The sequence below is a fragment of the Leisingera sp. ANG-M6 genome (assembly GCF_000813905.1).
Classification (GTDB): Bacteria; Pseudomonadota; Alphaproteobacteria; order Rhodobacterales; family Rhodobacteraceae; genus Leisingera.
On record NZ_JWLG01000009.1, the window covers coordinates 1 to 55,957 of the forward strand.

52 protein-coding genes, 2 tRNA genes, 1 other RNA gene, 2 pseudogenes and 1 riboswitch (1 of these 58 cut by a window edge) are annotated in these 55,957 nt (G+C 63.7%); of the genes and pseudogenes, 34 read left to right on the plus strand and 23 right to left on the minus strand.

What is annotated here, in order from left to right; translation table 11 throughout:
- The 4 genes from RA24_RS06270 to RA24_RS06285 all read left to right on the plus strand — a co-directional run.
- Positions 1-568: lysoplasmalogenase (locus RA24_RS06270; protein ID WP_039190568.1), on the plus strand; the 568-nt coding region annotated here is incomplete at its 5' end.
- A 77-nt stretch (positions 569-645) separates the two neighbouring features.
- Positions 646-1,824 carry a signal recognition particle-docking protein FtsY gene (gene ftsY / locus RA24_RS06275; RefSeq protein WP_019296822.1) on the plus strand — a complete coding sequence of 393 codons (1,179 nt, stop codon included), beginning with the start codon at positions 646-648 and terminating at the stop codon, positions 1,822-1,824.
- An 86-nt stretch (positions 1,825-1,910) separates the two neighbouring features.
- Positions 1,911-2,813 (plus strand): DMT family transporter, encoded by a 903-nt coding sequence (locus tag RA24_RS06280; RefSeq protein ID WP_019296883.1) that lies wholly within the window; start codon positions 1,911-1,913, stop codon positions 2,811-2,813.
- 30 nt (positions 2,814-2,843) lie between these two features.
- Positions 2,844-3,455 carry an inner membrane-spanning protein YciB gene (locus tag RA24_RS06285; protein WP_019296884.1) on the plus strand — a complete coding sequence of 204 codons (612 nt, stop codon included), beginning with the start codon at positions 2,844-2,846 and terminating at the stop codon, positions 3,453-3,455.
- A gap of 91 nt (positions 3,456-3,546) precedes the next feature.
- On the opposite strand, the gene RA24_RS06290 is transcribed toward RA24_RS06285, so the two are convergent.
- The gene (locus RA24_RS06290) at positions 3,547-4,236 is read right to left on the minus strand and encodes a glutathione S-transferase N-terminal domain-containing protein (RefSeq protein ID WP_039190570.1); all 690 of its coding nucleotides are present in this window, start codon (positions 4,234-4,236) and stop codon (positions 3,547-3,549) included.
- Positions 4,237-4,372: 136 nt separating this feature from the next.
- A riboswitch (SAM riboswitch) is annotated at positions 4,373-4,451 on the plus strand.
- 61 nt (positions 4,452-4,512) lie between these two features.
- On the opposite strand from RA24_RS06290, the gene metZ reads away from it, so the two are divergent.
- Positions 4,513-5,703, plus strand: a complete 1,191-nt coding sequence (metZ, locus tag RA24_RS06295) for an O-succinylhomoserine sulfhydrylase (RefSeq protein WP_039149817.1) — start codon at positions 4,513-4,515, stop codon at positions 5,701-5,703.
- Between the two features lie 104 nt (positions 5,704-5,807).
- Here the strand turns inward: metZ and RA24_RS06300 are convergent, their stop codons facing one another.
- Together RA24_RS06300 and RA24_RS06305 are read right to left on the minus strand one after the other, a co-directional pair.
- Positions 5,808-7,058: a M24 family metallopeptidase gene (locus tag RA24_RS06300; protein WP_039190572.1), complete on the minus strand. Its 1,251-nt coding sequence runs from the start codon at positions 7,056-7,058 to the stop codon at positions 5,808-5,810.
- Entirely contained in the window at positions 7,055-7,843 is a 789-nt protein-coding gene (locus RA24_RS06305) for a HalD/BesD family halogenase (RefSeq protein ID WP_039190574.1), read from the minus strand. The genes RA24_RS06300 and RA24_RS06305 overlap by 4 nt, the downstream gene beginning before the upstream one ends.
- Positions 7,844-7,953: 110 nt before the next feature.
- On the opposite strand from RA24_RS06305, the gene RA24_RS06310 reads away from it, so the two are divergent.
- From RA24_RS06310 to RA24_RS06365, 12 genes are all read left to right on the plus strand, one after another.
- Positions 7,954-8,808: a LysR family transcriptional regulator gene (locus RA24_RS06310; RefSeq protein WP_039149781.1), complete on the plus strand. Its 855-nt coding sequence runs from the start codon at positions 7,954-7,956 to the stop codon at positions 8,806-8,808.
- A 112-nt stretch (positions 8,809-8,920) separates the two neighbouring features.
- Positions 8,921-10,024, plus strand: coding sequence for a GTP cyclohydrolase FolE2 (gene folE2 / locus RA24_RS06315; RefSeq protein WP_019295770.1), 1,104 nt, complete (start codon positions 8,921-8,923; stop codon positions 10,022-10,024).
- A gap of 304 nt (positions 10,025-10,328) precedes the next feature.
- Positions 10,329-11,240, plus strand: a complete 912-nt coding sequence (locus RA24_RS06320; protein WP_052269546.1) for a hypothetical protein — start codon at positions 10,329-10,331, stop codon at positions 11,238-11,240.
- 47 nt (positions 11,241-11,287) lie between these two features.
- On the plus strand, positions 11,288-12,736 hold the full coding sequence (locus RA24_RS06325) for a TrkH family potassium uptake protein (protein WP_019295768.1): 1,449 nt from the start codon (positions 11,288-11,290) through the stop codon (positions 12,734-12,736).
- Positions 12,737-12,943: 207 nt separating this feature from the next.
- Positions 12,944-14,182 (plus strand): aspartate kinase, encoded by a 1,239-nt coding sequence (locus RA24_RS06330; RefSeq protein WP_019295767.1) that lies wholly within the window; start codon positions 12,944-12,946, stop codon positions 14,180-14,182.
- Positions 14,183-14,453: 271 nt separating this feature from the next.
- A complete protein-coding gene (gene ptsP, locus RA24_RS06335) occupies positions 14,454-16,694 on the plus strand; it encodes a phosphoenolpyruvate--protein phosphotransferase (protein ID WP_019295766.1) in 2,241 nt (746 codons plus the stop codon).
- Between the two features lie 159 nt (positions 16,695-16,853).
- A complete protein-coding gene (locus tag RA24_RS06340; protein ID WP_039190822.1) occupies positions 16,854-19,148 on the plus strand; it encodes a bifunctional salicylyl-CoA 5-hydroxylase/oxidoreductase in 2,295 nt (764 codons plus the stop codon).
- A complete protein-coding gene (locus tag RA24_RS06345; protein ID WP_039190575.1) occupies positions 19,145-19,870 on the plus strand; it encodes an SDR family NAD(P)-dependent oxidoreductase in 726 nt (241 codons plus the stop codon). Before RA24_RS06340 ends, RA24_RS06345 begins: the two co-directional genes overlap by 4 nt.
- Positions 19,867-20,319 carry a MarR family winged helix-turn-helix transcriptional regulator gene (locus RA24_RS06350; RefSeq protein WP_019295763.1) on the plus strand — a complete coding sequence of 151 codons (453 nt, stop codon included), beginning with the start codon at positions 19,867-19,869 and terminating at the stop codon, positions 20,317-20,319. Before RA24_RS06345 ends, RA24_RS06350 begins: the two co-directional genes overlap by 4 nt.
- Positions 20,316-21,122, plus strand: a complete 807-nt coding sequence (locus tag RA24_RS06355; protein ID WP_039190577.1) for an enoyl-CoA hydratase family protein — start codon at positions 20,316-20,318, stop codon at positions 21,120-21,122. The genes RA24_RS06350 and RA24_RS06355 overlap by 4 nt, the downstream gene beginning before the upstream one ends.
- A gap of 115 nt (positions 21,123-21,237) precedes the next feature.
- Entirely contained in the window at positions 21,238-22,398 is a 1,161-nt protein-coding gene (locus RA24_RS06360) for an acyl-CoA dehydrogenase family protein (RefSeq protein WP_039190824.1), read from the plus strand.
- A gap of 1 nt (position 22,399) precedes the next feature.
- Positions 22,400-24,013, plus strand: coding sequence for an AMP-binding protein (locus tag RA24_RS06365; protein ID WP_039190578.1), 1,614 nt, complete (start codon positions 22,400-22,402; stop codon positions 24,011-24,013).
- 140 nt (positions 24,014-24,153) lie between these two features.
- On the opposite strand, the gene RA24_RS06370 is transcribed toward RA24_RS06365, so the two are convergent.
- Positions 24,154-24,227: transfer RNA gene (locus tag RA24_RS06370), tRNA-Cys, on the minus strand.
- Between the two features lie 105 nt (positions 24,228-24,332).
- Positions 24,333-25,046: a CbiX/SirB N-terminal domain-containing protein gene (locus tag RA24_RS06375; RefSeq protein ID WP_039190580.1), complete on the minus strand. Its 714-nt coding sequence runs from the start codon at positions 25,044-25,046 to the stop codon at positions 24,333-24,335.
- A 174-nt stretch (positions 25,047-25,220) separates the two neighbouring features.
- On the opposite strand from RA24_RS06375, the gene RA24_RS06380 reads away from it, so the two are divergent.
- The 4 genes from RA24_RS06380 (at position 25,221) to RA24_RS06395 (ending at position 30,428) form a co-directional block, all read left to right on the plus strand.
- Positions 25,221-25,294 (plus strand) — tRNA-Gly (locus tag RA24_RS06380).
- Positions 25,295-25,459: 165 nt separating this feature from the next.
- A complete protein-coding gene (locus RA24_RS06385; protein WP_039149150.1) occupies positions 25,460-27,259 on the plus strand; it encodes an ABC transporter transmembrane domain-containing protein in 1,800 nt (599 codons plus the stop codon).
- Positions 27,260-27,492: 233 nt separating this feature from the next.
- Positions 27,493-29,382, plus strand: coding sequence for an acyl-CoA synthetase (locus tag RA24_RS06390; RefSeq protein ID WP_019295757.1), 1,890 nt, complete (start codon positions 27,493-27,495; stop codon positions 29,380-29,382).
- A 119-nt stretch (positions 29,383-29,501) separates the two neighbouring features.
- Entirely contained in the window at positions 29,502-30,428 is a 927-nt protein-coding gene (locus RA24_RS06395; protein ID WP_019295756.1) for an alpha/beta hydrolase, read from the plus strand.
- A 6-nt stretch (positions 30,429-30,434) separates the two neighbouring features.
- Here RA24_RS06395 and RA24_RS06400 read toward each other — a convergent pair whose 3' ends face one another.
- The 9 genes from RA24_RS06400 to dtd form a co-directional block, all read right to left on the minus strand.
- Complete coding sequence (locus tag RA24_RS06400; protein ID WP_039149087.1) at positions 30,435-30,992, minus strand: DUF4453 domain-containing protein; 558 nt, start codon at positions 30,990-30,992, stop codon at positions 30,435-30,437.
- Between the two features lie 65 nt (positions 30,993-31,057).
- A complete protein-coding gene (locus tag RA24_RS06405; RefSeq protein ID WP_039149084.1) occupies positions 31,058-31,894 on the minus strand; it encodes an alkaline phosphatase family protein in 837 nt (278 codons plus the stop codon).
- 144 nt (positions 31,895-32,038) lie between these two features.
- Positions 32,039-32,863: a DUF2182 domain-containing protein gene (locus tag RA24_RS06410; RefSeq protein WP_019295753.1), complete on the minus strand. Its 825-nt coding sequence runs from the start codon at positions 32,861-32,863 to the stop codon at positions 32,039-32,041.
- Between the two features lie 6 nt (positions 32,864-32,869).
- Positions 32,870-33,511, minus strand: a complete 642-nt coding sequence (locus RA24_RS06415; protein ID WP_039169476.1) for a DUF1326 domain-containing protein — start codon at positions 33,509-33,511, stop codon at positions 32,870-32,872.
- Positions 33,512-33,726: 215 nt separating this feature from the next.
- On the minus strand, positions 33,727-35,364 hold the full coding sequence (locus RA24_RS06420) for an ABC transporter ATP-binding protein (protein ID WP_039190582.1): 1,638 nt from the start codon (positions 35,362-35,364) through the stop codon (positions 33,727-33,729).
- Complete coding sequence (locus tag RA24_RS06425; RefSeq protein WP_019295750.1) at positions 35,361-36,176, minus strand: ABC transporter permease; 816 nt, start codon at positions 36,174-36,176, stop codon at positions 35,361-35,363. Before RA24_RS06425 ends, RA24_RS06420 begins: the two co-directional genes overlap by 4 nt.
- Positions 36,173-37,129 (minus strand): ABC transporter permease, encoded by a 957-nt coding sequence (locus RA24_RS06430; protein WP_019295749.1) that lies wholly within the window; start codon positions 37,127-37,129, stop codon positions 36,173-36,175. Before RA24_RS06430 ends, RA24_RS06425 begins: the two co-directional genes overlap by 4 nt.
- Before the next feature lies 1 nt (position 37,130).
- On the minus strand, positions 37,131-38,714 hold the full coding sequence (locus RA24_RS06435; RefSeq protein ID WP_039169480.1) for an ABC transporter substrate-binding protein: 1,584 nt from the start codon (positions 38,712-38,714) through the stop codon (positions 37,131-37,133).
- Between the two features lie 427 nt (positions 38,715-39,141).
- Positions 39,142-39,588, minus strand: coding sequence for a D-aminoacyl-tRNA deacylase (dtd, locus tag RA24_RS06440; RefSeq protein WP_039190584.1), 447 nt, complete (start codon positions 39,586-39,588; stop codon positions 39,142-39,144).
- Between the two features lie 195 nt (positions 39,589-39,783).
- On the opposite strand from dtd, the gene RA24_RS06445 reads away from it, so the two are divergent.
- Positions 39,784-40,203, plus strand: a complete 420-nt coding sequence (locus tag RA24_RS06445; protein WP_019295746.1) for an Hsp20/alpha crystallin family protein — start codon at positions 39,784-39,786, stop codon at positions 40,201-40,203.
- Positions 40,204-40,301: 98 nt separating this feature from the next.
- On the opposite strand, the gene RA24_RS06450 is transcribed toward RA24_RS06445, so the two are convergent.
- From RA24_RS06450 to RA24_RS06475, 6 genes are all read right to left on the minus strand, one after another.
- Positions 40,302-41,423: a TFIIB-type zinc finger domain-containing protein gene (locus tag RA24_RS06450; protein WP_052269547.1), complete on the minus strand. Its 1,122-nt coding sequence runs from the start codon at positions 41,421-41,423 to the stop codon at positions 40,302-40,304.
- A gap of 72 nt (positions 41,424-41,495) precedes the next feature.
- Complete coding sequence (locus RA24_RS06455) at positions 41,496-42,677, minus strand: SPFH domain-containing protein (RefSeq protein WP_039169485.1); 1,182 nt, start codon at positions 42,675-42,677, stop codon at positions 41,496-41,498.
- A 26-nt stretch (positions 42,678-42,703) separates the two neighbouring features.
- A complete protein-coding gene (locus RA24_RS06460) occupies positions 42,704-43,591 on the minus strand; it encodes a DUF2927 domain-containing protein (RefSeq protein WP_082020334.1) in 888 nt (295 codons plus the stop codon).
- A gap of 59 nt (positions 43,592-43,650) precedes the next feature.
- Complete coding sequence (locus RA24_RS06465; protein ID WP_039149064.1) at positions 43,651-44,841, minus strand: toxic anion resistance protein; 1,191 nt, start codon at positions 44,839-44,841, stop codon at positions 43,651-43,653.
- Positions 44,842-44,857: 16 nt separating this feature from the next.
- Complete coding sequence (locus RA24_RS06470; RefSeq protein ID WP_039190586.1) at positions 44,858-45,751, minus strand: 5-bromo-4-chloroindolyl phosphate hydrolysis family protein; 894 nt, start codon at positions 45,749-45,751, stop codon at positions 44,858-44,860.
- A 174-nt stretch (positions 45,752-45,925) separates the two neighbouring features.
- Entirely contained in the window at positions 45,926-46,936 is a 1,011-nt protein-coding gene (locus RA24_RS06475) for a pseudouridine synthase (RefSeq protein WP_039190829.1), read from the minus strand.
- 198 nt (positions 46,937-47,134) lie between these two features.
- Here RA24_RS06475 and RA24_RS06480 point away from each other — a divergent pair, with 198 nt between their 5' ends.
- The 4 genes from RA24_RS06480 (at position 47,135) to RA24_RS06495 (ending at position 49,198) form a co-directional block, all read left to right on the plus strand.
- Entirely contained in the window at positions 47,135-47,584 is a 450-nt protein-coding gene (locus RA24_RS06480) for a nucleoside deaminase (protein WP_039149059.1), read from the plus strand.
- A 97-nt stretch (positions 47,585-47,681) separates the two neighbouring features.
- Positions 47,682-48,263: a TetR/AcrR family transcriptional regulator gene (locus RA24_RS06485; protein ID WP_039190588.1), complete on the plus strand. Its 582-nt coding sequence runs from the start codon at positions 47,682-47,684 to the stop codon at positions 48,261-48,263.
- Positions 48,264-48,284: 21 nt separating this feature from the next.
- On the plus strand, positions 48,285-48,578 hold the full coding sequence (locus tag RA24_RS06490; protein ID WP_019295737.1) for a YciI family protein: 294 nt from the start codon (positions 48,285-48,287) through the stop codon (positions 48,576-48,578).
- Positions 48,575-49,198, plus strand: coding sequence for a DNA-3-methyladenine glycosylase I (locus tag RA24_RS06495; RefSeq protein WP_039190589.1), 624 nt, complete (start codon positions 48,575-48,577; stop codon positions 49,196-49,198). The genes RA24_RS06490 and RA24_RS06495 overlap by 4 nt, the downstream gene beginning before the upstream one ends.
- Positions 49,199-49,301: 103 nt before the next feature.
- Here the strand turns inward: RA24_RS06495 and RA24_RS06500 are convergent, their stop codons facing one another.
- Positions 49,302-49,994 (minus strand): metal-dependent hydrolase, encoded by a 693-nt coding sequence (locus RA24_RS06500; protein WP_039190592.1) that lies wholly within the window; start codon positions 49,992-49,994, stop codon positions 49,302-49,304.
- 186 nt (positions 49,995-50,180) lie between these two features.
- Between RA24_RS06500 and gatC the strand changes: the two genes are divergently transcribed.
- The 5 genes from gatC to rnpB all read left to right on the plus strand — a co-directional run bounded on the left by gatC (position 50,181) and on the right by rnpB (position 54,083).
- Positions 50,181-50,468, plus strand: a complete 288-nt coding sequence (gene gatC, locus RA24_RS06505) for an Asp-tRNA(Asn)/Glu-tRNA(Gln) amidotransferase subunit GatC (RefSeq protein WP_039149048.1) — start codon at positions 50,181-50,183, stop codon at positions 50,466-50,468.
- 87 nt (positions 50,469-50,555) lie between these two features.
- Entirely contained in the window at positions 50,556-52,043 is a 1,488-nt protein-coding gene (gene gatA, locus RA24_RS06510) for an Asp-tRNA(Asn)/Glu-tRNA(Gln) amidotransferase subunit GatA (protein WP_039190593.1), read from the plus strand.
- A gap of 40 nt (positions 52,044-52,083) precedes the next feature.
- Entirely contained in the window at positions 52,084-52,869 is a 786-nt protein-coding gene (locus RA24_RS06515; RefSeq protein ID WP_039169496.1) for a hypothetical protein, read from the plus strand.
- Positions 52,869-53,546, plus strand: coding sequence for an N-acetylmuramoyl-L-alanine amidase (locus tag RA24_RS06520; RefSeq protein WP_039190595.1), 678 nt, complete (start codon positions 52,869-52,871; stop codon positions 53,544-53,546). Before RA24_RS06515 ends, RA24_RS06520 begins: the two co-directional genes overlap by 1 nt.
- 131 nt (positions 53,547-53,677) lie before the next feature.
- An RNA gene (gene rnpB / locus RA24_RS21725) (RNase P RNA component class A) lies at positions 53,678-54,083 on the plus strand.
- A gap of 86 nt (positions 54,084-54,169) precedes the next feature.
- Here the strand turns inward: rnpB and RA24_RS22955 are convergent.
- Positions 54,170-54,613, minus strand: a pseudogene (locus RA24_RS22955) (adenylate/guanylate cyclase domain-containing protein); the annotation flags it as partial.
- Here RA24_RS22955 and RA24_RS22755 point away from each other — a divergent pair.
- Positions 54,521-54,805, plus strand: coding sequence for a hypothetical protein (locus RA24_RS22755; RefSeq protein WP_082020327.1), 285 nt, complete (start codon positions 54,521-54,523; stop codon positions 54,803-54,805). The pseudogene RA24_RS22955 and the gene RA24_RS22755 overlap by 93 nt on opposite strands.
- 66 nt (positions 54,806-54,871) lie before the next feature.
- Here the strand turns inward: RA24_RS22755 and RA24_RS22960 are convergent.
- Positions 54,872-55,168, minus strand: a pseudogene (locus RA24_RS22960) (hypothetical protein); the annotation flags it as partial.
- Between RA24_RS22960 and RA24_RS22765 the strand changes: the two are divergent.
- Positions 55,109-55,570: a hypothetical protein gene (locus RA24_RS22765; protein ID WP_152612818.1), complete on the plus strand. Its 462-nt coding sequence runs from the start codon at positions 55,109-55,111 to the stop codon at positions 55,568-55,570. The pseudogene RA24_RS22960 and the gene RA24_RS22765 sit on opposite strands and share 60 nt — an antisense overlap.
- Positions 55,571-55,909: 339 nt before the next feature.
- Positions 55,910-55,957, plus strand: partial view of a 50S ribosomal protein L33 gene (rpmG, locus tag RA24_RS06530; protein ID WP_008554190.1) — the 5' end (the start) only. The gene runs 120 nt beyond the window's last position; only the first 48 of its 168 coding nucleotides appear in the window; its start codon is at positions 55,910-55,912; its stop codon lies off the right edge, out of view.

Sequence of the window (55,957 nt, forward strand, 5' to 3'; positions counted from 1 at the left end):
GCCGGGGGTGCTGCGCAGCCTGTTGAAAACCGCCTCTGTTGCCTTGCTGGCGCTGGCGGCGCTGCTGCTGGGGGCACCCTGGCTGCTGGCCGTGGCGCTGGGCCTATGCGCACTGGGCGACCTGTTCCTTTCGCGCGACGGCGAAGGCGCGTTCATGGCGGGTGTCGGCGCCTTTGCCGCCGGGCATCTGGCCTATGCGGTGCTGTTCCTGACGCGGGAGGCAAGCGACCCGGCGCGGCTGCTGCAAATGCCGGGGATTGCCATCGCAGCGGCTCTCCTGGTGCTGGGACTGGTCATGGCGCGCATCCTGTCACCCCGGGCAGGCGCGTTGAAGGGGCCGGTGCTGGCCTATATCCCGATCATCCTTGGCATGGGGGCGGCGGCGCTGACGCTGCCGTTTGGTTCGTGGGTCTTTGCCGCGGCCTGCGCCTTCATGCTGTCGGACATGGTGCTGGCGGCGGAGACCTTCGTGCTGCCGGACGATCATGCGCTGCGCCGGATCACGCCCTTTGCGGTCTGGCCGCTTTATTGGGGGGCGCAAGCGGGCTTTCTGGCGGCATTTTCCTGAGTTTCGCGGCGCCTAGCGCTTTGCACTCCGGCCCAATCCGCATTAGGTGGGGTGCAGACCCTTTTGCGGAGACCAAGATGGCGTTTTTCTCAAAGCTCAAGGAGCGGCTGTTCAAATCCTCCTCCAAGCTCGAGCAGGGGCTCGATGCGATTGTCGAGGAGGGCGCGGACAGCAGCGCGGCTGAGGCTGTGGAGGCCCTGGCAGAGTCCCCTGCGGTAACCCCGGAACAGCCCGCGCCTGCGCCGGTTCCGCAGCCGGAACCTGTTGCCGAGCCGGAGCCTGCGCCCGAACCCGCGCCGGCACCGCAGCCCGTTGCGGAACCCAAGCCCGCACCGGCACCGCAGCCTGCGCCGGAGCCTGAGAAGAAATCGCCGGGCCTGCTGGGCCGCCTGATAGGGCGCACCACGGCGGCTGAACCGCGCCGGGCACTGGATGACGACATGCTGGAGCAGCTGGAGGAGCTGCTGATTGCCGCCGACATGGGGGTGGACACCGCACTGCGGGTGACTGCCAACCTGGCCGAGGGGCGGATGGGTAAGAAGGTCTCCAGCCGCGAGATCAAGGAACTGCTGGCGCAGGAAGTGGCGCGTATTATGGAACCGGTGGCGAAGCCCTTGCCGATCTACGCAAAGCGCCCGCAGGTGGTGCTGGTTGTGGGCGTGAACGGCTCCGGCAAGACCACCACCATCGGCAAGCTGGCCAGCCAGTTCAAGGGCGCAGGCAAGAAGGTGGTGATTGCCGCAGGCGACACCTTCCGCGCCGCCGCTGTCGAACAGCTGCAGGTCTGGGGCGACCGGGCAGGCGTGCCGGTGCTGACAGCGCCCGAAGGATCCGACCCGGCCTCCTTGGCGTTTGATGCCATGACCAAGGCACAGGAAGACGGTGCTGACCTCCTGATGATCGACACCGCCGGGCGGCTGCAGAACCGGGCAGACCTGATGGAGGAGCTGGCCAAGATCGTCCGCGTCATCCGCAAGAAGGACGAGACCGCGCCGCACAACACGCTTCTGGTGCTGGATGCCACCACCGGCCAGAACGCGCTGAGCCAGGTCGGCACCTTCCAGCAGCTGGCGGATGTGTCGGGCCTGGTGATGACCAAGCTGGACGGCACTGCCAAGGGCGGGGTTCTTGTGGCGCTGGCGGACAAGTTCGGCCTGCCGATCCACGCCATCGGTGTGGGTGAGCAGATCGACGACCTGGCGCCGTTTGATCCCGAGGAATTTGCCGCGGCGTTGACCGGTTTGGAAAAGAACTGATCTACCCTTTATCTGGCTAGAAATATCCCCGGGGGTCCGGGGGCAGGCAGCCCCCGGTGCTCCCTTCCGGAGCAAAGGCATTTGATTTGAGCGATTGGCTGATTTCCCTGGAAGGCACCGAGGCCGGGCATCAGGCGGCGTTGTTCCTGGCCATTTGGGCGGCCTTTTTGCACGCGGTTTTCGGCGCATTGCAGAAGGGGCGGCATGACCCCTGGCTGTCGCGCGGGGCGATCGACTTTTCCTACTGCGTGATGGCGGCGCCCTTTGCGCTGTTCGTGGTGCCCTGGCCGGAGCCGCATATGTGGCTGATCTTCTTCGTCGCCTGGGTGATCCATGTTTTCTACAAGCTGTTCCAGGCACTGGCCTATACCAAGGGCAGCTACACGGTGGTTTACCCGGTGGTGCGCGGCACCGGGCCGCTGTTCACGGTGATCGGCTCTTTCTTCCTGTTCGGCGAGGTGTTCACCCCGGTGCAATGGCTGGGGGTGGCGGTGCTGCTGGCGGGGATCTTCGGCCTTGCAGGGTACAACTACCGCTACCTGACGGTTAACCGGGACACCTTGGGAATTGCTCTGGGGCTGGCGGTGGTGACCGGGTTGTTTGTGGCCGCCTACACCACATATGACGCCTATGGCATCCGGGCGACGGCGGATCCGTTCACCTTCCTGGCGTGGTTTTTCATGATCGACGGGCTGGTGTTCCCGGTGATCGCCTTTGCCCACTGGCGGACCATGCCTGCGCCGCCCGAACCGGGGCCGCTGATGGTGCGGGGCTTCTTTGGCGGGCTGGTGGCGTTTGCGTCCTTTGGCGCCATCATGCTGGCGACCCGGCTCGACAAGGTGGGGGAGGCGGCGGTGCTGCGCGAGACCTCCACCGTGTTTGCCGCCCTCATCGGCTGGCTGGTGCTGAAGGAAACGGTGGGGCCGCGGCGGATTGCCTTGATGGCTTTGATCGCCCTGGGCGCCGTGATAGTGGAAGTGGGCGGCTAAAGCCCGCGTGCAGAACTGACAGGAGGCCCCATGGCCGCAAAGAAGATCAACCCGACCCTGAAGATGCTGCTGGAACTGGGCCCAGTTGTCCTGTTTTTCATCGGCTATCTGAAGCTGAAGGATGAGGTGTTTCTGATCGGCGGCAGCGAGTACAAGGGCTTCATCGTCATCACCGCGGCCTTCATCCCGCTGATGGTGGCGTCCACACTGGCGTTGTGGAAGCTGACCGGCCATCTGTCGCGGATGCAGTTTGCCACGCTCATCCTGGTGGTGCTGTTCGGCGGCATGTCGGTGTGGTTCAACGACGACCGTTTCATCAAGATGAAGCCGACGATGCTGTATCTGCTGTTCGGCGGGCTGCTGGGCATCGGCCTCCTGCGCGGCCAAAGCTGGCTCAAGGTGGTGATGGAGGAGCTGATGCCCTTGAAGCAGGAGGGCTGGATGATCCTGACCCGGCGGCTTTGCGCGTTCTTCTTTGGCCTGGCGGTGGCGAATGAGCTGATCTGGCGCACCCAGAGCACCGAGACCTGGGTCTATTTCAAGACCTTCGGGCTGCCGGTGGCGATGTTTGCCTTTTTCATGTTCCAGGGGCGGCTGCTGCAGACATACGGGATCGAGGAAGAAGCCGGCCCGGCCGAGTAACCGTGGACAGCGGCGGGCTCCCGCGTCTTCGCGCGTCATCAAAGATGACGCTTGAAGCCTTTGGCCGGGCGGTGCGCTGCGGCTGCGCGGCTTAGCGGCCCTGGCCGAAAATCACCTGCTGCGCCTTGCTGTCGGACCTGTCCGCCCGCAGGTCCGCATGCAGCGCCCGGCCGGCCACCACACCGGGGCGGGACCACATCAGATCAAGCCAGCGGGCAAGATGCGGCTTGTCCTCGAGTGTCTGCTGCTGGCCCTCCCAGAGCGAGGCCCAGGGCCAGACCGCCATGTCGGCAATTGTATAGTCCGCGCTCGCCGCATACTCATTCTCCGCCAGCCGCCGGTCAAGCACGCCGTAGAGGCGGGCGACTTCAGAACGGTAGCGGTCCTTGGCATAGGGCAGATCCTCGGGGGCGTATTTCAGAAAATGATGCGCCTGTCCCGCCATTGGTCCGACGCCGCCCATCTGCCACATCAGCCATTGATCCACAGTCAGGCGGGCACGCTCGTCCGCGCCGTAGAACTGCCCGGTCTTGCGGGCGAGGTATTGCAGGATGGCACCGCTTTCGAACAGCGAGACCGGCGCGCCGTCCGGCCCGTCCGGGTCGATGATCGCAGGCATCCGGTTGTTGGGAGAGATCTTCAGGAACTCCGGCGCGAATTGGTCTCCCTTGCCGATGTCGATCAGGGTGACCTCGTAGGGCAGGCCCATTTCCTCCAGCGCGATGGAGATTTTCCAGCCGTTCGGCGTGGGCCAGTAATAGAGCTGGATCGGGTCCTGCATCGCGTGCCTCCGTCAGTGTGCCCGGCCACAGGAGCACGGGGCGCGGGGGGCGGGCAAGGGGCAGGGCGGCTCACATCCCTGTGAAAGCCGGACATGCTGCCGCTTGACCGAATCCCGCAAGATGCGTAAAGCCCAAGCATCACATCGTGGCGATTTGTTACCGGATTGCGGGCCACGTTAAACAATCCCGCTAAAGAGGTCAGGACGTGAAGGACCCCCTTTCGCTTGGCCGATTGGGGGTTTTTTGTGCGCTATGGGCGCGAGGAGACAGAAGAGATGAGCGACAACTGGAACAAGCGCACCAAGCTGGTGCATGGCGGCACCCGCCGCAGCCAGTACAACGAGGTGAGCGAGGCGATTTTCCTGACGCAAGGGTTCGTCTACGACAGCGCCGAGCAGGCCGAGGCGCGGTTCATCGAGACCGGCCCGGACGAGTTCATCTATGCCCGTTACGGCAACCCGACCGTCGACATGTTCGAGAAGCGCATCGCGGCGCTGGAAGGGGCAGAGGATGCTTTTGCCACCGCGTCGGGCATGGCGGCGGTGAACGGCGCGCTGACCTCGCTGGTGAAGGCGGGCGACCACATCGTGTCGGCTAAGGCGCTGTTTGGCTCCTGCAACTATATCCTGGCCGATGTGCTGGGCCGTTTCGGAGTTGAGGTGACGTTCATCGACGGCACCGATCTGGAGGCCTGGAAGGCGGCGGTGCGCCCGGACACCAAGGCGGTGTTTTTCGAGAGCATGTCGAACCCGACGCTGGAGGTGATCGACATCGCGGGCGTTGCGGAGATTGCGCATTCGGTTGGCGCCACCGTGGTGGTGGACAACGTGTTCTCGACCCCGGTGTTCTCCGACGCCATCGCGCAGGGCGCCGATGTGGTGATCTATTCCGCGACCAAGCATATCGACGGCCAGGGCCGGGCGCTGGGCGGTGTGGTGCTGGGCACCAAGGACTATATCCGCGGCACGCTGGAACCCTACATGAAGCACACCGGCGGTTCGCTCAGCCCGTTCAATGCCTGGGTGATGCTGAAGGGGCTGGAGACCCTGTCGCTGCGTGTGAACGCCCAGGCCGAGACCGCGCTGAAAATCGCGGAAGCGCTGAGCGGCCACCCGGCGCTGGAACGCACAATTTACCCGGGGCTGAAGGACCACGCGCAAAACGCGCTGGTGCAGACCCAGCTGGGCGGCAAGGGCGGCACCGTCCTGTCGCTGGACCTGAAGGGCGGCAAGGAGGCTGCGTTCAAGTTCCTGAACGCGATGACCATCCCGGTGATCTCCAACAACCTGGGCGACGCGAAATCCATCGCCACCCATCCGGCGACCACCACCCACCAGCGTCTGACGGATGAGCTGAAGGACGAGCTGGGCATTACCCCGGGCTTGGTGCGTTTCTCGGTGGGCCTTGAGGATGCGGATGACCTGATCGCCGACCTGAAGGCAGCGCTGGAGGCCTCGCAAGCTTGATACCAAAGACCCGGCGGGATTTCATCTTTCTTGAAATACTCTCGGGGGTGAATTGAGCCGCAGGCTCAAGAGGGGGCAGACAGCCCCCTCTCTTTTTTGCCTGGTCACATCTCCCAGGGGAAGCTGTCGAGCCGTAGCGGCCCGTCCGCGGTGACCAGCACCTGGGTTTCCAGCTTGATCGACTCGGAGCCTCTTTCGCCGATCAGGCTTTCGATGCAGATCACCATATTCTCCTCGAAGCATCCGCCATGGGCACCGGCGAAGTCCACATGCAGCGGCACCACCGGCCATTCGTCTGCCATGCCGACGCCATGCGCGGCCAGCGAGTAGCGGTAGGGCTGATAGGGGGTGGGGATTTGCCAGCTCTTGGCGTTGAACTCGGCAAAGCTGAGGCCCGGCTGCAAGAGCGCCATGTTGTGCTCGATCTGATCCCGTGCCGCTGCATACAGCCGCTTTTGTGTGTCACTCATCGGCACATAGCCGCAGGTCCAGCTGCGGGAAAGGTCGGCGCAATAGCCGTAGGGGCCGATCATGTCCGTATCGAAAGAGATCATTTCACCCGCGCGGCATTCGCGGGCTGAGCATTCCTTGTACCAGGGGTTGGTGTTGGGACCGCAGGTGAGGAGCTTGGTTTCCAGCCATTCGCCGCCGGAGCGGGCGTTTTCGAAATGCAGATGCGCCCAGAGTTCCTGCTCGGTCACGCCGGGTACTGAGTGGTCATAAATCCGGGCCATGCCTGCCTCGCAGACGCGGATGGTCCAGCGCATCAGTTCTATTTCATCCGCGGATTTGATGGCGCGGGCGGTTTCCGTGATTTGGCCGCCGTCGATGATCTGGAGGCCGTGTTCTGACAGGGCGTGCACACCCTCGGGCTCCATCCGGTCAACGCCGAGGCGCAGGTTGCCGCCGCCGTATTGCTTGACCAGATCCGAGATCTCCGCTGCCCAGGGCGTCAGCCGGTCCGTGGCCTTGTCGCCTGCGCACATGAACATCCAGCCGATGGCATTGCGGACTTCATCAATGCCGGGCAGCCCGTCGTTCAGATGCTCGCAGCCCTTGAATTCGAACATGATGCCGGGGCCGCCGTTCAGGATCAGCGCGTAGCGGATCGGGTTGTGGGCGGTCCAGATCGACATATTGGAGCAGTCAAAGGCATAGCGGATGTTGACCGGGTCATAGAGCAGAAGGCCCGCCACGTCCTGACGGGCCAATTCATCGCGCAGCCGCTGCAGGCGGTAGGCGCGGGCACGGTCCAGAACGTCCTGGCCCAGCGGTGATTTCAGCGGCATGTCCGAACCTTCAGCGTTCAGGAAGGTACGTTTGCGCTCGTCCTTGAAAACAGCCAGCTCCGTCATGAGGCGCGACCGTAGAAGCCGATGTTCTCCTCGTCAGTGAACCGCACGCCCGGGTTTTCGTAGAAGGTGAAAACGGCGATCACCCGTGTCTTGTCCCCTTTCACCGTGCCGACCCGGTGGGGCGAGTTCTTGCCGCGGAAGATATTGAGGGTGCCGGGATCAAGGGTAATCACGCGCATATTGGGGTCTTGGCCCGCCAGCAGCCGCTCAACACCTTCGTAGTTCGGGTCATCGTCCGTGCGCAGTTCCGGGCTGTAGATGAACTCGCCGCCCTCGTCAGGCGCCTGCAGCAGCATTGTTGTGGTGAACTCGGAGCGGTCGAAATGCCAGTTCAGCGCTTGGTCGGCGCCATATGACATGATGTTCAGCCGCGCCAGCGGGTCGTCCATGGTGTAGAGCGCGGGCTTGTCCATGGTGGCGGCCAGGAATTCCGCAAAGGGCGGCCAGTCGTACAGACGCAACACCGGTGAGCCCGGGAACTGGTCGGCGCAGAGGGTGAAGTTCGAGGTCTCGACCTTTTGCAGCGCAGGGTGGTCCGGGGCCAGGCCGTCGACGGCGTCCTTGAAATAGATGTTGTGCCAGCGCTTGTGGTGGAAGCTTTCGGTCTCGAACTTGCCCGTCAGCGCGTCGGCAGCACTCTGGGCGACCTCCGGTTTCATCAGGCCTTCGAGGCTGAACATGCCGTCCGCCACCAGCTCGGCGCGGCAGCGGTCGACCAAGGCCTGCCATTCCGGGGTGCCGGGGCGGTCGAGCGGGTAACGGTCGAGATCGAGAATATCGCGCATGGGGTGTTCCTTGGGGTCTTTCAGGCTTTTCCCAAGCCTGCGCGCCGGGCGGCGATCTGACCACTACAAAATATCTTGGCGAGCATAAGATTTTCTTGCACTGTGCGGCCATGAAGCTGCCGCCCTTGAACGCTTTGCGCGCCTTTGAATGCGCCGCCCGGACCGGGAGCTTTTCGGCTGCCGGAGCGGAGCTGGGCGTCAGTTCTGCCGCGGTGTCGATGCAGGTGAAGAACCTGGAGGACTGGCTGGGGCTGAAGCTGTTCACCCGCCGCGCCAACCAGGTGCGGCTGACCGATGCCGGGCGGGATTATTACCAGAAGGCGGCGATGTCGCTGGCGGAGATTGCCAGCTTCACCGAGGCGCTGACCGAAGGCGGCACCCGCCGGCCGCTGGTGATCTCGGCCACACCCGCATTGGCGCAGCTGTGGCTGCCGGAACGGTTGAAGAGTTTTGCGGAGGTGCGGCCGGATGTGCCGGTGCAGCTCAGGATCGAGGATGACCGGATCGACCTGGAAGCGGAGGGCATTGATGCGCGGCTGACTTATGGCGGCGAACATCCGGAGCACCGGACGCAGCCCCTGTTCACGGACCGGCTGGTGCCGGTTGGCAGGGACCAGCACATGGACATCCGGACGGCGCCGCTGGTGGAGGTCAGCTGGGGCGAGACCATTTCCTCGGTGCCGGGCTGGCGGCAGTATTTTGTGCAGCACGCAATTGAGCGGGCGGAATTGGCCTCGGCGGTTATCGGGCAGTCGGTGCCCTCGGTGGTGGCGCTGGTGCAGGCGGGGCTGGGGATTGCGCTGCTGCCGGAACAGGTTGTAGGCGGCGAAGTCCGCGCGGGCAGGCTGCACCGCCTGGACGGCCCGGCGCTGGAGATGCCGCGGCCCTATGTGCTGGTGACGGCGCATTATAAGTCGCGCTCGCGCCGCTTGCGGACCCTTGCAGAGGTGCTGGGGGTCCGATAAGGCGCCGGTTCTGCCGCAAATGGCGGATCCGTTTTGAAAATTGCCGCGTAACAGTATATGAGGGTGGCCTGCCGCACCCTATATGGGGCCCGTATCACTGGGGGAAACGCCGATGAACATTCACAACCGCGACGCTGCTGAGGCGCCGGACCGCGAGGCCGCTGCCGCCGCGCTGGATGTGCTGCGGGCCTGGGCCGGCACCGTGACCGAGACCGAAATTGCCGAGCTGGACCCCGCGGTGGCGCGGCTGCTGCCTGGCCGTGAGGTCGGCAACTACCCGGAGCTGTCGCGGACCTACCCCGAGGACTTCAAATCCGACGACGCCTACCGCGCGACGCTGCCCGATCTGCAGAACGGGCCGACCAGCCTGATCCGCGGCGCCAAGGAGCAGATCCAGCATGTGGGGATTTCGAACTTCCGCCTGCCGATCCGGTTTCATACCCGCGACGATGGCGACCTGACGCTGGAAACCAGCGTGACCGGCACCGTCAGCTTGGACGCGGGCAAGAAGGGCATCAACATGTCCCGGATCATGCGCACCTTCTACAAGCACGCGGAGCGCACCTTCAGCTTTGAAGTGATGGCGAATGCGCTGGATGATTACCTGAGCGACTTGGACAGCCCGGATGCGCGCATCCAGATGCGGTTCTCTTTTCCGGCGCGGGTGAACAGCCTGCGCTCCGGTCTCAGCGGCTACCAGTATTACGACTTTGCGCTGGAGCTGGTGGACCATGACGGGGTGCGCGAGAAGATCATGCATCTGGACTATGTCTATTCCTCGACCTGCCCGTGCTCCTTGGAGCTGTCGGAGCACGCCCGCCAGGCGCGCGGCCAGCTGGCGACACCGCATTCGCAGCGCTCGGTGGCACGTATTTCGGTGCAGTCGGTGCCCGGCAGCGAGTGCCTGTGGTTCGAAGACCTGATTGAGCTGTGCCGCAAGGCGGTGCCGACCGAGACCCAGGTGATGGTGAAACGCGAGGACGAGCAGGCCTTTGCCGAGCTCAATGCCGCCAATCCGATCTTTGTCGAAGATGCGGCGCGGCTGTTCTGCGAGGCGTTGCAAAGTGATGACCGGATCGGCGATTTCCGGGTGGTCGCGAGCCACCAGGAAAGCCTGCACAGCCATGATGCGGTCAGCGTGCTGACTCAAGGGCCGCTGTTCAAGGCGATGAGCCTGGACCCGAAACTGTTCTCCACCCTGATTCACCAGGGATAACGGGGACCGGCCTGCCTGATTTTCAGGCGGGTTTCCGCTGGGTCAATCAAAATGGCCCGAGGTAATTTCTGCGTTGCCGCATTTTTTATGCCGCAGTGCAGAAGTTCATGCTAGCGTCAAATCGAATCCCCCCGGCCGTCCTGCCGGGGGCGAGGGGAGCTTGCGCGCTGGTGTCTGCAACTGACGGCCCGTTTTCCGCTGCAACAGGCCCGGGACGCACCCGGCGCCTGCTCCCTGTTTTCTTTGCCCGGACATCGCTGTGCTGTCCCGGAGCAAATGCTGTGCAGGACTTTAGGAGTAACAAATGACGAGCTTTCACAAGATCCCCGGCCTGACGGTCAAGACGCATGAATGGGCGGGCTATGCAGCCGGGCTGCAGATGAAACTGTGGCGCCAGGCAGCAGAGGCCGCGCTGCAGGCGCCGCTGGCACAGATGCAGCTGGCCCATTCGATGATGGAAGCCCAGCGGCGCCTGCTGCAGGCAGGCGTGCCGGCAATGGCAGGGGATGCTGGTGAGGCCCCCAAAGCGGCACCGGAGGCGAAGGCCGCACCGGCGGCACCGAAAGCAGAGGCTGCACCGGCGGCGCCGAAAGCAGAGGCTGCACCGGCGGCACCAGAAGCGAAGGCCGCAACGGCGGCGCCGACTGAGGCAGAGGCCAAAACCAAAAAGCCCGCGGCCCGCAAGCCTGCGGCGCGCAAGACCGCTGGCCGCAAGGCAACGGTCCGCAAGGCGCCTGCGCGCAAAACCGCTGCTGCCAAACCGGCAGCTGCCAAGCCGGCAGTGACTTCGGCAGCCAAGACCGAAGCCGCCCCGCAGGCAGCTGCCAAGGCGGTGCCGGTCAAGCCGGAACCTGTAAAGGCAGAGCCGGCCAAGCCGGAGCCAAACAAGGAAACTGCAAAGGCGGCTCAGGCGGCGGCGCCCACTGCGGTTAAGCCTGAAAATCAGAACAGTACAACGGCCGGGGAGAAGGCAGAGGATAAACCTGCAATGTTCCGCAGTTCCTCTGCCCGCCGCGGCGGGGCTCAGCCTGCAGCAAGCAGCGTAAAGGCCCCGGCAGCCGCTGCCGCTGCGCCCAAGCCCCCCGCGGCAGAACTTGCTGCTGCCGCCAATGCACAAGCGCCGGAAGGCGAGCCGTCCAAGCGTCCGCGCAAGCCTTCCACCCCGCCGCAGATGCCGCAGCGCAACGCTGCCGGCACCAGTGGCAGCGGCGACTGACGCCGCCCACTTGACACCGGCCGCGCGGGGAGCCAACGCTGCGCCGCATGTTGGATCTCCGCCCGGTTGGGTATGTCATCGGCCTGCTGGTCGTCATTCTGGGAGCCATGATGGTATTCCCGCTGCTGGTCGACCTGCTGGACGGCCGGGGCGAATGGCATGTGTTCCTGGAAAGCGCCATCTTCACCATTCTGGTGGGCGGGCTATTGTCCCTGAGCTGTGCCAACGGGGTGAAGGAGGGGCTGAGCATCCGCCAGACCTTCCTTCTGACCACGCTGGTGTGGGTGGCGCTGCCGCTGTTCGGGGCGGTGCCCCTGATGCTGGGGGCGACCGAACTGCGCTTTGTCGATGCGTTTTTCGAGGCAATGTCCGGCCTGACCACCACCGGGTCCACCGTGATCTCCGGGCTGGATGATCTGCCGCGCGGTCTTCTGTTGTGGCGCGGCATCCTGCAGTGGCTGGGCGGCATCGGCATCATCGTTGTGGCAATGGTGTTCCTGCCCGAACTGCGGGTTGGCGGCATGCAGATCTTTAAATCCGAAAGCTTTGACACTTTTGGGAAAATCCTGCCGCGGGCGCAGGCGATCGCCAAGCAGATCTCACTGATCTACGTGTCGCTGACGATGGCCTGCATGCTGGTCTACATGATGATGGGCATGGGGCCGTTCGATGCGCTGGTGCATTCGATGACCACCATCGCCACCGGCGGGTTTGCCAATTACGATGCCTCTTTCGGGGCCTTTGCCGGACCGGTGGAATACGCAGCCTCTGTCTTTATGATTTTGGCGGCGCTGCCGTTTGTGCGCTATGTGCAGCTGATTAACGGGCACGGCACCCCGCTGCTGCGCGACAGCCAGATCCGGGGCTTCATGATGACGCTGGGGCTGCTGGTCGCAGTGGCGGCAGGGGTGCTGTACTACGCCCGCCCGCATGGCGGCGAGGAAGCGCTGCGTTCGGCCCTGTTCAACATCACCTCGATCATGTCCGGCACCGGCTATGCGAGCGCGGATTACATGCAGTGGGGCAGCTTCCTGGTGATGATCTTCTTCTTCACCGGGCTGATTGGCGGCTGCGCGGGCTCCACGGCCTGTTCGGTGAAAATCTTCCGCTACCAGCTTCTGTTTGCCTCGATCAAGGTGCAGATCCAGCGCATCCGTTCGCCGCACGGGGTGTTCCTGACCCGCTACGAGGGGCGCCCGGTAGATGCGGATGTGCTGAGCTCGGTGATTTCCTTCTTCATGTTCTTCGTGGTGACGCTGGGCATCATTGCCTGGATGCTGGCGCTGACCGGGCTGGATTTCGTGACCGCGGTGTCCGGCGCGGCAACAGCGGTGGCCAATATTGGGCCGGGGCTGGGTGATACCATCGGGCCTGCGGGCAACTTCTCGACCCTGAACGATCCGGCCAAGTGGATCCTGAGCGTGGCGATGCTGATCGGGCGGCTGGAACTCATGGCGGTTTATGCAATCCTGACAGTGCGGTTCTGGCGCGCCTGACACAGAGCAGCCGGATAACCCGGGACGGGATGCAGCGGGTTTGGCAGAAATTGCGCAGTCAAAGCCTTGTGGCGCTTTGCCGCGCTGAAATCCGGGGGCGGGCCGCAGCTTCCTTGCCAGGATGGCCTGCATGCTCTTGCCCTTGGGGGACCGCTCGCATATGAGGCACGGGACCGAAACCCGCAAGCGCAGGGAGACCCGTTCCATATGCCCGTACTTGTGATGAAATTCGGCGGCACGTCTGTCGCCAACCTGGACCGCATCCGCCGCGCCGCTAAACGCGTCGGCGTTGAGGTGGCCAAGGGTTATGACGTGATCGTCATCGTGTCGGCAATGTCCGGCAAGACCAATGAGCTGGTGGGCTGGGTCGGTGAGACCTCGCCGCTGTACGACGCGCGGGAATATGATGCCGTTGTGTCCTCTGGCGAGAACGTGACCGCGGGCCTGATGGCGCTGACGCTGCAGGAAATGGATATCCCGGCGCGCAGCTGGCAGGGCTGGCAGGTGCCGCTGATGACCACCTCTGCGCACAGCCAGGCCCGGATCGAGGAGATCCCGCCGGAAAACATCAATGCCAAGTTTGCCGAAGGCATGAAGGTGGCGGTAGTGGCGGGCTTCCAGGGCATCAGCCCCGAAGGCCGCATTACCACCCTGGGCCGCGGCGGGTCCGACACCACGGCAGTGGCCTTTGCCGCCGCGTTTGAGGCGGAGCGCTGCGATATCTACACCGATGTGGATGGCGTCTATACCACCGACCCGCGGATCTGCGGCAAGGCGCGCAAGCTGGACAAGATTGCGTTTGAGGAAATGCTGGAACTGGCCTCGCTGGGGGCCAAGGTGCTGCAAACACGCTCGGTTGAACTGGCAATGCGCTATAAGGTGAAGCTGCGCGTGCTGTCTAGCTTTGAAGAACAGTCCGACGAGGCCGGAACCCTGGTCTGCGACGAGGAGGAAATCATGGAATCCAATGTTGTAAACGGCGTTGCCTACTCCCGCGATGAGGCCAAGCTGACCGTGCAGTCGGTGGCCGACCGTCCGGGTATCGCGGCGACGATCTTCACCACCCTCAGCGACGCGGGCGTGAACGTCGACATGATCGTGCAGGACGTTTCGGAAGACGGCCGCACCGACATGACTTTCTCCTGCCCGACTGATCAGGTTGCACGTGCCGAAAAGGCGCTGCTGGCGATCAAGGAACAGGGCGAGCTGAACTATGCCGAGCTGCTGGCCGATCAGGATGTGGCCAAGGTGTCGGTGGTTGGCATAGGTATGCGCTCGCAGTCCGGCGTCGCTGCCAAGATGTTCAAGGTGCTGTCGGACGAGGGCATCAACATCAAGGTGATCACCACCTCCGAGATCAAAATCTCGGTGCTGATCGACCGCAAGTACATGGAGCTGGCGGTACAGGCGCTGCATGATGCGTTCGAACTGGAAAAAGCCCGCTAAGCGCTTATTCCGAAAAAGATTTTAGATATCTGCAGAGGCGCCGTTCAGGCGCCTTTTTTGTGTGAGCCCCGTGGCGGGCGGTGTTCTGCCTGCAGCTGCAGCAGGCTGCACCGATTGCAGGCAATGCTGCAAAAACTCTTGGACTTTTTCCGCCGGGGTGGGACAAGTGGGTGGAGGAGAGAGCACTGGCGTACTACTCTGGGCGGTGTCCGTTTTCAGGGAGCAATCTGGGCGGCAGTGTGCAGGGAAATGACCTCGGGAGAGGGTGAGAATGGCCGATACCACGGAATCTGAAAGCAGGAAGCTTCTGGTTCGCTTGCGCGAGGCGATGGCGGGTGATGATGCCGGCCAGGCGCGGCTCGACAAGATCACCCATCTGATCGCCGACAGCATGGGGACCGAGGTGTGCTCGGTTTATCTGTTCCGCGATGATGAGACGCTGGAGCTGTGCGCAACCGAAGGCCTGAACCGCGAATCGGTGCACCAGACCCGGATGCGGATCGGTGAAGGCCTGGTGGGCCGCGTCGCTAGATACGGCAAGGTGGTGAACACGCCGGATGCGCCCAATGCCAAGGGCTTCCGCTACATGCCGGAAACCGGGGAGGAGCGGTTCTCCTCCTTCCTGGGGGTTCCGGTGCAGCGGCTGGGCGAGATGCTGGGTGTTCTGGTGGTGCAGTCCAAGGAAGCGCGCGAGTTTTCCGCCGACGCTGTCTATGCGCTGGAAGTGGTGGCGATGGTGATTGCCGAGATGACCGAACTGGGCGCCTTTGTCGGCGAGGGCGCGGCTCTGTCGCCGTTGCACCAGCAGGCGGTTCTGATCCACGGCACCTCAGCCCAGGAGGGCGCGGCGGAGGGCCATGTGTGGCTGCACGAGCCGCGGGTGATCGTGACCAACCCGATTGCCGATGATCCCCAGCGCGAGCTGGAACGGCTGAACGATGCGGTGGAGGAACTGCGGGTCGGCGTCGACAAGATGCTGGAGGTCTCGCGCAACGGTGACAAGGAACAGCTGCAAGTCCTTGAGGCCTACCGGATGTTTGCCAATTCCAAGGGCTGGATGCGGCGGATGGAAGAGGACATCGCCCGCGGCCTGAGCGCCGAGGCGGCGGTGGAGAAGGAGCAATCTCAGGCCCGCACCCGGATGAGCCAGGTGCAGGACGCGTATTTGCGCGAACGCCTGAGCGATCTGGATGATCTTTCGAACCGGCTGCTGCGGATCCTGACCGGGCAGGGCGCCAACACGGGTGCTGAGCTGCCGGAGAACCCGATCCTGATTGCCCGCAACATCGGCCCCGGCGACCTGCTGGAATACGGCCGCAGCTTGCGCGGGATCGTGCTGGAGGAAGGCTCTGTCGGCTCTCACGCCGCGATTGTTGCGCGGGCGCTGGCGATTCCGCTGGTCGTGAATGCCAAGCGGGTCACCACCGAGGCGCTGAACGGCGACCACATCATGGTGGACGGCGATCAGGGCGTGGTGCATCTGCGCCCGGACGACACCGTTGTCGGCGCTTTCCGCGACAAGATCGCGATGCACACCAAGGCGCAGGAGCGTTATGCCTCGATCCGCGACAAGCCCGCGGTCACCACCGACGGGCAGCGCATCAATATGGTGATGAACGCGGGCCTGATGGCGGACCTGCCGTCGCTGGACGGTTCCGGAGCCGAGGGCGTGGGGCTGTTCCGCACCGAGCTGCAGTTTTTGGTCCGCAACCAGATGCCGAAACGGTCGGAGCTGGTGGCGCTGTACAAACGGGTGCTGGATGCCGCCCACGGCAAGCCGGTGGTGTTCCGCACGCTGGATATCGGCTCCGACAAGGTGCTGCCCTACATGAAGCCCACCGATGAGCCGAACCCGGCGCTGGGCTGGCGGGCGATCCGGGTGGGCTTGGACAAGCCGGGCGTGATGCGGATGCAGCTGCAGGCGCTGCTGCGCTCTGCCGAGGGGCGGCCGCTGTCGATCATGTTCCCCTTCGTCGCCCAGTTCGAGGAATACCGCGCCGCCCGGGCGGAAGTGGAAAAGACCATCGAGCGCGAGCGTATCCTGGGCCATGTGCTGCCCGCTGACCTGAAGATCGGCGCGATGCTGGAGACACCGTCGCTGGCCTATGCGCCGCAGAAGTTTTTTGACGAGGTGGCCTTTATCTCGATCGGCGGCAATGACCTCAAGCAGTTCTTCTTTGCGGCCGACCGCGAGAATGAGCGGGTGCGGCGGCGCTATGATACGCTGAACGTGAGCTTCCTGAGCTTCATCGAACGGATCGTGGAGCGCTGCGCGATCTCCGGCACGCCGCTAAGCTTCTGCGGCGAGGATGCGGGCCGCCCGGTCGAGGCGGTTTGCCTCGCGGCAATGGGCATCCGCACGCTGTCGATGCGCCCGGCCTCCATCGGGCCGGTGAAGTCGCTGCTGCTGCGGGTGGATCTGGGCGAACTGCGCAAGATCATCTCCGACGCCCGCCACCGCGGCGATCAGGCGGTGCGCCCGGCGGTGATGGAATACTTGCGAGGGCTGTGATCCGCGTTTTCAGGCGGGCGGTTATACCCCGGTTCTGTGACCGGGGCGGTGCCGCCTTGCTCATGCAATTACTTCAAGCTTAAAACTTTATGCTTGAAGTTTTTCAGGACCTGCTTATCCTGAACCTCAGAGACGTGCGCTGAGCGGGAAGGGATGATCATGAAAGTCGTCTGTCTGGGAGGAGGGCCTGCGGGCCTGTACTTTGCCATCTCGATGAAGCTGCGGCAGCCGGAGGCCGAGGTCACGGTGGTCGAGCGCAACAAGCCGGATGATACCTTTGGCTGGGGCGTGGTGCTGTCGGATGACGCGCTGGAGAATCTGAGCGCCAATGACCCGCAGAGTGCAGAAGCGATCCGAGAAAATTTTGCCTATTGGGATGACATCGCCGTGGTGCATGATGGCACCCGCACTGTGTCGGGCGGGCATGGATTTGCCGGGATCGGGCGTAAGCAGATGCTGCTGCTGCTGCAGGACCGGGCAAGGGAGCTAGGGGTGGACCTGCAGTTCGAAACCGTTGCTAAGTCCGCGTCGGAGTACCAGAAAGAATACGATCTGGTGGTCGGCTGCGACGGGCTGAATTCCAGTGTTCGCAATGAGTTCGCGGAACATTTTAAACCGGAAATCGACGTGCGGCCCTGCAAGTTCATCTGGCTGGGCACGCATCAGAAATTTGATGATGCTTTCACCTTCATCTTCGAGAAGACCAAGCACGGCTGGATGTGGATCCACGCCTATCAGTTCGACGCCGACACCGCGACGGTGATCGTCGAATGCTCTGCCGAGACCTGGAAGGCCTGGGGTTTCGAGGGCATGAGCAAGGAGGAGATCATCCGCACCTGCGAGGAGATCTTTGCCGATCATCTGGATGGCCATGCGCTGATGTCGAATGCGGGGCACCTGCGCGGGGCGGCAGTGTGGATCAATTTCCCGCGGGTGCTGTGCGAGAAGTGGCACCATGAGAATGTGGTGCTGCTGGGCGATGCCTCCGCCACTGCGCATTTCTCCATCGGGTCGGGGTCGCGGCTGGCGTTTGACAGTGCCATTGCGCTGGCAGAGCTGGTCAGCACAGAGCCGACGCTGGAACTTGCGTTTGAACGCTACCAGGAGGAGCGGCGGCTGGATGTGCTGCGGCTGCAATCGGCGGCGCGCAATTCGCTGGAGTGGTTCGAGGAGGTCGAGCGTTACCTGGATATGGATCCGGTGCAGTTCAACTACTCGCTGCTGACACGCTCGCAGCGGATTTCCCACGAGAACCTGCGCCTGCGCGATGCCGAGTGGCTGCAAAGCGCCGAAAAGTGGTTTCAGGACAAGGCCGGCGCGCCCGCGGATGCGCCGGTGCGGCCGCCGATGTTCGCGCCCTACCGTCTGCGCGGGATGGAGCTGAACAACCGGGTCGTGGTCTCCCCCATGGCGCAATACAAGGCGGTGGAGGGCTGCCCGACTGACTGGCATCTGATCCACTATGGCGAGCGTGCCAAGGGCGGGGCCGGGCTGGTCTATACCGAGATGACCTGTGTGTCTGCAGAGGGCCGGATCTCGCTGGGCTGTCCGGGCCTGTATGCGCCGGAGCATGAGGCGGCGTGGAAGCGGCTGACGGATTTCGTGCACGCGGAAACCAGCGCCAAGATTTGCTGCCAGATCGGCCATTCGGGGCGCAAGGGCTCAACCCAGTTGGGCTGGGAAGTCATGGATGCGCCCTTGCCAGACGGGAACTGGGAGACGGTCTCGGCCTCCGCGATCCCTTGGTCGGCAAACAACCCGGCGCCGCGGGAAATCACGCGGGCGGAAATGGATCAAATTCGCGACGAATTTGTTGCATCGGCGCAAATGGCGGAGCGCGCCGGGTTTGACATGATCGAACTTCACGCGGCGCATGGCTACCTGATTTCGTCCTTCATCTCGCCAAAATCGAACATTCGGGGCGATGAGTACGGCGGCAGCCTGGAAAACCGCCTGCGCTATCCGCTGGAGGTGTTCCGGGCCATGCGCGCGGTCTGGTCCGAAGGCAAACCGATGTCGGTCCGGATCTCTGCCAATGACTGGGTCGGCAACGAAGGTGTCACGCCGGAGGAGGCGGTGGAAATCGCCAGGGCCTTCACCGCTGCCGGGGCCGATATAATCGATGTCTCCGCCGGGCAGACCTCAACGGACGCGCAGCCGGTCTACGGCCGCATGTTCCAGACGCCGTTCTCCGACCGCATCCGCAACGAGGCCGGGATTGCCACCATGGCAGTGGGCAACATCTATGAGGCCGATCATGCGAATTCGATCCTGATGGCTGGGCGGGCCGATCTGGTCTGCGTGGGCCGGCCGCATCTGGCCGATCCCTATTGGACGCTGCATGAGGCCGCGCGGATCGGCGACCGCCACGGCGATTGGCCGCTGCCCTACCATGCGGGCCGCGATCAGGCTTGGCGCCTGGCAGACCGCGAAGCGGAGGTGATCCGGGCATGACACGCAGGGTTCTGGTAACGGGCGGCGGTACTGGGATCGGCAAGGCGATTGCCCATGCCTTTGCTGCCCAAGGCTGCCATGTCACCATCGCCGGACGCCGCCGGGAACCGCTGGAGGCGGCGGCAGAGGGGTTGGGGCTGGAGATCCGGGTGGCGGATGTGACGGATGAGGCGCAGGTCGAGGCGCTGTTTGAGACGCCCTATGACGTGGTTATCGCCAATGCCGGGACAGGAGTTGCCGCGCGGATTGAAGATGTCTCGCTGGAGGAGTGGCAGCGCACGCTGATGGTCAACATGACCGGCACCTTCCTGACCTTCCGGGCGGCCTTGCGGGCAGGCATGGAACCGGGCGGGCGGCTGATTGCCATCGCCTCCACTGCGTCTTTGCAGGGAGGGGCGCAGATCCCGGCTTATGCGGCCTCCAAGCACGGGGTGCTGGGGCTGGTGCGCTCGGTTGCGCAGAGCGTGGCCAAGCGTGGCATCACCTGCAATGCGATCTGCCCCGGATTTGTGGATACCGAGATGGCGGAGAGCGCCATCACTGGGCTGATGGCCCGGCATGGCATACCGCGCGAGAAGGCGCTGAAGATGGTGGTTGGCGGCAACCCGATGCAGCGGCTGATCGCGCCGGAGGAAGTGGCGGCCACGGCGGTGTTTCTGGCGTCTGAGGGCGCGGCTTCGGTCAATGGGCACGCAATGAGCGTGTCGGGAGGGGAAATTTGAGCACGACATCAAAAGACCGGCTGCGGCTGTGGCTGAAAGTGCTGAAGGCCACCAAGGCAGTGGAGAGCGAAGTGCGCGAGAACCTGCGGCGGGAGTTTGCAACCACGCTGCCGCGGTTTGACGTGATGGCGGCGCTGATGCAGCACGAAAAAGGCCTCAAGATGAGCGAGTTGTCGGGGGTTCTGAAAGTCTCTAACGGCAATGTGACCGGCATTGTCGAGCGGCTGGTCGAGGACGGCCATGTGCAGCGCGAGAAGGTCGAGGGCGACCGGCGCGCCAACCTGGTTCGGCTGACGGATGCTGGCCGGGTGGAGTTTTCCCGCCAGGCGGAGGCGCATGAGGGCTGGATCAATGCGGCCTTTGACGGGCTGACCGCAGATGAGGCGCAAGGGATAGCCGAGAGCCTGGACGCGGTGGCGCGGCGGCTGGATGAGGGGAGCAAGGCATGAAGGTGAACCGGGACCCCAGGCATTTCCTGTGCCGGATCGAGGATGGCATTGCGACCGTCTCTTTGGACCGGCCGGAGCGGAAAAACCCGCTGACTTTCGACAGCTATGCAGAGCTGCGCGACTGGTTCCGCGATCTGCACTATGACGACAGCATCAAGGCGGTGATCTTTGCCTCCAACGGCGGCAACTTCTGCTCCGGCGGCGATGTGCATGACATCATCGGGCCGCTGACGAAAATGAGCATGAAGGAGCTGCTGGCCTTCACCCGGATGACCGGCGATCTGGTCAAGGCGATGGTGAATTGCGGCAAGCCGGTGATTGCGGCGATTGATGGCATCTGCGTCGGCGCGGGCGCGATCATCGCCATGGCCTCCGACATCCGGATTGCCACGCCGGAGGCCAAGACCGCGTTTCTATTCACCCGAGTCGGGCTGGCGGGCTGCGACATGGGCGCCTGCGCGATCCTGCCGCGGATCATTGGTCAGGGACGGGCGGCGGAGCTGCTTTATACCGGGCGCTCGATGAGTGCTGAAGAGGGCCACGCCTGGGGTTTCCACAACAAGCTGGTTGCGGCGGATGAACTGGAGGCAGAGGCGCAGGCTTGGGCCGCGCGGATCGCTTCGGGTCCGAACTTTGGACACATGATGACCAAGACCATGCTGGCACAGGAATGGTCGATGTCGATCGAACAGGCCATTGAGGCGGAGGCGCAGGCGCAGGCGATCTGCATGCAGACCGCGGACTTTGAACGCGCCTACCATGCTTTTGTTAACAAGGAAAAACCGCTGTTCGAGGGCGACTGAACCGCTTCTGGCCGCGGCTGCTGCACTGGAGGAGAGAGCAGAAGCCTCCGGCGGGGATATTTGGGGCAAGAGGAAGGCAGGGGCGTTTTCGCCCAGGTCTTTGGGAGGAGAGATGATGGCGGACAAGACGTTTCTGAGCTGGCCGTTTTTTGAGGACCGGCACCGGAAGCTGGCCGAAGAACTGGAAGCCTGGGCCGCGGCGCAGCTGGCGGGCATCGATCATTCCGACACCGATGCCGCCTGCCGGGCGCTGGTCACAGCACTGGGCGAGGGCGGCTGGACGCAGCATTCCGGCGCGATGGCGGGCGAGCAGCTGGATGTGCGCACGCTGTGCCTGATCCGCGAAACACTGGCGCGCCATGACGGGCTTGCGGATTTTGCCTTTGCCATGCAGGGGCTGGGCACCGGGGCGATATCGCTGTTCGGCACCGAAGCGCAGCAGCAGGAATGGCTGCCGCTGACGCGCGCGGGTAAGGCGATTTCAGCCTTTGCCCTGACTGAGCCGCAGTCGGGGTCGGATGTGGCGAACTCCACCATGACCGCGGCGCTGGACGGCGACCATTACGTTTTGAATGGCGAGAAGACCTGGATCTCCAACGGCGGCATTGCTGATGTCTACACGCTGTTTGCCCGCACTGGCGAGGGACCGGGGGCAAAGGGGCTGAGCGCCTTTGCGGTGCCTGCGGGCCTGCCGGGGTTTGAGGTTGTGGAGCGGCTGGAGACCATCGCGCCGCATCCGCTGGCGACCCTGCGGTTCACAGATTGCCGCATCCCGAAATCGGCGCTGCTGGGTCAGCCGGGCGGGGGCTTCAAAATTGCGATGTCGGTGCTGGATGTGTTCCGCTCCACCGTGGCTGCCGCGGCGCTGGGCTTTGCCCGCCGGGCGCTGGACGAGTCACTGGCGCGGGTCACCGCGCGGCAGGTGCAGGGGGCGTCGCTGTTCGATCTGCAGATGGTGCAGGGCCATATCGCCGATATGGCGCTGGATGTGGATGCATCGGCACTGCTGGTCTACCGCGCCGCCTGGGCTAAGGATTCAGGGGCTGCGCGGGTCACCCGCGAGGCTGCGATGGCCAAGCTGTTCTCCACCGACCAGGCGCAACAGGTCATCGACAAGGCGGTGCAGCTGCATGGCGGCGACGGCGTGCGCCGGGGTCAGAAGGTGGAGGAGCTTTACCGTGATATCCGGGCCTTGCGCATTTACGAGGGCGCCTCGGACGTGCAGCGAGTGGTGATTGCGCGCCAGGCGCTCGGCGCCTTTCAGGGAGGGAATTGAGATGCTGGGACCAACTGCGCATGTGGACACATTCGCCCGGGACAACCTTCCGCCCAAGGAGCAGTGGCCGGAGTTCCTGCTGAAGGGGTTCCAGTACCCTGAGTACCTGAACGCCGCGGTCGAGCTGACCGATGCGATGGTGGAGAAAGGGTTCGGCGACCATACGGCGCTGATCGGCAACGGGCGCTACCGCACCTACAAGGAGCTGGCGGACTGGACCAACCGGCTGGCGCATGTGCTGACCGAGGACCTGGGCGTGAAGCCCGGCAACAGGGTGCTGATCCGCTCTGCCAACAACCCGGCGATGGTGGCCTGCTGGCTGGCGGCAACCAAGGCAGGCGCAGTGGTGGTCAACACCATGCCGCTGTTGCGCAAGGGGGAGCTGGCCAAGATCGTGGACAAGGCCGAGATTTCCCATGCGCTTTGCGACACAAGGCTGAAGGATGAGCTGGTCGCCTGCGCCAAGGAGTCGAAGTTCCTGAAGACAGTTGTGGGCTTTGACGGCACCTCCAACCATGATGCGGAGCTGGACCGGTTGGCGCTGGAAAAGCCGGTGGCCTACGAGGCGGTGAAGACAGGCAGGGATGATGTGGCGCTATTGGGCTTCACTTCCGGCACCACCGGATCGCCCAAAGCGACGATGCACTTCCACCGCGACCTGCTGATCATCGCCGACGGCTATGCGCGCGAAGTGCTGGATGTGCAGCCGGAGGACGTATTTGTCGGTTCGCCGCCGCTGGCCTTTACCTTCGGTCTGGGCGGGCTGGCGATCTTCCCGCTGCGGTTCGGGGCGGCGGCGACGCTTTTGGAAAACGCCACACCGCCGAACCTCATCGAGATCATTGAGAAATACAAGGCCACCGTTTGCTTCACAGCCCCGACTGCCTACCGGGTGATGCTGCGGGCGATGGAGGAGGGGGCGGATCTGTCCTCGCTCCGGGCGGCAGTTTCAGCGGGAGAGACCCTGCCTGCGCCGGTCTATCAGGAATGGATGGACAAGACCGGCAAGCCGATGCTGGACGGGATCGGCGCGACGGAGCTTTTGCATATCTTCATCACCAACCGGTTCAGCGATCACCGGCCCGCCTGCACCGGCAAGCCGGTGGGCGGCTATCAGGTGAAGGTGCTGGACGGTGATGGCTTTGAGGCGCCCCGCGGCGAGGCCGGGCGGCTGGCGGTCAAAGGTCCGACTGGCTGCCGTTATCTGGCGGATGAGCGGCAAGGCGAATATGTGCGGGACGGCTGGAACATCACTGGCGACAGCTTCATCCGGGACGAAGACGGCTACCTGCATTTTGCAGCCCGCAATGACGACATGATCGTCTCCTCCGGCTACAACATAGCAGGGCCGGAAGTGGAGGCCGCGCTGCTGGCACATGAGGCGGTGGCGGAATGCGCGGTGGTCGGGGTTCCGGACGAGGCGCGCGGCGAGATCGTGCAGGCGCATGTGGTGCTGGCCGAAGGGCAGGCGGCGTCAGAGGAATTGGCCAAGCTGCTGCAGAACCATGTGAAGGCAACAATTGCGCCCTACAAGTATCCGCGGTCCGTGGTGTTCGCCCAGGCGCTGCCGAAAACCGAGACCGGCAAGATCCAGCGGTTCAGGTTGAAGGGCTGATTGTTCCGGCTGCCCGCGCGGGATCAGGCTGGCGGCTGCATGGCCGCCAGACCTTGGAGACATGCGTTCTGGCCTGCGCTACGCGCTGCAGCGCTGTATCTAAGCCTTTGACATGACATGGATTAACTGCTGGGATAAGGTGGAGGCGAGTACCGGAATCGAACCGGTGTACACGGATTTGCAATCCGCTGCGTCACCACTCCGCCAACTCGCCATCCGTGGTGTAAGCCGTGATTAATCACATGCCCGGCGCCGGTGCAAGAGGCCAATTGCCTTTGCTTGAGCCAAAAATTGCTTTTCTTTCCGGAAGGCTAGAATTTCACTCAGACGCGCTTGGGTCAAGGCTTGCGCGGCGGATGGCTGCAGCAATCAGGGCCGGGGCTCCGGGCAGGGCGCCGGCCACCGGCAGCACCGTGCCGCCAAAGCCTGCGGCGTCCAGGGCTTCGGGAAGATCCTCTTTCACGTGATCGCCTGCCTGCGCAAAAAACGGCAGGCAGATGGACCGCACGGGCAGGGAGGCGGCAGCAGATGCGAGCCGCGGGTCCTGCTCAATGTAGCCCAGCGACACGGAGCAGCCCGGCAGCAGCGGGCTGAGCCGGGCGGCGAAATCCTCGGCGGCCTCTGCGGCGCGCGGGCCGCGGGCAGAGCCGTGGGCGGCCAGCAGCAGGTTCAGCCTGTCCAGCGGCCAGTGCCTTTCTGATGCTGCCTGTTGCACGGCGCTTGCAGCAAGATCCGGCAGGCCGCTGTCCAGCCCGAACGGCGTGGCCATCCGGTAAGCCCGGCCTTGCAGACGCCCCGGCAGCACCTTGCTGGTGAAATACCCGCGCGACATGAAAAACGGATAGACCACTGCGCCGTCCTCTATCACCTGCTCCAGCCGGCCGGGAGCTGCGAGGGTGGCAGAGCGGACATCCCAGCCCGGAAGATGCGCGGCAACACCCCTGGCAGTGGCTGCCAGATCCGCCTCTGCCGGGCCCGGGGCAGAGGGCTGACCGTGAGCAGTGAGTACGGCGGTTTGCAGGGTTTGGGTCACGGCGGTTTTCCGGTGTTATGCACGGGCGGCGGGGTGGTTGGATTTTGCTTTTATTTGGGGGGCTTGGCGGGGCTTTCGCAAGAGGCACGTTGAAATTTCCGCCACCGCAAAGGTAAACGAAAACAAGGTGGTTGACCTTCCCCGGCGCTTCACCTAAATCAGCAAATGTCCTGAGCGGGTATGGTGAAATGGTATCATAAGAGCCTTCCAAGCTTAAGGTGCGGGTTCGATTCCCGCTACCCGCTCCAGACCTTCCCAATCCGCCTGATTGATACCCCATGACGCAGTGCGCAGCTGTTTTCAGGTGTGTTTTGAAGCTGCTCAACGCTTGACGCGCCGGGCGTGCGGGGCCATGAACCTTGGCGACTATGCGGGTGCAAGACCCGCCAGACCAAAGTGCAGAAGGATCCGGAATGGCGCGGAGACAAGCGGCCCCGAATGCGGAGCAAGAGCGGGAGAAATCCCGGAAGATTGGCGTGCTGTCGGCGCTTTGGCCGTTCATGCGCCCCTACCGCCTGCTCATGCTGGCCGCCACCTGTGCGCTGGTACTGACGGCGGGTCTGTCGCTGACGCTGCCCTTGGCGGTGCGCCGGGTGGTGGACAACTTCCGGGTCTCTGATTCCGAGCTTCTGAACCTCTATTTCAGCGGTGCGCTGGTGATTGCCGCATTGCTGGCGGTGGGCACCGGCGTGCGCTATGCACTGGTGACACGGCTGGGCGAGCGGGTGGTGGCCGACATCCGCAAGGCGGTGTTCGACCGGGTGATCGGCATGAGCCCGGAGTTCTATGAGCGCATCATGACCGGCGAGGTGCTGAGCCGGATCACCACCGACACCACGCTGATCCAGTCGGTGCTGGGATCGTCGGTGTCGATTGCACTGCGCAACCTGCTGATTTTCCTGGGCGGCATGGTATTGATGCTGCTGACCTCGGCGAAGCTCACGATGATGGTGCTGCTGATCGTGCCGGCGGTGATCGTGCCAATCCTGGTGCTGGGCCGCCGCCTGCGCGCCATCAGCAAGGAAAACCAGGACTGGATTGCGGCCTCTTCCGGTAACGCGGGCGAGGCGCTGGGGGCGGTGCAGACGGTACAGGCCTTCACGCATGAGGCTGCCAGCCGCGAGAAGTTTTCCGAGCTCACCGAAACCTCCTATGACGTGTCCCGCCGCCGCATCCAGACGCGGGCCTATCTGACGGTAATTGTGATCTTCCTGGTGTTTTCCGGGATCGTGGGCGTTCTGTGGATGGGCGCCAATGATGTGCGCGCAGGCGTGATGTCTGAGGGCACGCTGATCCAGTTTGTGATCTATGCAGTGCTGGTGGCTGGATCCGTTGCGGCGCTGTCGGAGATTTGGAGCGAGCTGCAGCGCGCCGCCGGGGCAACCGAACGGCTGGTGGAACTGCTGAACGCCGAGGATACCGTGCTGGACCCGGTTGCGGCGCAGGTTCTGCCCGCGCCGGTCAAGGGCGAGATCGCGTTCGACAACGTGTCTTTCCGCTACCCGTCGCGCCCGGATGTGTCGGCGCTGGATGAGGTTTCGCTGACAGTGAACCCGGGGGAGACTGTGGCTTTTGTCGGCCCGTCAGGTGCTGGCAAGACCACCATTATTCAGATGCTGCAGCGCTTCTATGATCCCAATCAGGGCGCGGTGAAGCTGGACGGCGTGGCACTGACCCAGCTGCAGCGGGATGAATTCCGCCGCCACATCGCGCTGGTTCCGCAGGATCCAGTGATCTTTGCCGCCTCGGCCCGCGAAAACATCCGGTTTGGCCGGCCGGAGGCCACCGATGCTGAGGTCGAGGCTGCTGCTGCAGCGGCAGCGGCGCATGACTTCATCTCCAAGCTGCCGGAGGGCTATGACAGTTTTGTCGGTGAGCGCGGCGTGATGCTGTCGGGCGGCCAGAAGCAGCGGATTGCCATTGCCCGCGCCATCCTGCGCGATGCGCCGGTGCTGCTGCTGGATGAGGCGACCTCGGCGCTGGATGCGGAAAGCGAACGCCTGGTGCAGGCGGCGGTGGATGAGCTGAGCCAGGGCCGCACCACGCTTATCGTGGCGCACCGGCTGGCAACGGTGAAGAAGGCCGACCGCATCGTGGTGATGGAGCAGGGGCGGATCGTCGCCACCGGCACCCATGATGAGCTGGTGGCACAGGGCGGGCTTTATGCGCGTCTGGCCAAGCTGCAGTTCACAGAAGGGCTGGCAGCTGAATAAGCGGCGAGCAGATTAACACGGCAAGCGCCCCGGAGCCGATCCGGGGCGTTTTTTGTTGAAAACCGCCCAATGCAGGGAAATGGCGCGACGTCACCGCCAAAGCTGCCTTGGCGTGACCCTGCCGCGGCGCTTGCGCAATCGGGCGTTTGCAATAATCTGGGCAAAAAACAGAGACACCTTCCGTGCACCACCCGTACACCGGCTGTGCACCGGGGGGAACGGGGAGGAGAATTATGGGTTTTTCCGGAATCGCGGACCGCGATGCGCTGCAGAATGAAATGCCGTATGAGGCGCGGGATCTGCCGGCCACTTTGTACGGGCTGCTGTCGCGCACCGCGGACAAGTACCCGAACAGCAAGGCGGTCAGCTATCAGATATTCTCTGGCGCCCAGGACAAGGCGGAGACGCTGACCTGGCGCACGCTGAAGGAGCAGGTGAGCCAGGCCGCCAATATGTTCCGTGCGCTGGGGGTGGGCGAAACGGATGTGGTGGCCTATGTGCTGCCCAACTGCAACGAGACGCTGGTCACCATGCTGGGCGGCGCGGTGGCAGGGATCGTGAACCCGATCAACCCGCTGCTGGAGCCGGAGCAGATCGCCTCCATCCTGCGGGAGACCAAGGCCAAGGTTGTTGTCACCCTGCGGCCCTTCCCGAAGACGGATGTAGCCCAAAAAGTGGCAGAGGCGGTGCGCCATGCGCCGGGCGTGAACACGGTGCTGGAAGTGGACCTGAACCGCTACCTTACGCCACCGAAATCCTGGATCGTGCCGCTGATCCGTCCCAAGATGGACGGCCGGCCCAGCCATGCGGACTACCTGAACTTCTCCAAGGAGATGGCGAAGCAGCCCAAGACGCTGAATTTTGCCGACAGTGCCGGTGACCGGGTGGCGTGCTATTTCCATACCGGCGGCACCACCGGCATGCCCAAGGTGGCGCAGCACAAGTATTCGGGGCTGGTCTACAACGGCTGGCTGGGCAGCACGCTGTTGTTCACCGAGGAAGACAACATCATGTGCCCACTGCCGCTGTTCCATGTCTTTGCGGTGCATGTGATCATGATGGCGGCCATCGCCTCTGGCGCGCATGTGGTGTTCCCGACGCCGCAGGGGTACCGGGGCGAGGGCGTGTTCGACAATTTCTGGAAGCTGATCGAGCGCTGGAAGATCACCTTTATCATCACTGTGCCCACCGCCGTTTCGGCGCTGATGCAGCGGCCGGTGGATGCGGATATCTCATCCGTGAAAACGGCGTTCTCCGGCTCGGCGCCGATGCCGATGGAGCTGTTCAAGCGGTTTGAAAGCGCCTGCGGCGTCGCCATCGTGGAGGGCTACGGGTTGACCGAGGCGACCTGCCTCGTCTCTTGCAACCCGCCGGGCGGCGAGAAGAAGGTGGGATCGGTGGGCATCCCGTTCCCCTATACGGATGTGCGGATCGTTAAGCAGACCAATGATGGGGCGCTGGAATGCGGGCGCGACGAAGTGGGGGAGATCTGTGTGTCGAACCCCGGTGTGTTCGCGGGCAATACCTATACCGAGGCCGACAAGAACGTGGACCTCTACTACCAGGAGAAATACCTGCGCACCGGCGATCTGGGCCGGATCGACGAGGATGGCTATCTCTGGATCACCGGCCGCGCCAAGGATCTGATCATCCGCGGCGGCCACAATATCGACCCGGCAGAGATCGAAGAGGCACTGCTGGGCCATGATGCGGTGGCCTTTGCCGGTGCCATCGGCCAGCCGGACGCGCATTCGGGCGAGCTGCCTTGCGCGTTTGTCGAGCTGGTCGACGGCGCCAGCGTCAGCGAGGCGGAGCTGCTGGAATACTGCAAAGTCCATGTGCATGAGCGGGCGGCGATCCCCAAGCATCTGACGGTGCTGGACGAGCTGCCGAAAACCGCGGTGGGCAAGGTGTTCAAGCCCGATCTGCGCAAGATGGCGATCACCCGCGTATACAATGGCGCGCTGGAGCAGGCCGGGGTGGCGGCGCGTGTTGTCAGCGTGACCGACGACAAGAAACGCGGGCTGGTGGCGCAGGTGGCGGCCAACGGCAGCCCGGAGGCTGACATCGACGGCGTGCTGAACAATTTCACCCGGCCATGGGAGCCTGCCGCGGCTGCGTGACCCCGCTGGACAGTGTGGGATAAGGAGCGCCCTTCGGGGCGCTTTTTCTTTCAGGCATTCCATTTGCGGGAAACTGTGCCTAGGCTCTCGGGGACGACGGCGTGCAGGGAGGCTCGCAGATGGATTACGAACGGCTGATCGACGAGGAGACCTGGGACTTCATCCAGAAGACCGGGGAGCTTTATCCTGATGACGCCGTTGACATGAGCATCGAAGAGCAGCGCCGTATCTATAACGCGATGGCGCGGGAATTCCGGGTGCCGCGGCCGGATGTGGTGTCGGTCGAGGCATTGTCCGCCAACGGCGTGCCGGTGCGGGTCTATACCGCTGGTGACCCGACCCGGACGGTGCTGTTCTGCCACGGCGGCGGCTTTGTCGTAGGGGGTCTGGACAGCCACGATGATGTTTGCGCCGAGATCTGCGCCCAGACCGGCTACCGGGTGGTGGCGGTGGACTACCGGCTGGCACCGGAGCACAAGCACCCCGCCGCCTTTGAGGACGCCTGGGTGGTGCTGGGCTGGGTCGAGGCCGGGTATGGCAAGGGCATTGTCCTGATGGGCGACAGCGCCGGAGCCAACATTTGTGCTGCGGTGGCGCATCATGCGCGCGGCCGCTGCGAGTCGATTCTGGGCCAGGTGCTGATCTATGGCGCGTTCGGCGGTGATGTGAACCAGGGCTCTTACCTGGAGCACGCGCAGGCGCCCATGCTGACGCGCGAGGACGTGCTGTATTACATGGATATTCGCACCGAAGGGGAGCCGCCCAAGGATGATCCGCTTTTTGCGCCTCTGTCTGACAGCGATTTCTCGGACTTGCCGCCGACGGTGCTGGTAACGGCGGATTGCGATCCGGTGCGGGACGATTCACGCGACTACCGCGACCGCATTTTGGCGGCTGGCGGCAAGGCGTATTGGATCAATGAGCCGGGACTGATCCACGGCTATTTGCGTGCGCGCCACAGCGTGGGCCGGGCACGTGACAGTTTTGAGCGGATTTCAGTTGCGGTCGAGGCGCTGGGGCAGGGGATCTGGCCCTATGACGAGTAGCCCGGACTACCCGGCATAGTCCTGGCATTGCTCCTGGAACAGCGACGTGTTCAGCCAGCCGCCGCTCGTGACCTGCCAGTCCGGGCCGGAGGTGGTCACATAGGTCCAGCTGCCCACCGGGATATGCGAGTAATTGACGTAGTCGCCGGGGTCTATCTGCCCGACCAGGGGAGCATCCGGCCTGTGGCCCGCCCGCAGCCCCATGACCGGCCCCAGCCAGCCCAGGCAGGCGCTTTCGAACTCATCCCGCACCGGCAGGTCCCATAGCTGGTAGCGCAGGAACAGGTCATCCAAGTCCAGATGGGTCTGCTTGTTGTTGACCCGGCAGCCGAAGCGGGCCTCCATCTGTTTCACTTCAGCAACCAGGCGTTCTGACTGCGGCGGCAGAGAGACAGACTTGCCGGTGCAATCCCCGTTGTTGAACACGGCCTGTCCCAAAGGGGAGCCGAAGCAGTAACCGGCCCGGTCGATCACCGCGTTGCGGGTGAACCACAGGTCGTGGCAGGCATCGCTGGCCAGCGCCGGGGCGGCCAGCAGGGAAAATACGGCGGTAAGGGATTTCATGGCAAAGTCCTGACATCTGAAAACGGCGGCTGAGGACCATCCTAGCACACAGCCGCCGTTTCAGGTCATTTCAGGAACGGCTCTGCCTTCATGGTGTCCGCAATCGGCGCGCCCAGCCGTTTAAGGATGGTGGGGGCCAGCTGGCGCTGGTCGATCACGTCGCCATGATCCGGACCTTCGGCCTCGCCAAAGTAGTAGAGCGCGGTTTCCTGCTGCAGCGGACTGCGGCCGCCGTGGTGGCCGCGCTCGTCCTGGCCGTGGTCGGCGGTGACGATCACCTCGTAGCCCAGATCGCGCCAGCGGGTGATAAAGGGGGCCAGCATCTCATCCATCACAAAACAGGCGTGGTCCATTTCCTGGCAGTCATGGAAAAAGCGGTGGCCCATGCTGTCCAGGGTGCAGGCGTGCAGCATGCCGTAGTCCAGCCCGAAGCGCAGGCAGAGATTGGTCAGCGTGGCGAACAGATCGACGTCCGACGGCGTCATCTGGTTGTCCTTGCCGTAGCCGGTCATGGTGTGGAAGCGGCCGTGGTTGATGGTCTTGCTTTCCGGCTCGTCGTATTCGATATCGCGCACGTAATCGAAGGGGTGGCGGTTGAAGAAAGACGACCAGTAGCTGTGCGCCACGGCGCCGGTGACGCCGCCGGCTTCGCGGACCTGGCTGAACACGTCTTTTTCCTTGAGCCGGAACACATTGGCGTTGCCGGTGCAGCCGTGGATGGCGGGTGCGACGCCGGTGTGGATCGAGGCATAGCAGCTGGCCGAAATCGACGGCAGCACCGCGCGCAGTTTCCAGACGCGGGCATCGCCGCTGTCGACCCAGCCTTCGAGGTTGCCGAACAGGCGGCGGAAATTGCGCCAGGGCACGCCGTCCAGAATGATGAGAAGAAGCTTGTTGTCCATTTGCCGAATCCCTTTGCCTTGCGATGGCTTCGGGAGGGTATCATTGCGTCCGTTTCTTGAATTGCCATTCAAAAAACGGCGGAACGGCCGCAAACGGGCATTTTCGCAGGGACGTTGCAGAATTGCCGGTCAGCGCCTGCGCTTTCAAAGCGCGGTAACGAGAACATAGCTGCCTGCCAGAAGCAGCAGAGCCCCGGCACCCGTGGCAAAGAGCCTTGGGTAAGGCAAGGTCTTTTCGGCCAGCACGAACAGCGCCAGCCCGGCTATCCAGTAAAGGTTCATGATCCCGCCGGCAAACAGCAGCAGCATCAGCGCCCAGCAGCAGCCGAGGCAATAGGTGCCGTGGTGGGCGCCCATCAGTACAGCACCAGCCAAGCCTGTGCGGTTATGCTCGGTCAAAAAATGAACCGGCATACGGCAATGGGAGAGGCAGGCGTGCTTGTAGGGGGTAAACTGATAGGCGCCCGCCGCCAGCAGCAATGCACCGCCAAGGGTGCGGCTGCTGAGCGACATCATCGGGCCGTTTGAGAGGCCCATGGTTTCGAGCCACCATTGCAGCGCGGTGGCAATTGCAGAGAACAAGGCCCAGGCAAGAAGGTATCCGCTGAGGAACAGCAGCCCCAGCACCGGCGCCCGGCCGGGCAGAGAGCCTGCCTTCTTGATGGCAGTGAACAGCAGCAGCACCGGGGCAGCGCTGGGGGTCATCATGGCGATCATCATCACCCACCACATCAGAAAGATCAGCACGGCATAGCCTGCAGTCCAAACCGGCCCGGTGCCCATCGCCATCGGTTCGCCGATCGGGCGGGCCATCCGGGTCATCTCGGCCGCGGTCATGTTCATGCCGACACCAAACACGGTGTAAAGCCCGCTCAGCAGCACGATGAAGGCCACAGCGCCCAGAACCACGATCCGGTCGTTGCGGGCCAGCCGTTCAGCTGTGCCGGTTATGTGCGGCGCCCGGCCCATGGCGGATCAAGCCGCGCGCTCAACGCCCTTGCCGGTCAGGTGCAGCTCGGCAACATGGGCGTGGGTTCCGCTGTTCTTTTCAAGGCTGATGGCAGATCCAGGGGTCCGTGTCGTGCCCTGGCAGACGGAAGCCTCGGAGTATTCAAACCCGTTCGGCAATTTGATCTGGACCGAATGCGGTGCACCGGACACGATGTGTGCAATCGGTTCGACTTTGGTTTCGCCAATGCCGTCCGCCTTGCCATGGCCAATACCTGTTTCGGCATCAAAACTCAGCGACACGGGTGCGCTGAGTGTCTCATGCCTGGTGGTGCACATAGCGTTGAAGACGAAGAACATGGTGGCAAATTCATCGGTGTCCTGGCCGGTCATGATCGCCTCGAGGGCCGCCTTCTGCTCTGCTGTGGCGCTTTCGTCGATGATGATTTGCATCTCGCCGTTGCCCTCGTGAATGGGGCCGGGCCATTTGTAGATAGCCGCGGCGTGCAGCCCGTCCAGCTTTGTGTCCCCGTAGTGGCCTTTATCGATGCGGAAAGTCAGCATTGCTTCGCAGGTGCCGTCATTAGGAAGCTGCGAAAATTGGCAAGGGCAGCCGGGCACGCAGTTGCAATTGGCGATCTCAAATCCGTGAATTGCCCAATCTGTCATGGCAGTTTCTCCCCATTGCTGCAGTCAAAACGAAACTGCCCGGTAAATCGGGTTGGCTTGCCTCACAGTTCAGCCGCGCTCAGTGCTTTTTCTATTGTTTGCAGCCGGTCCCGCTGCATTCTCCCTGTCTCAATAAAATATCACAAATCCGTGTAAATTTAAAAAGAAAAAGCCCCCGCTGGCAATCAGCGGGGGCTTTGCATCCTTTGGTGGAATCAGTTGCCGGCGCTTTCCATCTTGCGGTGGGCAATCACCTCTTCCAGCCAGCCGAGCTTCATCTCCGGCACCGAACTGAGCAGCAGATCGGTGTAATCGTCGAACGGCGGGCTCAGCACCTTGGACTTGCCGCCGTAGCGCTGCACTTTGCCCTGATACATTACCGCGATGTTGTCCGAGATCGCGCGCACCGTTGCCAGATCGTGGGTGATGAAGAGATAGGCCACATCTTCGATCTTCTGCAGGTCCAGCAGCAGCTTCAGGATGCCGTCTGCCACCAGCGGGTCGAGTGCCGAGGTGACCTCGTCGCAGATGATCATCTTAGGCTTGGCTGCCAGCGAGCGGGCGATGCAGACACGCTGCTTCTGGCCGCCCGAAAGCTCCGCCGGATAGCGGTCCATGAACTTTTCGCCCAGCTCGATCTCGTCCAGCAGTTCGATGATCCGCTTCTTCTTCTCGGCGCCGCGCATGCCGAAGTAGAACTCCAGCGGGCGGCCGATGATGGTGCCGACGGTCTGGCGCGGGTTCATTGCCACGTCTGCCATCTGGTAGATCATCTGCAGCTCGCGCAGATCCTCGCGGCTGCGGCCCTTGAGGTCCGGTGAGAGCTTGCGGCCGACAAACTCGATCTCGCCCTCGCGCGGCGGCAACAGGCCTGTGATCACGCGGGCGAGGGTGGATTTGCCGGAGCCGGATTCACCCACCACGGCCAGCGTCTGGCCGGGATACAGATCGACGTTCACATTGTGCAGCACGTCGAATTGGGTGCCCTTGTAGCGCGCGGTGATATTGCGCACGCTCAGCACCGGCTCCTCGGTCGGGGCCTTTTCCTCATGCTCGATGGAGCGGACCGAGACCAGCGCCTTGGTGTACTCCTCCTGCGGATCATTGATGATCTGGTCAACGTTGCCGTATTCGACGGTGTTGCCCATCCGCAGAACCATGATGTCGTCGCTCACCTGTGCCACAACCGCCAGGTCGTGGGTGATGTAGAGCGCGGCAACGCCGGTGTCGCGGATCGCCTCCTTGATCGCCATCAAAACGTCGATCTGGGTGGTCACGTCGAGCGCGGTTGTCGGCTCGTCGAACACCACCAGATCCGGCTCCGGGCACAGCGCCAGCGCGGTCATGCAGCGCTGCAGCTGGCCGCCCGACACTTGGTGCGGGTAGCGTTCGCCGATGTTGTCCGGATCCGGCAGGCCCAGTTTGGCAAACAGAACCCGGGCACGGGCCTCGGCGTCCTTGCGGGAGAACTTCTTCTGTTCCACCGCGGCCTCGACCACCTGGTCCATGATCTTCTTGGCCGGGTTGAAGGAGGCTGCCGCTGATTGCGACACATAGGTCACCTCGGCACCGCGCAGTTTGCGGATGTCCTTGTGGCTGCCCTTCAGGATGTCGCGGCCGTTGACCCAGACCTCGCCGCCGGTGATCTTCACGCCGCCGCGGCCATAGGCCATGGACGCAAGACCGATGGTGGATTTGCCGGCACCGGATTCACCGATCAGCCCCAGAACTTTGCCGGGCGCGAGGTCAAAGCTGACCCCGTGCACGATCTCGATGTCGCGGGGACGTTCACCCGGCGGGTAGATGGTCGCGCCGATCTTCAGGTCGCGGACTTTCAACAGGGTATCGCTCATCCGCGGCCTCCTTTCAGCGATGTGGTCCGGTTCAGCACCCAGTCAGCCACCAGATTGACCGAGATCGCCAGGGTGGCGATGGCAAAGGCCGGGATCAGGGCCGCAGGAATGCCGTAGACGATGCCTTCCTTGTTCTCTTTCACGATGCCGCCCCAGTCAGCCTCAGGCGGCTGCACGCCCAGGCCCAGGAAGGACAGGGTGGAGACAAACAGAACCGCAAAGATGAAGCGCAGGCCCATCTCCGCGATCAGCGGCGACAGGGCGTTGGGCAGAATCTCGCGGAAGATGATCCAGGCGGTTTTCTCGCCGCGCAGGCGGGCTGCTTCGACGTAGTCCATCACCTCAATATCGACCGCGACGGCCCGGGCCAGGCGGTAGACGCGGGTGGCGTCCAGAAGGCCCATCACCAGGATCAGCATCGGAATGGTGACCGGTGCGACCGACAGCACCACGAGGGCGAAGATCAGCGTCGGGATCGACATCACCAGGTCGACGAAGCGCGACAGCGCCTGGTCGATCCAGCCGCCCATCACCGCGGCAAAGAAGCCGAGGACGGAGCCCAGGGTGAAGGACAGGACGGTCGCGGCGGTTGCGATGAAGATAGTGGTGCGGCCGCCATAGATCATCCGGCTGAGAAGGTCGCGGCCGATGTTGTCGGTGCCAAGCAGGTAGTCTGCGCTGGAGGGCTCCCACACATCGCCGACCACTTCGCCGACGCCATAGGGGGCCAGCAGCGGCGCAAAGATGGCACCAAGGAAGTAGAGGGCAGTGAAGAACAGCCCGATGAGTGCGGAAATGGGGATATTCTTCATTTCGGATGCCTCAGGCGCGGGTTGCTCAGGATGGCGACGATATCGGCAATCATGTTGAGACCGATATAGACGGCGGCAAAGATCAGGCCGCAGGCCTGCACAACAGGCACGTCACGCTTGGACACGTGGTCGACCAGATACTGGCCCATGCCGGGGTAGACGAAGACCACCTCGATCACCACGACGCCAACCACCAGATAGGCGAGGTTCAGCATCACAACGTTGACGATCGGTGCAATCGCGTTGGGGAAGGCATGGCGGTAGATCACCTGAAAAGCGTTGAGGCCCTTGAGTTCCGCGGTTTCGATATAGGCCGATTGCATCACGTTCAGGATCGCAGCGCGGGTCATCCGCATCATGTGCGCCAGAACAACCAGCGTCAGAACGGCAATCGGCAGGGCGATGGCGTTCAGCTTCTCGAACAGGCTCATGTTGTCGTTGACCATGGCCACTGACGGGAACCAGCGCAGCTGCACCGCGATGAAATACATCAGCACGTAGCCTATCAGGAACTCGGGGATCGAGATCGAGGCCAGGGTGACGGCGGAGATCATCTTGTCGGGCCAGCGGTCCTTGAAACGGACGGCCAGCAGGCCGAGGAAGATCGCCAGCGGAACCGCAACCACGGCAGCCCAGAAGGCGAGGAACAGGGTATTCCAGAAACGGCTGCTGAGAGCCTGGGCAATGTCCTGGCCGCTGGTCAGCGCGGTGCCAAGATCGCCCTGCATGGCGCCGAAGAGCCAGGCAAAATAGCGTTGTACGGGAGGATCGTTCACACCCAGCTCAGCCCGCAGGTTGGCCAGTGCCTCCGGTGTTGCCGACTGACCCAGGATCGATTGCGCAACGTCGCCCGGCAGAACGATGGTGCCGGCGAAGATCACGATTGAGATGAGCAACAAAAGAAGGAGGCTCAGCGCAATGCGCTGAGCCAGGAGTTTTACGATCGGAGACATATTAGGCTTTGACCCACAGCTTGCTGGCTGCATAGCCGTTCATCAGAACCTGGCCCGGGATGCCTTCGACCCAGCCGTCGACATTGTCGGTGGTCGCTTCGACGAAGTCGTTGAACATCGGGCAGATCAGGCCGCCTTCGTCCCGCAGGATGGTCGACATGTCGGCATACATCTGCGTCCGCTTGGCAACGTCCAGTTCGCCGCGCGCTGCCACCAGCATCTGGTCGAACTGCTCGTTGTTGAAGCGGGTGTCGTTCCAGTCCGCGGTGGACAGATAGGCGGTGGTGAACATCTGGTCCTGGGTCGGACGGCCGCCCCAGTAGCTGGTGCAGAACGGCTTGGCGTTCCAGACTTCCGACCAGTAGCCGTCGTTCGGCTCGCGCTTGACGTCCAGCTGGATGCCGGCGCTGGACAGCGACTGCTGGAACAGCGCGGAGGCATCGGGTGCGCCCGGGAAGGAGTTGTCCGAGGTGCGCAGCAGGATAGAGCCGTCGTGGCCAGCCTTCTTCAGGTGGTGCATCGCCTTGTCCGGGTCGAACTGGCGCTGTTCCAGCTCGGTGTACATCGGATAGGAGGCGTTGATCGGGGTGTCGTTGCCGACAGTGCCGTAGCCGTTCAGGATCTTGTCGACCATTTCCTGGCGGTTGATGCCGTATTTCAGCGCCATGCGCACGTCGTTGTTGTCAAACGGTGCGGTGTTGCAGTGCATGATGAACACATAGTGGCCCGCCGCGGAGGTCGAGTGCACGGTGATGTTCGGTGCGCGGTCGACCAGTTTTGCGGTGCGCGGGGGCACCCGGTCGATCACGTCCACCTGGCCGGACTGCAGCGCTGCGACGCGGGCGGTGTCGTCGTTGATGACGATGATTTCCACGGTGTCCGCGTTGCCCAGATCACCCCAGTAGTTCGGGTTCTTCTCGGCCACGAAGCGCACGCCCATGTCGGAGGACTTCATGATGTAGGGGCCGGTGCCGATGGCGGCTGCCGGATCGTCGTTGCCGCCGTTCGGCTGGATGATCAGGTGGTAGTCGGCCAGCAGGTAGGGCAGGTCGGCGTTCGGGCTGTCCAGTTCGAAGACGACGCTGTCGCCCTCTGCGCGCACGTCCTTGATGCCGCGCATGATGCCAAGCGCGCCGGACTTGGTGTCTTCACCGCTGTGGCGCTCCATGGTTTTGACCACGTCGTCAACCGTGACGCTCTGGCCGTTGGAGTAGGTCACGCCGGAGCGCAGCTTGAAGGTCCAGGTCTTGGCGTCGGCAGAGGCTTCATAGCTTTCGGCCAGCTTGCCCTCGATGCCGCCGTCGTCGGCCAGCTCGACCAGGGTTTCACCCCACAGACGGGTGACCATCAGGCCAACGGTGTTGGTGACCAGTGCCGGATCCAGGCTGTCGGTGGTGGAGCCGCCCTGCAGGCCGAGACGGATGGTGCCGCCCTTCTGCGGGCCTGCCGCCTTGGCGGCGGTAGACAGCAGCAGGTTCGCGGATACGGCGGTGAAGCCCAGTGCGGCGGCTTTGCCCAGGAAATCACGGCGTGACAGTTTGCCTGCCGCGGCCTGGCTGGCCAGATACTGCATATGTCGGTTCATTGAGTTCTCCCGATTGGTTGCGGTGCTGAGGCACCTGTTTTTTTGATTGGCGATTTAAGATTTGCGTATTTACCGCTAACTCGCAAGCGTTATTAGCGCTACGCCGGGGAAGCCATCTGCACGGTTTCGTGCGGCACAAACAGTGGGTGTCGCCTTTCTCAAGTAAGGTGCCGTTTTTGCGGTCTCTGTCCTGTGTAAAGCAAAAAAAGCGCTGGAATACGACAGGAAATATTGATGCGGAGAAATTGCGGATTTTTTGCGAATCTGCCCGGCGGGCAAGGCCGACAGGCCGCCCAAGGGACAGAATCGGTGCTTTCCGGTCTAAAAACGCCCTCTACGCCGCCAACTGACCTGCCCGGTATGGCGGTTGGACCACAACGGGCAGCGGCAATGCGGCGCGCTGGCAGGCTGGGCTCCAAGGGGCGGATCAGGGGTGTTCAGTATCCATCCAGATGGTCACCGGACCGTCATTCAGCAGGCGCACCTTCATGTCGGCGCCGAACCGGCCTTTTGCAGTTTCCAAACCCAGCGCAGACAGCTGGTCTGCAAAATATTCATAGAGCCGTTCGCCCTCAGCCGGGGCCGCAGCGGTGGAAAAGCCTGGCCGGTTGCCGCGCCTTGTGTCGGCCGCCAGGGTGAACTGGCTGACCACCAGCACGCCGCCGCCGGTATCCAGCACCGAACGGTTCATTTTGCCTGCGTCGTCCTTGAAGATCCGCATCTTGGAAATCTTGGCGGCCAGATGGTCCGCCTGCGCCTCGCTGTCGCCGGCCATCGCACAGACCAGCACCAGCAGCCCGGGACCGGTTGCGCCGATAACCTCGCCATCGACTGTCACAGAGGCCTCGCTGACCCGTTGGATAAGTGCGCGCATGTCTGCTCCCGTCCTTGAATAGTGCTGTCCGGCAGGCGGCTGCCGGAGTGTCCGCAACAGCTCTATCTCCTTTGCCGGGCACTGGCGAGGCCGCGGCCTGAAAACCTCCGGCTCAGGCTTTGCCTTTGCGCCGGATCAAGGCGGTGCGGCGGGGCAGGCGGTACAATGGGATTCAACAAGAAAGGAGGCTGAACAATGGTGGAAAAAACCGAACATGGCGGCTTCTGGCCGTCGCTATATGATCCTTTCCGCAGCTTTGGTGCGCGGCTGGCCGACTGGCTCACCCCGGCAACCGAGGCGTCTTCGGGCAAGGAGGCCTATGACATTGCCATGGAGCTTCCGGGTGTTTCGCTGGAGGACGTGGAGCTGACCGTGGACAACGGCGTTTTGACGATCCGCGGCGAGAAAAAGACACAGTCTGAGAAGACGGGCGACACCTGGTACTTCAGCGAGCGCCAGTATGGCGCATTCCGGCGGTCGTTCCGTTTGCCGGAGGACGCGGACGGGCAGGCGGCCTCAGCCCGGATGGAGGACGGCGTGCTGCATATCGCAGTGCCGAAGAAGGCGCTGGAGCAGCCGGAGACCGCCCGCAGGATCAAGATCAGCAAGGGCTGACAGGGAGGCCGGCCAAGGGTTCCGGCTCAGAATCCGGGGAAAGGAACCGGCCGGTTCAGGAAGGGGGCGGCAGCGTCCCCTTCCGTTTTTGTTTGGTGCTACTGCTGGCTGGTCAGCAGTGCGATCCCGGCACCGACCAGAAGGGCCAGCAGCACCGCAAAGGCAATTTTCCAGGCTGAATAAGGCCGCTCGCCCTGCACCCGGCCGGACTGGCCGTTGACCACAAAGCGATAGGTCCTGCCGCGGTATTTGTAGGCGGCGAGCCAGACCGGCAGCAGGATGTGCTTGAAGGTTACCTCAGACACTTTGGTGTCGATATGGGCAATCCGCTGGCGGTCGCCGCCGATGTCAAAGCGCACGTCACGCTCGATCACCCGGTCCATCTTCTGCCCGGCCTCGGCAAAACCAGCCTCCAGATCCACGGTGTAGGCTTCAGCCCGGAAGCCTGCCAGATACTGCGGCTGGTAAGGTTCCAGCTGCGCCAGGTCCCAGGGCTCCAGCCCCTCAGTGTATTTTTTGGGCAGGCTTTTTGAGGCCAGCACCAGCACATCATCGAAAAACCGCTGCACCCGGCCCGAGGCGGGCGTCCAGCGTACCTTGGCGACCTGCCGGGAGCGGGTCTTGCCTTCGTGCTGGAAGGTTTCGGTCACATAATAAACGGTGCCGCGCTGGCCGGTGTAGCTGCTGCGGGTCTGGGCGTCATAGGTCCAGTAAGGCACATAGATGCCCTGCATCCGCCGCCCCTTGCGGGCGTATTCCCTGAGGCCGTTCGGGGCAAACCACAGGCCGCCCAGCCAATCTGTCATAGCTTTGTGCGCGGCGCGTTCTTCTACCGCAAAAGGCAGCACGCCTTTGGGTTTGATGTGCCGGTTCTCTCCGGTGCCGGTCACCACAGGCGTTGCGCAGAACGGGCATTCCTTGGCGTGGGTGTCCGGATCGAATTCCACCTGCGCGGCGCAGTTGGGGCAGGTGGAGACCCTCGTCACTTCGATCTCTGCCTCGGGCAGCTGATCGGCCACGGCAGCGCGGAAATCCAACTCCTGCAGGGCGGATCCCTTCCAGGGTCCGCTGCGGATGCTTTCGGTGTGGCCGCAATGGCCGCAGGTCAGCGTGCCTTTGGCCGGGTCATAGGTGTAATCGGCACCGCACTGCTCGCACGGGAAGCGGTGGGTCTCATCGTCGGGGGCAGGCACGGTTTCGGCGGGCGGCGGCGGGGGCATCGTCACGGGGGGCAACCTGTCGGCAGTGTCAGTCAAGCGGGCTGGGCAGCGGCTGGCTGCCCTGCGGCGGTGTCACCCGGCTGGCGGCGCCGACGGCGGGGGAGGCGGCGGCAGGATGGTGAACAGCTGCGCAAGCTCCATCACTTCGCCTGCGCGTTTCCAGCCGTCCTGGCCCGGGGTCCAGACGTGGGTCTCGCGTGTCAGGGTGCCGTCCTGCGCCATCCGCCCCATCCGCGCCTTGGAGAACGGACCGGAGGTCTGCCCGTCCACCGCAATGTGCCAGACGTGCTCCACCGGCGGCGGAGGCGGCGCCACGGGCGCTGCCGGCTGCGGCGCAGCGGGTTCGGGACGCGCCCCCCATGGCCCGGACGGCTGACCCGCTGGCTGAGAGGCGGCGCCTCCCTGCAGAGCCTGGCCCATCTGCTGCGCCATCGCCATACCCATGCCCATTCCCATGCCGGCACCCATGCCGCTGTTCGGGGTCTTGGCGGCGGCGGTCATCGCCTCAGCTGCCGAAAACTGAGTGTAGCGGCCCAGATCGCCCAGCACGCCCATCTGGGTGCGCTTGTCCATGGCTTCCTCCACCGCAGGCGGCAGCGAGATGTTCTCAATGTACAGCTCCGGCATCATCAGGCCGTAGTCGGCCAGGGTGCCGGAAATCTCTGCCGCCACCAGTTTGCCCAGGTCGGCAGTATTGGCGGCCATGTCCAGAACCGGAATGCCGGAGCCGGCAATCACGCGGGAAAACTCCTGCACGATGATGTTGCGGATCTGATAGGAGATCTCGTCCATGGTGAATTCACCATCGGTGCCGACGATCTCGCTCAGGAAGCGGGCCGGGTCGGCGACCTTGATCGTATAGGTGCCATAGGCGCGCAGCCGGACGGGCCCGAATTCCGGGTCGCGGCAGATGATCGGGTTCTTGGTGCCCCATTTCAGGTCGCTGAAACGGGTGGTGTCGACAAAGTAGACCTCAGACTTGAACGGCGACTGGAAGGCGTGGTCCCAGTGCTGCAGCGTGGTCATGACCGGCATGTTGTTGGTCTCGAGCATGTAGAGACCGGGGGTGAACACATCCGCCAGCTGACCCTCGTGCACGAACACCGCCGCCTGGCCCTCGCGCACCGTCAGCTTGGCGCCGTATTTGATTTCATGGCCTTCGCGTTCGAACCGCCAGACCATGGTGTCATGGGTGTCATCCACCCAATGAATGACATCAATGAATTCGCCTTTGAGAAAATCGAAAATACCCATGTTTCAGGTCCTCTTCCTGTGGCGGCCTAAAGTTCCTGGCCCATCGCCTCGCGGGCGAGAATGCGGATCAGGGGGCGGGCCTCTTCCAGGCTCATCCCCACCTTCAGTCTTGGATCATACAGCATCTGCAGCAGCTTTTCGTCAAAGCTGGTCAGCAGCGCAAATTCGTCGTCATCGTTGAAGATCGAGGGGCGCGCGCGGGGGCTGTCGTTCCTGAGGCCCAGGCCTTGCGCCACTTCCTCGTGCACGCAGCTTTTGCGCACCAGGTCGGGATGCTCGGCCCGGATCAGCGCGACGCCGCGGGTGTAGGACAGCGGATCCCCCTGCGGCCCGCCTGCGACCACCAAGCAATAGTAGCTGCGCGGCGGCGCAGCCAGCAGCGACAGGTCGCGGGCGCTGATCGCGGGCAGCAGTTCGCGCACCCGTTCAGCGACAAAGGCGCTGTCGTCGAGGCTGGCAAAGATCACGTGGAAATTGGCCCTGCCGCTGACGGTGCTGATGGAATGGCCGGTGATCCGCGCCAGCCGCGCGGCGTATTCGGCCAGTGTTTCCCGGTCCTGCACCCGCTGGCCCGCTTGCACCGAGGGACCGAACTCCGCTGCGATCCGGACCGGGCCGGACCAGCGGCCGAGCCCCCCGGAAATGCCGGACCCGCCGTATTCATCGTAGAAAGCCAGTTGCTCGAAGCTTGCCGCCAGATCCTCGGCGTCAAACGGTGTGTCCGGCCCGCCGCCGTCAGTGCGCAAAAGGCCGCGGGTCAGCAGGTCCCGCTCCAATGCGTTGTAGTAGTAGGCCAGCTGGGCGCTGTCGGCAGAGGGTTTGTAGACCGCAGGCTGGGGCACTGCAGGCCGGGCCTGCGGCACTAGAGATTCTGCCTGGTCAAAGGGCAGGCATGCGCTTAAAGCGGCCAGCACGGCAAAGGCCGCTGCGCTCTTCCAAAGTGTATGGATTGCCTGCACTCCCGCTGCCTTTCTTAACCCGGCACAGCGGTGCCGGCGTTGTCGCCAACCCCGTCGCGCCGCGCCTTGGCAGCGGCCAGCGTATCGCGCAGCTCCGCTTCCATTTTCTGCAGATCTTCCTCGGCGGCAGCGCGTTTGGCCTTGCCCTCGTCGGCGATCTTGAGACTGTCCTGAATGGTGCCGATCAGATCCGCATTGGCCTGTTTCACCGCTTCGATATCAAACACTCCGCGCTCCATTTCCTTGCGGATCATCTCGTTCGATTGGCGCAGGTTGGCGGCGTTGGAGGTCAGGAGTTCATTGGTCAGGTCATTGGCATCGCGCACTGCCGCCGCGGCCTGGGCCGAACGCTGGATGGTCAGGGCCTGCGCCAGCTGAGTTTCCCACAGCGGCACGGTGTTCACCAGGGTGGAGTTGATCTTGGTCACCAGCGACTTGTCGTTTTCCTGCACCAGCCGGATCGAGGGCAGCGACTGCATGGTGACCTGGCGGGTCAGCTTCAGGTCATGCACCCGCCGCTCCAAGTCATCGCGGGCGGCACGCAGGTCGCGCAGCTCCTGCGCCTTCATCACCTGATCGCCTTCAGGGGCTGCCTGCACCTCGGCTTCCTTGGCCGGGATGGCGGTGCCGTCCAGTTCTGCCAGCTTGGCTTCGCCTGCGGCAATATAGAGTGCCAGCTCATCATAGAATTGCAGCGTCTTTTCATAGAGAAGATCGAGCGATTTGATGTCTTTCAGCAGGGTGTGCTCATGGCCCAGGAGGTCGTCGGTGATTCTGTCGATCTGCCCCTGCACGGTTTCATAGCGCGCGGTGAATTTCACGAAGGGCGTCGCCTTGCCCAGAAGCCGCTCCCAGAAGGTCGCCTTGCGGCGCACGTCCAGTTCGGAGACCGAAAAGCCGCGGATCGTGGCCACGATATTTCGTAAGGAGTCCCCCGCAGGCCCCACGTCCTTGTTGCGGACGTCAGACAGCATTGCCTGGCTGATGGTCTGCAGTTCAGCCTGTGCGGCAGAGCCGAAATGGATGATCGAGTTGGTGTCGTCCATGTCGATCTGGTCCATCCGCTGCCGGATCGCCTCACTGGTCGGTTCATCGGCCTGTTCCAGGGGCTGAACCTCTGCCACGGGTTCGGGCAGTTCGATGGCGGTGACTTCGGTGACCAAGGCTTCGGCCTGGGCGGCCTTTTGTTGAACGGCTTCAGACATGAATGGCTCCCCTTAATCAGTTCTGGTCCAGATGGACCCCTTCACGCTGCAACCGGTCGCGCAGCACATCAATTTCAATGGTCAGGTCCGTGCGGTCCTCCACCAGCATTTTGCGGGTGCGCGCGGCAAAGTTTTGTTCCAGATCGTCCAGCAGTGCCAGGTAATCGGCGCGGGCCTGGGCGTCCTGGCTGCGGGCATAGATATCGGCGAATTTCACCGTCGCATCGCGGGCGCCCTGCAAATAGACGGTCAGGTACTTGCGGGCGGCGGTCAGGTCGCGCGGGTCTTCCTCCACCGTGCGGAACAGCTCGCGGGCGACGGACTGGAACTGCTCCACCCGCGCCTCGACCTTGCGGTCCCGGGCGCGCAGAGCGGCGTTCGTCATCGCGGCAAGGCTCTGCTCCGCCTCATCCACCGCGCGGGCGACCCGGGACTGCTGGAAATCGTCGACGCCCTCGACGCCCTTGTCCTGCAGCGGGTCGATGCCAAAGGCGGTGACGTGCAGCCCCGCTGCTGCGGTGCCATAGATGGCGGCAATCAGAATGCCGGGTTCGGCCTTCCAGGCCGCCAGCGCCGCGCCGCCGCCGGTCAGAAGTGCTGCCAGGATCTTGCGGGGCAGGGCGGGCTTGCGTGCCACCTTGCGGGCGCCGTAGGCGGCTTCGGCCTTCAGCCCCTCGCGCAGCAGGAAGGCGCCGCCGGTCCAAAGCCCCGCGCCGATCAGCCCCAGCGCAAGTCCGGTGGCGCCGTCGTTCAGGGAAAGCAATGTCAGGATGGCGGGCGGCAGGAACATCAGGTTGGCGCGCATGCCAACCGGGTCCACCTGGGCGTTGCGGAAGGATTGCTGCGCGGGCTTGTCCTGCGGCGAGGGTTTCCCATCCGGGCTGAACTTGCCGCCGTAACGCTGTGCCATGCGGTCAGCCCCCCACGATCCAGCCGGTGCTTAGGCCGAACATCAGGATCAACAGGGCAGCATAGGCAAGTTTCTGCACGCGAAAGGCCCCCCAGACCGCCAGCGAAGACTAACTGATTGGAAATCTAGGGGATAGCGGGCGTTGTTGCTAGGGGGAAGTCTGCGGGAATTGGCTCAGCGGCGGGGATTCTTGCCGATCGGACGCTTGCCGCCGCCGCGCTGGGCGGGGCGGTCGCTGCGCGGTGCTGCGGGCTTGCCGCCCGGTTTGCCGGTTTTCGCCGGTGCCTTGCCAGCCGGTTTGCCGCCTGGCTTACCCATAGGCCGGCCAGCAGGCTTGCCGCCGCGGGACCGGGTGGGGCGGCCGACCGGCTTTTCCTCTTCCGGTTCAAGCCCCAGCTGATCGCGCACCACACGCGGACGCAGTTCTTCCACGTCGCCCGGTTTCAAGTCGCCCAACTGGAACGGCCCGTAGGACACCCGCAGCAGCCGGTTCACGGTATAGCCGATATCCTCCATCGCGCGGCGGATTTCACGGTTCTTGCCCTCGCGCAGGCCCACGGTCAGCCAGGCATTTGCGCCCTGCTGGCGGTCCAGCGACACGGTCATCGGCTGGAACTTCTCCCCCTCAATCACCAGGCCCTTGCGCAACGGGGCAAAATCCTCGTCTTTGGGGCGGCCGTTGATCCGCACCCGGTAGCGGCGCAGCCAGCCGGTGGCGGGCAGCTCCAGCTTGCGCTTGATGCCGCCGTCGTTGGTCAGCAGCAAGAGACCTTCGGAGTTGAGGTCGAGCCGGCCGACCGTCATGACCCGCGGCATATCCTCCGGCAGCTCGTCAAAGATCGTCTTGCGGCCTTTTTCGTCGCTGTTCGACGTCACCAGGCCGGTGGGCTTGTAATACAGCCACATCCGCGGCGCCTCGGCCTCCGGAAGCGGCTGGCCGTCGACACTGATCCGGTCTGCCGCGGTCACGTTCAGGGCCGGGCTGTCGATCTTCTTGCCGTTCACCGAAACGCGGCCCTCCGCAATTATGCGCTCAGCTTCGCGGCGCGAGGCAACGCCGGCGCGCGACAGGACCTTGGCGATGCGGTCGCCTTCGGGGGCTGTGCCTTCAGGGGTGGCGGGCGCCTTGCGAGGCTGCGATTTCGGGGCCGGTTTGCCCTTGGGGGATGCGGGTGTTTTGCTCATGCCCGTGCCATAGAGCATTCCACCGTCTTGCGAAAGCGGGCAATCGCGGGTGGGCAAAGTGTGGTGAGGGCAGAGCCCGGCCGCGGGCGGGAAACGAAGCGCCCGCCCATGGGGGCGGACGGGCGCTGCCCGGCGTTGCTGCCGGGCCGAAACTTTTCTAAGTGTATAGCCTTGCTGCATTCAAGCTGAGCGGAGCGTATGGCATTCAAATCGCATATGGATAAGGCGCTGGCTGAGGCGCGGGCGGCGGCAGAACGCGGCGAGGTTCCCGTGGGTGCCGCGCTGATCGCGCCGGACGGGCAGGTGGCGGCGCTGGCAGGCAACCGCACCCGCGAACTGAACGATCCCACCGCCCACGCCGAGATTCTGACAATCCGCGCGGCCTGTGCCGCCTTGGGCAGCGAGCGGCTCACGGGCTACGACCTCTATGTGACGCTGGAGCCCTGCGCGATGTGCGCCGCGGCCATCGCCGCCGCACGCATCCGCCGGGTGTACTACGGCGCCGCTGATCCCAAGTCCGGCGGCGTGGCGCATGGCGCCTGTGTGTTCTCCCATCCGCAGGCGCATCACGCGCCTGAGGTCTATGACGGGATTGCCGAAGGCGAGGCCAGCGCGCTGCTCAAGGAGTTCTTTGCCGGCAAACGCTGATCATGGAGCATGTGACGTGCCGTCGCTTCGCTGGCCGGTTGTACCTGTAGGTCAAATGTCCTAGTTTGCATTTAGGTCAAACATCCTAGGGGTGGAGATGCCACAGCCAGCAACCAAAGACAGGATCGCTGAGGCCGCGGACCAGCTGTTCTATGAACGCGGGTTCGAGGCGACGTCGTTTGCGGATATCGCCGCGGCGGTCGGCATCTCGCGCGGCAATTTCTATTATCATTTCAAAACCAAGGACGAGATCCTTGAAGCGGTGATCGCGCGCCGCTTGGCTTCGACCCGCACCATGTTGAACACCTGGCAGGCGGAAGGCGCCGGCCCGGAGCAGCGGATCATCTGCTTCATTCGCATCCTGATCGCCAACCAGGCCAAGATCACCCTGTACGGCTGTCCGGTCGGCACGCTGGTTGCGGAGCTTGGCAAGCTGAACCATGCGGCGCAGGATCAGGCAAATGCGGTTTTTACCCTGTTCCGGACGTGGCTCTGCCGCCAGTTCGAGGAGTTGGGCTGCGGCACGGAATCGGATGCCCTGGCCATGCACCTGCTGGCACGCAGTCAGGGGGCTGCAACGCTGGCTCAGGCTTTTGGCGATGTGGAGTTCATCAACCGCGAAGTGGCGCTGATGCAGGACTGGCTACGCGGTCAGCTGCCACAGGATTATCCCCGTTAATACGCATCACAGGAGACAAACATGTATTTCATTTTGCTGACATTTGCAGAGCAGAAGGGCCGCCTGGCCGAGTTTCTGGATGGCCACAAAGCCTGGCTGCAGCAGGGGTTCGAGGACGGGGTTTTTCTTGCTGCCGGCTCCATGACCGATGGCGAGGGTGGCGCGATCCTCGCCGTGGGCGAAAGCGAGGAGGACCTGTTCGCCCGTGTCGCGCAGGATCCTTTTGTGACCGGCGGCGTGGTGGAGCCGGAGATCATCGGCGTGGCGCCGACCATGATGGATCCCCGGCTGGATTTCCTGCGGGGCGGCGAATGAGCCGCATTTTCACAGCCGCCGATGGTCATACCCGCTGTGCCTGGGCTGACTCGGCGCCGGATTTCCTGCGGTACCACGACGAGGAATGGGGCTATCCGGTGGGCGAGGATATCCGCCTGTTCGAGAAGGTCTGCCTGGAAAGCTTCCAGTCCGGTCTCAGCTGGCGGACCATTCTCGACAAGCGCGAGAACTTCCGCGCCGCCTTTGCCGGGTTTGATTTCAACAAAATGGCGGAATTCGGCGTAGCGGATGTGGAACGGCTGCTGCAGGACAAGGGCATCATCCGCCACCGCGGCAAGATCGAAGCGGTGATCAACAATGCTGCGCGCGCCCAGGAGCTGGTGGCGGAGGCGGGCTCGCTGGCAGCGTTTTTCTGGAGTTTCGAGCCGAAGGCGGAAGACCTGCCGGAGCCGCAGACCGTCTCCACCAGTCCTGAATCCGTGGCGCTGTCGAAGGCGCTCAAGAAACGCGGCTGGAAATTTGTCGGCCCCACTACCGCCTTTGCCTTCATGCAGGCGATGGGGCTGATCAACGACCACGCCCGTGGCTGCATCTGCCGGGAAAGGGCGGCTGCAGCGCGCGAGGCGTTCACCGTGCCGCAGACGAAATCGGCGGCTTGAAACGCGTCCGCGCCGGGCCGCAGGCCCGGCGCCACGCCCAACGGGAGCGGAACTGCCTGACAGATCCGGCGACGGGCGGGAGAGAGCCTTTACACCGCGCGGCTCAGACTTCGATTGCCTTCATCACTTCCGGCTCAATGACATCGACGCCGGGCAGCCCTTCGGTCAGGTCCTTGGCGTCCTGCTCCAGGACCGGGAAGCTCTTGTAGTGGCAGGGAATCACCGTTTTGAAATTGAAATAACGCTTCGCCGCATAGGCGGCTTGTTTCATGTCCATGGTGAAATGGCCGCCCGCCGACAGGATGCCAACGTCCGGCTTGTAGTAATCGCCCATCCACTCCATGTCGGCCATGATCGCGGTGTCGCCGGACAGGTAGACCGTCTTGCCCTCCGCCATCAGCATGTAGCCCACTTCCGAACCGCCGGTGCGCAGCCCGTCCTGGGTGTTGAAGGTGGAGCTGTGGGAGGCCGGAACCATCGCAACCTTGACGCCGCCGAGGTCCACCGTGCCGCCCTTGTTGAACCCGGTAGTCTGCACCCCTTCGGTCTCGCCCCAGAGGCCCATCAGGTCGTATTGCCCCACCACCGGCACTTCCAGCCGTTTCGCCAAGGGCAGCACGTCCACCACATGGTCGAAATGCACATGGGTCAGCAGGATATGGGTGGCACCTGCAACCGCGGCCTCGTGGCTTCCTTCGGGCAAGACCGGGTTGCCGCTCAGCCAGGGGTCCACCAGCAGCACCAGGCCGCTTGTTTCGATACGGAATGAGCCGTGGCCCAGCCAAATGATCTTCATCGGTTTTTCCTCCCGTTGGCCTTGCTGTTGTCCTTGGCGGCAGCCTAACAGGCTGCGGGCGAAAAGGAATGCGGACGTGCCGGAAATTATGCCTGCGGGTCTGATTGCCGCCCGGCCGCCCGTTGCAGGCTTGCAGCGCAGGCGGCACGGCGGTAAATGCCTACCCAACACCAGATGAGGGTTTCCATGTCGATTGACCAAAGCACCGCCGCCAAGGTGGCCAAACTGGCCCGGATCAAGGTCGAGGACGACGCTCTGCCGGCGCTGGCAGACGAGTTCAACAACATCCTGGGCTTCATCGAGCAGCTGAACGAGGTGGATGTCGAGGGCGTCGAGCCGATGACCTCCGTCACCCCGCAGCGCCTGAAGCGCCGGGTGGATGAAGTCACCGACGGCAGCCAGCAGGATAAGGTGCTGGCCAATGCGCCGGACGCCCGCGAAGGCTTCTTCGCAGTGCCCAAAGTCGTGGAGTAGTGAGCAGCGTCTTGGAAACCGTCCGGGGGACGGTTTCAGCTGTGAACGGGCGGAGCCCAATGACATTTGCCTAAGAGAGGCGATAAAATGACCGAACTCAATAAATTGACCCTGGCAGAGGCCCGCGACGCGCTGCGCAAGGGCGATACCACCTCCGTTGAACTGACCGAGGCCTGCCTCAAGGCAATCGACGCGGCTGATGCGCTCAATGCCTTCGTGCACAAGACGCCTGAGCTGGCTATGGAACGCGCCAAGGCTGCGGACGAGCGCATCAAGGCGGGCAATGCACCCTCAATGTGCGGCCTGCCAATCGGCATCAAGGATCTGTTCTGCACCAAGGGCGTGCCCTCGCAGGCGGCCTCCAAGATCCTCGAAGGCTTCAAGCCGGAGTATGAATCCACCGTCAGCCAGAAACTGGCCGATGCCGGCTCCGTCATGCTGGGCAAGCTGAACATGGACGAATTCGCCATGGGCTCCTCCAACGAAACCTCCGTCTACGGCAATGCCGTCAGCCCATGGCGCCGCGGCAATGACGACGCCCAGCTGACCCCGGGCGGCTCCTCCGGCGGTTCCGCCTCAGCCGTTGCCGCCGACCTCTGCCTGGCGGCCACCGGCACCGACACCGGCGGCTCGATCCGCCAGCCTGCGGCCTTCACCGGCACCGTCGGCATCAAGCCGACCTACGGCCGCTGCTCGCGCTGGGGCATCGTTGCCTTTGCCTCCTCGCTGGATCAGGCCGGCCCGATGACCAAATCGGTGCGCGACGCTGCCATCATGCTGGAAACCATGTGCGGCCACGACCCCAAGGATTCGACCTCTGCCGAACTGGCGGTGCCGGATTTCGAGGCGATGCTGACCGGCGACATCCGCGGCAAGAAGATCGGTATCCCCAAGGAATACCGTATGGACGGCATGCCCGGCGAGATTGAGAAACTTTGGTCCGATGGTGCCGAGATGCTGAAAGCAGCAGGCGCCGAGATCGTCGACATCTCGCTGCCCCACACCAAATACGCACTTCCGGCCTACTACGTGATTGCCCCGGCTGAGGCCTCCTCGAACCTGGCGCGTTATGATGGCGTCCGCTACGGCCGCCGCGCCACGCTGGAAGCCGGCGACGGCATCACCGAGATGTACGAGAAGACCCGCGCCGAGGGCTTCGGCCACGAAGTGCAGCGCCGCGTCATGGTCGGCACCTACGTGCTGTCGGCCGGCTTCTACGACGCCTACTACAATCGCGCCCGCCGTGTCCGCACCCTGATCAAGAAGGACTTCGAGGACGCTTTTGCTGCCGGTGTCGACGCAATCCTGACCCCGGCCACCCCGTCCGCTGCCTTTGGCCTTGGTGAGATGACAGAGGCAGATCCGGTGCAGATGTACCTGAACGACGTGTTCACCGTCACCGTGAACCTGGCGGGCCTGCCGGGTGTCGCGGTGCCCGCAGGGCTGGACAGCCAGGGCCTGCCGCTGGGGCTGCAACTGATCGGCAAGCCCTGGGAAGAGGGTGATCTGCTGAACACTGCCTATGCGCTGGAGAATGCGGCCGGCTTTGTAGCCAAACCGCAGCAATGGTGGTAAACCTCTGCGCAAGCAATTGAGCAGAGCTGACAGGTACCCCATGCGCGCATTCGCATCTTACGCCGCCGCAGGCAGCCTTCTGGTTATGGCTGCCTGTTCCCCCCAGGTTCCGGACAGCGCCGCGGGCGTTGGCATCGACGGCGACCCGTTTGCGCCGCCGCCGGCCGCAGGCACCACCATCAATGGCGATCCGCTGGTGCCGCCGGCGCGGGTATCCACCGAGTCGGTGCCGTCCCCGTCAGGGGCGGCGCCACGCAGCGCTGCCGCCACCACTTCGGCCGGTACCTTCAGCACCGCTGCGGCGGCGTCCAGCGATGCCGATATCGCCCGCCAGACAGAGGCAGCCCTGGCCGCCTCGCGCAGCAGTTCCAGCACCGGCACTGCACCGCTGGATGCAAGCCCCTCCAACCCGGCGCCGGCGCTGATCGGCAACGCCAGTATTTCGGACGAGAATGACTTTGAGGCGGTTGCCTCCCGCCAGTCGATCGAAAGCGATGCCGCCCGGCTTGAGCGCCAGCGGTCGCAGTACCAGCAGGTGCAGCCCACTGCCGTGCCGCAGCGGGCCGGCGATACCGGGCCGAACATCGTGAAATACGCGCTCAGCACCTCCAACCCCAAGGGGGTGCGCCTCTATACTCGCGCAGGCATCAACCTGAAGGCCCGCAGCGCGCGCAACTGCGCCGAGTTTGCGTCGCCGGATCAGGCCCAGATCGCCTTCCTCGAAAGCGGCGGCCCTCAGCGGGACCGCAAGGTGCTGGATCCGGACGGAGACGGCTTTGCTTGCGGCTGGGATCCGGCGCCGTACCGGCTGGCCGTCCAGAACTGATGACGCCTGATACGGGCAGGGCTGATCAGCCAGGCGCCATTTGGCATCCCAGCCCGAACTTCGGGCCGCGCAGGGACGGTCTGACACCGTCCCTGATTGTTTTGCACTACACCGCTATGGACAGTGCGCGTGCGGCGCTGGAGCGGCTTTGCGATCCGGCAGCAGAGGTCTCCGCACATTACCTGATCGGTGCGAATGGGACCATTTGGCAGATGGTGGCCGAGGACAGCCGGGCCTGGCACGCGGGGGCAGGCGAGTGGGCCGGGCAGGAGGATATCAACTCCCGTTCCATCGGCATTGAGCTCGACAACCTCGGTACCCATCCTTTCAGCGCGCTGCAGATGGCGGGGCTGGAAGATTTGATGCGGGGCATCATGCAACGCTGGAATATCCCGCCTGCGGGCGTGATCGGCCATTCCTGCATGGCGCCGGGGCGCAAATGCGACCCGGGTCCCCGCTTTGACTGGGCGCGCCTGGCCCGGCAGGGCCTGGCTGCGGATGGCGGGGGCGCACCTCTGCCGCAGACGGTGACCTTCGCGCACTTCCGCGCCGCCGCCGCCGCCGCCGGTTTCACGGCGCTTTCCGCTGATGAAACGCTGCTGGCCGCCGTACGCCTCCGGTTCCGCCCCTGGGCGCGCGGCCCGCTCTCTGCTGAAGATTTCCTGCCGCTTGCCTAAGAGACCGGCGGGCTTCTTTCTGGTTTGCAATACCCAGGGGTGAATTGGCCCCGGGGCCAAGAGGGGCAACGCCCCTGCCGCCGAACTATCCGCTTGACGCCGCGCGCCGTTGTTCCTACGCCTCACCCCGCGCAGAAGGCTGGATGGCCGCGGGGAGCGTCCGCTCCGCGAGGAAAGTCCGGACTCCATGAAGCAGCGGTGCCGGGTAATGCCCGGGCGGGGAAACCCGACGGAAAGCGCCACAGAAAACAGACCGCCAGCCTCCGGGCTGGTAAGGGTGAAACGGTGGGGTAAGAGCCCACCGCGCCCCTGGCAACAGGGGCGGCACGGCAAGCCCCACCGGGAGCAATGCCAAATAGGGTCCCCGCGCGGGCAGGTTCCGGTCTTCCGGAAAACCGCCGCTAGGTTCGCTTCAGCCGAGAGGGACCGGGTTGGCAGCTTGAGCGGCGCAGCAATGCGCCGCCTAGATGAATGGCCATCGATCCCTGCCTTACGGGGCAGGGGGGACAGGATCCGGCTTACAGGCCTTCTGCGCGTTTAATCGGCTCATAGACGATGGCCGGCCCGGGAATGCCCTTCAAATCGAACTCTCCGGCCTCTTGCAAACCCGCACCTATGGCCTGGGCTGTTGTCTCGCACAGCAGGATCTTTCCGCTGTCTGCCTTGTCGCAGAGCCTGGCTGCCAGGTTCGGCGCTGCGCCAATGGCGGCATAGTCCAGCCGCCCTTCGAAACCGATTTGCCCCAGTGTTGCCTCGCCAGTGGCAATCCCGATCCCCAAGCCGATCCGGCTGCTGCCGGTTTGGAACGGTTTCACGGCATCCGGAAAGGCTGCCTGCATCTGCTGCGCTAGTGTCAGCGCCCGCTTGGCCGGATCCTCGCAAGGCAATGGCGCATTGAACAGGACCAGAAGGCCGTCACCCAGAAAACGCTCCAGCGTGCCGCCGGCCTCCTCGATCAGCGGGCCAGAGGCCTGATGGAAGGCGTTGAGCGCGGCGATCACCTGTTCGGGGGCAACCGCACTGGCATAGGCGGTAAAGCCGCGCAGGTCGGCAAACAGAACCGTCACGGTGCGGCGCTGGCTGTTCAGCAGGGTGCTGCCGCCGCCTGCATTGACGATCATCGCCGCCACTGGCTCCGGCAGGAAGCGGCGCAGCCTGTTGGTCCGTTCCAGTTCCGCGACTTGCTGCGCCACTTTGCGCTCCAGCTGGCTGTTCCAGGACTTCAGCTCCTCCTTCTGCGCATTGACCTCCTCGTATAGCGCGCCCAGTTCGCGGCTCATGCTGTTCACATTCCGTGCCAGCCCGCCGAATTCATCCCGGTTTGAAACCCTGGCCCGGGCCGTGAATTTCCCGGAGGCGACCGCACTCAGGGTGCGGCCGATCTGCTCCACCGGCCACAGCACGGAGGAGGAAATTGCATAGCCTGCCAGCAGCGACAAAAGAACGGCTGCCGCGCTGGCCCCGATGACCAGGGCGCGGGCGCGCCCGTAGGCTCTCGCGGTTTCCTGTGCGCGCAGGTTCATCCGCCGTTCGATGTTCTTGGCGATTGTATAAGCATCGCGTTGCAGGCTCAGGGCGATTGGGGTGAACTGTTTATCGACCAGCTCCGCGACCTTGGCCATCTCACCCGACCTGCGCGCCTGCACGAGGTCTGCCGCAACCCCCGGCAGGCGGCTTGCGGTTTTCTGCAGGTTTGCAAGCCGGGGATCCCTTGGCAGCTTCTGCCGTTCCACTTGCCGTGCGTAACGGGCGATGATCACCGTCAGGTCATTAGCTTCGTTCAGGGCCTGGGCAGAGGGCACCCCCATCCTTCCAGGAGACCCGGTTTTGCTGGACAGGGCAAATACCATGGTGTCGCCTGCACTTTGATAGATGCGGTTGTAAGCTGCGATCTGCTGCTGATCGCGGATCAGCAGGCGGGTCCGTTCATTTGCCTGCTGCAACGTCTGCAACCCCAGAATGGCAAGCAGGATCACCAGTCCGGTCCCGGTCAGAAAGGCGGCCAGCAGCTTGTACCGCAGTGAAACCGACAGCCCGGCCACAGCGCGCACCAGAAGATTCGGTTGCGGATCTGTCTGGCGGGGGTCCCCTTGCTCAGGCATCGGCAGGGCTTTCGGTATGTGGCGCGGCGGGTTATGCCAATGAAATGGGGCAAACAGCTGGTAAGGCCATGTTTCACCGTGTTTCAGCGGGGTTGCGCAGCCGAAAACCCCGGTTCTGCCGTCCGGGGCGGCAGATTTGGCCTTCCGGGGCGGCTTCCGGGCGATTTGGCTGTTGACTTGGGGCACAGGGCGGGTAAAAGCCGGGCTTCAGATAGGAATTTACCGAGAGGCCCCTGCCTTTTCGGACGCAGGAGAAGCACCATGGCGAAGCCGACCACCATCAAGATCCGCCTGAACTCGAGCGCGGGC

Coding starts and splice junctions, on each gene's coding strand:
- ftsY (WP_019296822.1), top strand. CDS start 646: ATGGCGTTTTTCTCAAAGCTCAAGGAGCGGCTGTTCAAATCCTCCTCC.
- RA24_RS06285 (WP_019296884.1), top strand. CDS start 2,844: ATGGCCGCAAAGAAGATCAACCCGACCCTGAAGATGCTGCTGGAACTG.
- RA24_RS06290 (WP_039190570.1), bottom strand. CDS start 4,236: ATGCAGGACCCGATCCAGCTCTATTACTGGCCCACGCCGAACGGCTGG.
- metZ (WP_039149817.1), top strand. CDS start 4,513: ATGAGCGACAACTGGAACAAGCGCACCAAGCTGGTGCATGGCGGCACC.
- RA24_RS06300 (WP_039190572.1), bottom strand. CDS start 7,058: ATGACGGAGCTGGCTGTTTTCAAGGACGAGCGCAAACGTACCTTCCTG.
- RA24_RS06305 (WP_039190574.1), bottom strand. CDS start 7,843: ATGCGCGATATTCTCGATCTCGACCGTTACCCGCTCGACCGCCCCGGC.
- RA24_RS06310 (WP_039149781.1), top strand. CDS start 7,954: ATGAAGCTGCCGCCCTTGAACGCTTTGCGCGCCTTTGAATGCGCCGCC.
- folE2 (WP_019295770.1), top strand. CDS start 8,921: ATGAACATTCACAACCGCGACGCTGCTGAGGCGCCGGACCGCGAGGCC.
- RA24_RS06320 (WP_052269546.1), top strand. CDS start 10,329: ATGACGAGCTTTCACAAGATCCCCGGCCTGACGGTCAAGACGCATGAA.
- RA24_RS06325 (WP_019295768.1), top strand. CDS start 11,288: ATGTTGGATCTCCGCCCGGTTGGGTATGTCATCGGCCTGCTGGTCGTC.
- RA24_RS06330 (WP_019295767.1), top strand. CDS start 12,944: ATGCCCGTACTTGTGATGAAATTCGGCGGCACGTCTGTCGCCAACCTG.
- ptsP (WP_019295766.1), top strand. CDS start 14,454: ATGGCCGATACCACGGAATCTGAAAGCAGGAAGCTTCTGGTTCGCTTG.
- RA24_RS06340 (WP_039190822.1), top strand. CDS start 16,854: ATGAAAGTCGTCTGTCTGGGAGGAGGGCCTGCGGGCCTGTACTTTGCC.
- RA24_RS06345 (WP_039190575.1), top strand. CDS start 19,145: ATGACACGCAGGGTTCTGGTAACGGGCGGCGGTACTGGGATCGGCAAG.
- RA24_RS06355 (WP_039190577.1), top strand. CDS start 20,316: ATGAAGGTGAACCGGGACCCCAGGCATTTCCTGTGCCGGATCGAGGAT.
- RA24_RS06360 (WP_039190824.1), top strand. CDS start 21,238: ATGGCGGACAAGACGTTTCTGAGCTGGCCGTTTTTTGAGGACCGGCAC.
- RA24_RS06365 (WP_039190578.1), top strand. CDS start 22,400: ATGCTGGGACCAACTGCGCATGTGGACACATTCGCCCGGGACAACCTT.
- RA24_RS06385 (WP_039149150.1), top strand. CDS start 25,460: ATGGCGCGGAGACAAGCGGCCCCGAATGCGGAGCAAGAGCGGGAGAAA.
- RA24_RS06390 (WP_019295757.1), top strand. CDS start 27,493: ATGGGTTTTTCCGGAATCGCGGACCGCGATGCGCTGCAGAATGAAATG.
- RA24_RS06395 (WP_019295756.1), top strand. CDS start 29,502: ATGGATTACGAACGGCTGATCGACGAGGAGACCTGGGACTTCATCCAG.
- RA24_RS06400 (WP_039149087.1), bottom strand. CDS start 30,992: ATGAAATCCCTTACCGCCGTATTTTCCCTGCTGGCCGCCCCGGCGCTG.
- RA24_RS06405 (WP_039149084.1), bottom strand. CDS start 31,894: ATGGACAACAAGCTTCTTCTCATCATTCTGGACGGCGTGCCCTGGCGC.
- RA24_RS06410 (WP_019295753.1), bottom strand. CDS start 32,863: ATGGGCCGGGCGCCGCACATAACCGGCACAGCTGAACGGCTGGCCCGC.
- RA24_RS06415 (WP_039169476.1), bottom strand. CDS start 33,511: ATGACAGATTGGGCAATTCACGGATTTGAGATCGCCAATTGCAACTGC.
- RA24_RS06420 (WP_039190582.1), bottom strand. CDS start 35,364: ATGAGCGATACCCTGTTGAAAGTCCGCGACCTGAAGATCGGCGCGACC.
- RA24_RS06425 (WP_019295750.1), bottom strand. CDS start 36,176: ATGAAGAATATCCCCATTTCCGCACTCATCGGGCTGTTCTTCACTGCC.
- RA24_RS06430 (WP_019295749.1), bottom strand. CDS start 37,129: ATGTCTCCGATCGTAAAACTCCTGGCTCAGCGCATTGCGCTGAGCCTC.
- RA24_RS06435 (WP_039169480.1), bottom strand. CDS start 38,714: ATGAACCGACATATGCAGTATCTGGCCAGCCAGGCCGCGGCAGGCAAA.
- dtd (WP_039190584.1), bottom strand. CDS start 39,588: ATGCGCGCACTTATCCAACGGGTCAGCGAGGCCTCTGTGACAGTCGAT.
- RA24_RS06445 (WP_019295746.1), top strand. CDS start 39,784: ATGGTGGAAAAAACCGAACATGGCGGCTTCTGGCCGTCGCTATATGAT.
- RA24_RS06450 (WP_052269547.1), bottom strand. CDS start 41,423: ATGCCCCCGCCGCCGCCCGCCGAAACCGTGCCTGCCCCCGACGATGAG.
- RA24_RS06455 (WP_039169485.1), bottom strand. CDS start 42,677: ATGGGTATTTTCGATTTTCTCAAAGGCGAATTCATTGATGTCATTCAT.
- RA24_RS06465 (WP_039149064.1), bottom strand. CDS start 44,841: ATGTCTGAAGCCGTTCAACAAAAGGCCGCCCAGGCCGAAGCCTTGGTC.
- RA24_RS06470 (WP_039190586.1), bottom strand. CDS start 45,751: ATGGCACAGCGTTACGGCGGCAAGTTCAGCCCGGATGGGAAACCCTCG.
- RA24_RS06475 (WP_039190829.1), bottom strand. CDS start 46,936: ATGAGCAAAACACCCGCATCCCCCAAGGGCAAACCGGCCCCGAAATCG.
- RA24_RS06480 (WP_039149059.1), top strand. CDS start 47,135: ATGGCATTCAAATCGCATATGGATAAGGCGCTGGCTGAGGCGCGGGCG.
- RA24_RS06485 (WP_039190588.1), top strand. CDS start 47,682: ATGCCACAGCCAGCAACCAAAGACAGGATCGCTGAGGCCGCGGACCAG.
- RA24_RS06490 (WP_019295737.1), top strand. CDS start 48,285: ATGTATTTCATTTTGCTGACATTTGCAGAGCAGAAGGGCCGCCTGGCC.
- RA24_RS06495 (WP_039190589.1), top strand. CDS start 48,575: ATGAGCCGCATTTTCACAGCCGCCGATGGTCATACCCGCTGTGCCTGG.
- RA24_RS06500 (WP_039190592.1), bottom strand. CDS start 49,994: ATGAAGATCATTTGGCTGGGCCACGGCTCATTCCGTATCGAAACAAGC.
- gatC (WP_039149048.1), top strand. CDS start 50,181: ATGTCGATTGACCAAAGCACCGCCGCCAAGGTGGCCAAACTGGCCCGG.
- gatA (WP_039190593.1), top strand. CDS start 50,556: ATGACCGAACTCAATAAATTGACCCTGGCAGAGGCCCGCGACGCGCTG.
- RA24_RS06515 (WP_039169496.1), top strand. CDS start 52,084: ATGCGCGCATTCGCATCTTACGCCGCCGCAGGCAGCCTTCTGGTTATG.
- RA24_RS06520 (WP_039190595.1), top strand. CDS start 52,869: ATGACGCCTGATACGGGCAGGGCTGATCAGCCAGGCGCCATTTGGCAT.
- RA24_RS22755 (WP_082020327.1), top strand. CDS start 54,521: ATGGAAGGCGTTGAGCGCGGCGATCACCTGTTCGGGGGCAACCGCACT.